At 38.9% G+C, this 44,094-nt stretch carries 41 protein-coding genes and 1 pseudogene; 19 read left to right on the top strand and 23 right to left on the bottom strand.

Features of this window, described 5'->3' with window-relative positions:
* The 6 genes and pseudogenes from QME58_05375 to hslV all read right to left on the bottom strand — a co-directional run.
* A partial coding sequence (locus QME58_05375) for a hypothetical protein (protein ID MDI6803263.1) occupies positions 1-307 on the bottom strand: 307 nt, incomplete at its 3' end.
* 60 nt (positions 308-367) lie between these two features.
* A complete protein-coding gene (locus tag QME58_05370) occupies positions 368-2,014 on the bottom strand; it encodes an SBBP repeat-containing protein (GenBank protein MDI6803262.1) in 1,647 nt (548 codons plus the stop codon).
* Position 2,015: 1 nt separating this feature from the next.
* Positions 2,016-2,378 (bottom strand): hypothetical protein, encoded by a 363-nt coding sequence (locus QME58_05365; GenBank protein ID MDI6803261.1) that lies wholly within the window; start codon positions 2,376-2,378, stop codon positions 2,016-2,018.
* A gap of 40 nt (positions 2,379-2,418) precedes the next feature.
* Positions 2,419-3,266, bottom strand: a pseudogene (locus QME58_05360) (class I SAM-dependent DNA methyltransferase).
* A 37-nt stretch (positions 3,267-3,303) separates the two neighbouring features.
* Entirely contained in the window at positions 3,304-4,686 is a 1,383-nt protein-coding gene (hslU, locus tag QME58_05355; protein ID MDI6803260.1) for an ATP-dependent protease ATPase subunit HslU, read from the bottom strand.
* 178 nt (positions 4,687-4,864) lie between these two features.
* The gene (gene hslV / locus QME58_05350) at positions 4,865-5,401 is read right to left on the bottom strand and encodes an ATP-dependent protease subunit HslV (protein MDI6803259.1); all 537 of its coding nucleotides are present in this window, start codon (positions 5,399-5,401) and stop codon (positions 4,865-4,867) included.
* A 134-nt stretch (positions 5,402-5,535) separates the two neighbouring features.
* Between hslV and QME58_05345 the strand changes: the two genes are divergently transcribed.
* Entirely contained in the window at positions 5,536-5,757 is a 222-nt protein-coding gene (locus QME58_05345; GenBank protein ID MDI6803258.1) for a hypothetical protein, read from the top strand.
* On the top strand, positions 5,730-7,838 hold the full coding sequence (locus tag QME58_05340) for a YCF48-related protein (GenBank protein MDI6803257.1): 2,109 nt from the start codon (positions 5,730-5,732) through the stop codon (positions 7,836-7,838). The genes QME58_05345 and QME58_05340 overlap by 28 nt, the downstream gene beginning before the upstream one ends.
* A gap of 37 nt (positions 7,839-7,875) precedes the next feature.
* Here QME58_05340 and rpoN read toward each other — a convergent pair whose 3' ends face one another.
* From rpoN to glmM, 5 genes are all read right to left on the bottom strand, one after another.
* Positions 7,876-9,333, bottom strand: a complete 1,458-nt coding sequence (gene rpoN, locus QME58_05335) for an RNA polymerase factor sigma-54 (protein MDI6803256.1) — start codon at positions 9,331-9,333, stop codon at positions 7,876-7,878.
* On the bottom strand, positions 9,334-9,918 hold the full coding sequence (locus QME58_05330) for a DUF3109 family protein (GenBank protein MDI6803255.1): 585 nt from the start codon (positions 9,916-9,918) through the stop codon (positions 9,334-9,336).
* Between the two features lie 93 nt (positions 9,919-10,011).
* On the bottom strand, positions 10,012-11,139 hold the full coding sequence (dprA, locus tag QME58_05325) for a DNA-processing protein DprA (GenBank protein MDI6803254.1): 1,128 nt from the start codon (positions 11,137-11,139) through the stop codon (positions 10,012-10,014).
* A gap of 44 nt (positions 11,140-11,183) precedes the next feature.
* Positions 11,184-11,456, bottom strand: coding sequence for a EutN/CcmL family microcompartment protein (locus QME58_05320; GenBank protein ID MDI6803253.1), 273 nt, complete (start codon positions 11,454-11,456; stop codon positions 11,184-11,186).
* 111 nt (positions 11,457-11,567) lie between these two features.
* A complete protein-coding gene (gene glmM / locus QME58_05315) occupies positions 11,568-12,986 on the bottom strand; it encodes a phosphoglucosamine mutase (protein MDI6803252.1) in 1,419 nt (472 codons plus the stop codon).
* A gap of 168 nt (positions 12,987-13,154) precedes the next feature.
* Here glmM and QME58_05310 point away from each other — a divergent pair, with 168 nt between their 5' ends.
* The 13 genes from QME58_05310 to QME58_05250 all read left to right on the top strand — a co-directional run bounded on the left by QME58_05310 (position 13,155) and on the right by QME58_05250 (position 21,357).
* Positions 13,155-13,397 (top strand): type II toxin-antitoxin system HicB family antitoxin, encoded by a 243-nt coding sequence (locus tag QME58_05310; protein MDI6803251.1) that lies wholly within the window; start codon positions 13,155-13,157, stop codon positions 13,395-13,397.
* Positions 13,381-13,587, top strand: a complete 207-nt coding sequence (locus tag QME58_05305; protein ID MDI6803250.1) for a type II toxin-antitoxin system HicA family toxin — start codon at positions 13,381-13,383, stop codon at positions 13,585-13,587. Before QME58_05310 ends, QME58_05305 begins: the two co-directional genes overlap by 17 nt.
* Before the next feature lie 189 nt (positions 13,588-13,776).
* On the top strand, positions 13,777-14,703 hold the full coding sequence (locus QME58_05300; protein MDI6803249.1) for a restriction endonuclease: 927 nt from the start codon (positions 13,777-13,779) through the stop codon (positions 14,701-14,703).
* 109 nt (positions 14,704-14,812) lie between these two features.
* Positions 14,813-14,965, top strand: coding sequence for a hypothetical protein (locus QME58_05295; GenBank protein ID MDI6803248.1), 153 nt, complete (start codon positions 14,813-14,815; stop codon positions 14,963-14,965).
* Positions 14,966-14,974: 9 nt separating this feature from the next.
* Positions 14,975-15,274, top strand: coding sequence for a hypothetical protein (locus QME58_05290; protein MDI6803247.1), 300 nt, complete (start codon positions 14,975-14,977; stop codon positions 15,272-15,274).
* Positions 15,275-15,427: 153 nt separating this feature from the next.
* Positions 15,428-15,673, top strand: coding sequence for a DUF2007 domain-containing protein (locus tag QME58_05285; protein MDI6803246.1), 246 nt, complete (start codon positions 15,428-15,430; stop codon positions 15,671-15,673).
* Positions 15,674-15,683: 10 nt separating this feature from the next.
* A complete protein-coding gene (locus tag QME58_05280) occupies positions 15,684-16,136 on the top strand; it encodes a CoA-binding protein (GenBank protein ID MDI6803245.1) in 453 nt (150 codons plus the stop codon).
* A gap of 76 nt (positions 16,137-16,212) precedes the next feature.
* Positions 16,213-16,605 carry a GxxExxY protein gene (locus QME58_05275; GenBank protein ID MDI6803244.1) on the top strand — a complete coding sequence of 131 codons (393 nt, stop codon included), beginning with the start codon at positions 16,213-16,215 and terminating at the stop codon, positions 16,603-16,605.
* Positions 16,606-16,759: 154 nt separating this feature from the next.
* Positions 16,760-19,540 (top strand): M14 family metallopeptidase, encoded by a 2,781-nt coding sequence (locus QME58_05270; protein MDI6803243.1) that lies wholly within the window; start codon positions 16,760-16,762, stop codon positions 19,538-19,540.
* A gap of 3 nt (positions 19,541-19,543) precedes the next feature.
* On the top strand, positions 19,544-20,047 hold the full coding sequence (locus tag QME58_05265; protein ID MDI6803242.1) for a DUF1016 N-terminal domain-containing protein: 504 nt from the start codon (positions 19,544-19,546) through the stop codon (positions 20,045-20,047).
* Between the two features lie 4 nt (positions 20,048-20,051).
* Complete coding sequence (locus QME58_05260; GenBank protein MDI6803241.1) at positions 20,052-20,516, top strand: DUF6483 family protein; 465 nt, start codon at positions 20,052-20,054, stop codon at positions 20,514-20,516.
* A 12-nt stretch (positions 20,517-20,528) separates the two neighbouring features.
* The gene (locus QME58_05255; GenBank protein ID MDI6803240.1) at positions 20,529-20,762 is read left to right on the top strand and encodes a DUF2007 domain-containing protein; all 234 of its coding nucleotides are present in this window, start codon (positions 20,529-20,531) and stop codon (positions 20,760-20,762) included.
* 31 nt (positions 20,763-20,793) lie between these two features.
* A complete protein-coding gene (locus QME58_05250; protein MDI6803239.1) occupies positions 20,794-21,357 on the top strand; it encodes a pseudouridine synthase in 564 nt (187 codons plus the stop codon).
* Between the two features lie 111 nt (positions 21,358-21,468).
* On the opposite strand, the gene glgP is transcribed toward QME58_05250, so the two are convergent.
* The 4 genes from glgP to eno are packed head-to-tail and all read right to left on the bottom strand — an operon-like array spanning position 21,469 to position 27,638.
* Positions 21,469-23,610: an alpha-glucan family phosphorylase gene (glgP, locus tag QME58_05245; GenBank protein ID MDI6803238.1), complete on the bottom strand. Its 2,142-nt coding sequence runs from the start codon at positions 23,608-23,610 to the stop codon at positions 21,469-21,471.
* A 16-nt stretch (positions 23,611-23,626) separates the two neighbouring features.
* Entirely contained in the window at positions 23,627-24,943 is a 1,317-nt protein-coding gene (locus QME58_05240; protein ID MDI6803237.1) for a DUF4921 family protein, read from the bottom strand.
* 4 nt (positions 24,944-24,947) lie between these two features.
* Entirely contained in the window at positions 24,948-26,339 is a 1,392-nt protein-coding gene (locus QME58_05235; GenBank protein ID MDI6803236.1) for a phosphoglucomutase/phosphomannomutase family protein, read from the bottom strand.
* A 12-nt stretch (positions 26,340-26,351) separates the two neighbouring features.
* Positions 26,352-27,638 (bottom strand): phosphopyruvate hydratase, encoded by a 1,287-nt coding sequence (gene eno, locus QME58_05230; protein MDI6803235.1) that lies wholly within the window; start codon positions 27,636-27,638, stop codon positions 26,352-26,354.
* Positions 27,639-27,755: 117 nt separating this feature from the next.
* Here eno and QME58_05225 point away from each other — a divergent pair, with 117 nt between their 5' ends.
* Genes QME58_05225 through QME58_05210 form a run of 4 tightly spaced genes read left to right on the top strand, consistent with a single transcriptional unit; the run spans position 27,756 to position 33,157 of the window.
* A complete protein-coding gene (locus tag QME58_05225; protein ID MDI6803234.1) occupies positions 27,756-28,748 on the top strand; it encodes a GyrI-like domain-containing protein in 993 nt (330 codons plus the stop codon).
* Positions 28,749-28,787: 39 nt separating this feature from the next.
* Positions 28,788-29,483, top strand: coding sequence for a class I SAM-dependent methyltransferase (locus QME58_05220; GenBank protein ID MDI6803233.1), 696 nt, complete (start codon positions 28,788-28,790; stop codon positions 29,481-29,483).
* Between the two features lie 47 nt (positions 29,484-29,530).
* Complete coding sequence (locus QME58_05215) at positions 29,531-30,298, top strand: metallophosphoesterase family protein (GenBank protein MDI6803232.1); 768 nt, start codon at positions 29,531-29,533, stop codon at positions 30,296-30,298.
* Between the two features lie 12 nt (positions 30,299-30,310).
* On the top strand, positions 30,311-33,157 hold the full coding sequence (locus QME58_05210) for a DUF294 nucleotidyltransferase-like domain-containing protein (protein MDI6803231.1): 2,847 nt from the start codon (positions 30,311-30,313) through the stop codon (positions 33,155-33,157).
* A gap of 2 nt (positions 33,158-33,159) precedes the next feature.
* On the opposite strand, the gene QME58_05205 is transcribed toward QME58_05210, so the two are convergent.
* From QME58_05205 to QME58_05170, 8 genes are all read right to left on the bottom strand, one after another.
* On the bottom strand, positions 33,160-33,477 hold the full coding sequence (locus tag QME58_05205) for a multidrug efflux SMR transporter (protein MDI6803230.1): 318 nt from the start codon (positions 33,475-33,477) through the stop codon (positions 33,160-33,162).
* Between the two features lie 18 nt (positions 33,478-33,495).
* Positions 33,496-34,758 (bottom strand): UDP-N-acetylglucosamine 1-carboxyvinyltransferase, encoded by a 1,263-nt coding sequence (gene murA, locus QME58_05200; protein ID MDI6803229.1) that lies wholly within the window; start codon positions 34,756-34,758, stop codon positions 33,496-33,498.
* A gap of 22 nt (positions 34,759-34,780) precedes the next feature.
* Positions 34,781-36,589 carry a C69 family dipeptidase gene (locus QME58_05195; protein MDI6803228.1) on the bottom strand — a complete coding sequence of 603 codons (1,809 nt, stop codon included), beginning with the start codon at positions 36,587-36,589 and terminating at the stop codon, positions 34,781-34,783.
* Between the two features lie 240 nt (positions 36,590-36,829).
* Positions 36,830-40,315: a T9SS type A sorting domain-containing protein gene (locus QME58_05190; protein ID MDI6803227.1), complete on the bottom strand. Its 3,486-nt coding sequence runs from the start codon at positions 40,313-40,315 to the stop codon at positions 36,830-36,832.
* Positions 40,316-40,547: 232 nt separating this feature from the next.
* The gene (locus QME58_05185) at positions 40,548-41,591 is read right to left on the bottom strand and encodes an IS5 family transposase (GenBank protein MDI6803226.1); all 1,044 of its coding nucleotides are present in this window, start codon (positions 41,589-41,591) and stop codon (positions 40,548-40,550) included.
* A 174-nt stretch (positions 41,592-41,765) separates the two neighbouring features.
* Positions 41,766-43,181: a hypothetical protein gene (locus QME58_05180; GenBank protein ID MDI6803225.1), complete on the bottom strand. Its 1,416-nt coding sequence runs from the start codon at positions 43,179-43,181 to the stop codon at positions 41,766-41,768.
* 300 nt (positions 43,182-43,481) lie between these two features.
* The gene (locus QME58_05175; GenBank protein ID MDI6803224.1) at positions 43,482-43,670 is read right to left on the bottom strand and encodes an aminotransferase class III-fold pyridoxal phosphate-dependent enzyme; all 189 of its coding nucleotides are present in this window, start codon (positions 43,668-43,670) and stop codon (positions 43,482-43,484) included.
* The coding region (locus QME58_05170) for a hypothetical protein (protein MDI6803223.1) at positions 43,649-44,094 on the bottom strand (446 nt) is incomplete at its 5' end. The genes QME58_05175 and QME58_05170, both read right to left, overlap by 22 nt.

Genomic DNA, 44,094 nt, shown 5'->3' with positions numbered 1-44,094 from the left:
CTGCCAAGCCCTGGATGCTCAGCTCCGAACCTGAGATGCCAGGATTTAGAGTACCCACCGTATTCAGATATTTGCTGACGTATTCCCAGTTCAAGCCATTATTGCTCGAACGATAAATCCCGCCAATATCGGTTCTTGCATAAAGAACTTGTTGATTAATATTGTCCGGCTGAGTACCAGTAGGATACTTTACAGGGATTATCTCGGTTACATATCCGCCGCACTCGAAGTTTAAATAATTCCACGTCTGCGACTGTGCTGATATCGTTAAACACAGCACAACGAAAATTACTGTTAACTGTTTCATAACTTTGACTCCTTTAAAAAATTGTTGAACATATATTTTTTACTTTTGAATTTTAAATTTTTACTTGATTACTGCCATCTTTTTCGTATCTGTTTTCAATCCGTACGGAGAATGATGCACCGTCATTCTATAATAATACACACCGCTTGAAAGTCCATCAGCATTCCATCCCACACTATACTCACCCGGTTCTTTCTTCTGATTCACAAGTGTCGCCACCTCTCTCCCAAACACATCATAAATCTTTAACGACGTGAAACCTGAAACATGAAGCCTGAAATCTATCTTCGTGCTCGCATTGAACGGATTCGGATAATTCTGATACAGCGCAAAACCTTCGGGGAGTTCGTTTAAAATTGTTTCTACATTTGTCAGTTGAGAATATTTTAGAACTATAATATCACTTGGGTTAAACGATATTGTACCTGCAATATAGACATTTAAATTCTTATCAACAATAATTGCTGCAGGACTTGATATCGTATTATATTCAGGATATTTCTCAAGCCACAATTGATTTCCGTCTTTGTCGTATTTGATTGTGTGTATTCTATAAAAATTTACTCTTTCATCTGCTGTACCAGTTACATACACTGAACCAAATCTGTCAACTGCTAAACCTTCGACGAAATCGCTTCGGTTGGCAACTCCATTATACGTTCTAACCCATAACTGATTCCCAAGTGAATCATATTTTATGGTGCAATAATCAAGAAAAGTTGAAACTCCCATCTCACCTCCTGCAACAATAACATTACCATCGTCATCCGTCTTTATAAATTCTCCGTAATCATATGAGCCCGTATCCTTTGGACCGTCATAAAATCTTATCCATTGTTGAGTCCCGTTGCTGTCATATTTGATTGTAACAATATCATCATCAAACGGTGGAGCCATTACTGAATATCCTGTAACATACGTGTTTCCATTTTTATCAACCGCAACATCATTTGCCTGATCCCAGTTGTTTGCCGGTCCATTCCACGTCTGCGCCCAGCGCAAGTTACCGTTTATGTCGTAACTTAATGTGAGAAAGTCAGAGTATCCTGAGAATCCTGTTATTGTAATATTGGTTTGGTCACTCGTTGCCATTGCGATTCCTCCCTGATCATCCGAGTTATTTGGAGCATAATTTCTAACCCATACAACATCTCCATTGGTGTTATATTTTACAGTGCCGACATCCCAATTTGTACCGATATTTTTTACATAACCAGTTGCAACAGGCCCCTGAACTGTGGTAATCACACTTCCTGTGTCGCGATAGAGTTCAACATCATACAATTGGCTACGACCGCCTGCTGTCCCCGAATGTCTTCGTACCCAGCGCTCATTACCAATGCTGTCATAACTCACTATGATGTATGTAACATCTTCAGCACCAACATACACATTCCCGTTCAAGTCTACTGAAATTGCTTGGGGAACTGGTATAAATGCTTGTCCCCCTGAATATCTCCTCGCCCACACAATCTGTCCGCTTGAGTTTATTTTTAATGTTATAAATCCATACGGTAAGTCTGCGTCAGTCCCCGTTACATAAACATTCCCCATTGAGTCAATTGCCATCGCACGTGCATAATCGTTGCCGTTGCTTGCGCTGTTGTAACGTGCTGCCCACTCAAGTTGAACTTGGGAATTTAGTTTTTCAATCATTGTTAAGACAATAAGCATTAGCAAAACTAATGTTACTTGTTTTATTTTCACACTAAAACCTTAACCTGCTTTCGTAATCGTTCCGTTTTTCACGTAAACCGGCAAGCAGTTCTTCTTTTTTACGTATCTCTCTTTCAACAGTCTGAATTCCAGCAGCTTTATTTGCTTCGGGAGAATCTTTGATATATCTGTTCAATATCGTCATGAAATCTTGTTCTGCACGCTGTCGGTTTTCTTCGTGGAATTTAATCCTATCTTTCATCGCCGCCTGGAATATCGTTGATTTCTGTCGCAAGCGGGTAATCTCAGTATTCGCAGATGAAATCTCATCTCTGTATTTTTGCATTTGATTAATATCTTCCCGAAGAATCTTTATTTCACTTTCGATCTGCCCCTCTTCGCTCCTGAATTTCATTAAACTTTCGCGGAGATGGAATTTTTCGATTATATTCAACATCCACATTGAATGGAGGATTTGCCATGACGAAGTCGGCTTTACCGAGCATCTCGTGCTGATCTTCGTAAAACGTATTACCCTTTTTGATGTTGCCTTCAAGACCGTGGACAGCAAGGTTCATCTTGGCAATCCTGATGGTGGTTTCGTTTTTCTCCTGACCGTAAAAGGTAACCATCTTCTGCACTTCCTTTTCGAGAGATTCGAGGAAATGACTGGTTTGAACGAACATACCTCCTGAGCCACTGGCGGGGTCGAACACGATGCCATGGTCAGTTCTATAACGTTGACAATCGTTTGAACTATAGACGGCGGAGTGAAAAACTCGCCGTTGTCGTGCGCTCCCAGCATAGCAAATTTCATGAGGAAGTACTCATAGATTCTCCCGAAAACATCGCCTGATGCTTTTTGCAAAACCTCATCGTTAAAAATCCTGAGGAGTGAACGCAATAAATCGTTGCCGAATGCTTCATAATCTTTTGGAAGAATACCGCGCAAACTCTCATAATCCAGCTCAATCAAATCCATTGCATGGTTGAGAGACCTGCCGATATTTATTTCCCCGCGAAGATTGACAAGGTATTCAAATTGTGATCCTTCACGCAGGAAAATTGATCTTCGCTTGGTGAAGTCGTCTTTGGTTGACAGGCGTTTTACACCGCTTCTGGCTGGCAGAGATTGTTCGACCTCTTTCGCTACAAAAGAAAATCTGTTGTATGCTTGGCGGAGAAAGAGGATACCCAGCACAGGCATGAAATACTCATTCGAGCCGAGACCGGAGTTTGCCCTGAGCTGGTCTGCGGCTTCCCAGAGACGTTTTTCGAGAGCTTCTATATTTTGCATTGCCATGAGTTATCTTGTTAAATTTTATAGAAAATTTGTACTTTTACAAAATATATCTGCTCAAATCTCTATTCTTCACGATGCTTGCAAGTTTGTCCTGAACCATTTCTCTTGTAACGACAATTTTATCTTCACTAATATTATCGGGTGCATTAAAAAGCAATTCCTCTAACAAAGTCGTTAAAATTGTATGCAGACGCCGCGCACCGATGTTTTCTACCTGCTCGTTTACTTCTCTCGCAATCTTCGCAACCTCCTTTATACTATCATCCGAAAACTGCAGATCAATGCCCTCCGTTTGCAGCATTGCAATATATTGTTTGATGAGTGCATTCTGCGGTATCGTCAGAATTTTTACAAAGTCGTCTTCCGTTAGACTGTTTAGCTCCACCCTAATCGGAAATCTCCCTTGCAGCTCAGGAATTAAATCAGAAGGTTTCGTCATATGGAAAGCTCCGGAAGCAATGAACAGGACGTGGTCGGTCTTTACCATACCGTATTTTGTCATCACATTCGAACCTTCAACGATAGGTAATAAATCGCGTTGAACACCTTCTCGTGAAACGTCGGGTCCGTGCGACTGACTTCTTGAGCCGGCAATTTTATCAATTTCATCGAGGAAAATTATTCCAGAGTCGTGAACCCGCAACAGCGCTTCTTTAACTACTGCATCCATATCAATTAACTTCTGGGCTTCCTCGTGGGCAATAACTACCTTTGCTTCGGCGATAGTCAATTTCCGTTTCTTCATTTTTTTCGGCAAAATACTACCGAACATTTCCTGTATATTAACCCCCATCTCCTCCAAATTAACAGGACCAAAAACTTGCATAGCAGGAATTTGATCTGTCGTTACATCTAATTCAATGACCCTCTCATCAAGTTCGCCTTTAGCTAATTTTTCCCTGAAACGTTCTCTGGTGAATGAAATATTTTCGGCATCTTCAGGTTTTTCTATTGCTGTTTCACTTGTTGACTTCTTGCGATTAGGAATTAAGATATCTAATATCCTCTCCTCCGCGTTCTTGCGTGCCTTGTCCTGTACCTCTGCTGCCTTCTGGGCTTTGACCATGCTTACCGAATATTCAGTTAGATCCCGCACCATCGACTCGACATCTCTACCAACGTAACCGACCTCGGTGTATTTGGATGCTTCAACTTTCAGGAAAGGGGCGTCCACGAGTTTTGCAAGCCGCCGAGCAATTTCTGTTTTGCCAACACCCGTAGGTCCAATCATAATGATGTTGTTGGGCATAATTTCTTCGCGGAGGTTTTTGGGAGCTTGCAGTCGTCGCCAGCGGTTGCGGATTGCAATAGCAACAGATTTTTTTGCAGCATCCTGACCGATGATGTATTTGTCTAACTCTTTTACGATTTCACGAGGAGTTAATTCGTGGTGATTCTCTTTTTTGTTTTTTTTATTCATACTTTATTTTCGTTTGCTATTATATGTAGTTTGATTGTTTCCATTCGACTCCGCTGGAGTCGATCGCTTAATATATTATTTTCTACAAACATTTGTCTCCTACGGAGACATAGATCGTTTCGTATTCGTTGAAGTACAAAGGACTTCGATCTATGTAGAAATATATATTCAACAATATTTACAATTCTTCGATTGTAATGTTCTGATTTGTGTAGATACAGATTTCGCCTGCGGTCTTTAAGGATTCTTCTACGATTTGCCGTGTCGATAGGTCGGAGTATTTCACCAACATGCGTACCGAAGCAAGCGCGTAACTCCCCCCCGAACCGATAGCGACTATACCATCGTCGGGTTCTATGATTTCGCCTGTACCGGATATTATTAAAGCTTTTTCCTTATCGATAACGGCAAGAAGCGCCTCGAGATGTCTTAGATACTTATCTGTCCGCCACATTTTTGTAAGCTCAACCGATGCACGCAATAAGTTACCGCGATATTCCTGAAGTTTATCTTCGAAACGTTCGAAGAGAGTAAAAGCATCGGCGGCGGCGCCCGCAAAACCAGCGAGTACAGTGTCGTTGTAAAGCTTGCGGACTTTCTTAGCGCCGTGTTTCATAATAACATTACCGACAGTTACCTGTCCGTCGCTGCCCATTACGCATTTGCCTTTATGAGTTAAACCGATGACTGTTGTTGATCGTATGATATTTGACATAAGGTTTTCTTTTAATATTTAACACATATAAGATACATTTTTTTGTGGAAATAGAAAAATTCATTTTTTGTTTAAAAACATTGATTTTCAGCAGAGTCAATCTTATATTTGATTAAGACAGAAAGGATAAAAACATGCCTTCAAATGGACAGATAACTTTTTGGACTGGGACTACTTCCCAAGGCGGTGATGATAACCATTTTGGGAATAAGGTTGTTAATTATGAAGAAAATGGTATAGATGCCAAATCAATTGATTATCCTAGGTTGGTAGCTGTACTGATAGAAGCAATAAAAGAACAATTTCTTTTATATTTATGGAGAATAACATGCTTAAAATCCTTGATAAATATTTAGTATTTTTATTTTTAATTGTCTTTTATACTATAAATAATTCAGCACAGACCGGCTGGTACAGACAAACCCCTCCTCTTCAAAACAATACATTACGAGAATTAACATTTTATAATTCAAATTATGGGTTTGCAATTGGAGAGAATGGTACTATTTTGAGAACCCTTGACCGTGGTGCTACTTGGACTACACTAACGAGTATTACTTCACACACTTTAAATGATATAATTTTTCTTGACTCTTTAAACATAATTGGAGTCGGCAACAGTGGGACAATTATTAAAACATCCGATGGCGGCTACACTTGGACATTTCAATCGAGCGGGACATCGATAAATCTATTAGGAGTTCACTTTAATAGCATTGATACAGGTATTGTAGTCGGTGAGAATGGCACATATCTTCAGACAACAAACAGTGGACAGATGTGGCTTTCACAAAATATTGTACAACCTTATTTCTCGTTAACCGATGTTTTATTTTTAAATAAGAATAATGTTATCATCGCCGGACCCGAAGGATTTATTTTGAAATCCACAGACGCGGGTAATAACTGGTATAATATTAATTTCGATTCTACAGTTATATTAAATCATTTATCTTTTATAGATTCACTAAAAGGTTTTGCTGTTGGTGGAAATATCACTTTTCGTACTATCAATGGTGGTAATAACTGGACTGCACAAAATAGTGGCACACCACACGTTCTAAATGATGTATTTACAATTGACTCGTTAACTGCAGTTGCAATAGGAAATTACGGAACAATAATACAAACCACAGATGGCGGGTTAAACTGGATCGACCATTCAATTAATCAAGATTATAACCTTTATGGAGTTCAGTATCTAGATAAGAATAAAGGTGTGGCTGTCGGTACAAACGGATTAATAATTTATACGACAGATGGAGGAATCAACTGGACAAATCCAAACGTTCAGATCATGAACAATCTTTACGATGTATACTTTTTCAATCAGAGTACTGGGATAGCTGTAGGTGAGTATGGAATGATTGTTCGCACTACAGATGGCGGCTCAAACTGGAAGCGGATACGAAACTGGATAGGAAGACATCTTTATGGAATATCCTACATGAATAATAATGGGATAATCGTTGGTGATTGCGAGACAATACTACGGACAACAGATTCAGGTACGTCGTGGACAATTCAAAGCAGCGACTCAATTAGCGGCACGGCAAGAACATATTATGGACTTTACTTTATAAATGAAGATACCGGATACGTTGTCGGATCAAGCGGAACAATAAAGTATACAACTGACAATGGTATTACTTGGTCGGCTCAAGAAAGCAATATAACATTCGACCTTAATGATATTTATTTCACAAAATCAAACATTGGCTTTTCTGTGGGAAAAAATGGGACAATTCTTCATACGACAAATAAAGGAATTGAATGGATAGATCGACAAAGTAATACACAAAACGATTTGAATAGCGTGGCCTTTGCGAATAACATAATTGGAACAATTATCGGTAGCGGGGGAACAATCCTACGAACATCAAACGGAGGTGATTCGTGGTTTATACAAACCAGCTTTGTTACTGAAGATTTGTTTGCTGTTCAATATATCTCGGAAATGGTTGGCTTTATCATTGGCGATAACGGGCTTATTCTTCGGACTTCTGACGGCGGTCAAAATTGGATAAAACAAACTAGCGGTGTAGCAAATCCACTTCTTGGAATTTCTTTTACAGATGTGAATACCGGGACTGTCGTAGGAATGGATGGAATTATATTACGCACTACCACGAGCGGATTATATGTTGAAAACCCAAACAACAATTATTACCCAACAGATTTTTCATTAGGTCAAAATTATCCTAATCCATTCAACCCGTTGACAGTTATCAATTATCAATTGCCAATGGATAATTACGTAACATTGAAAGTGTTCAATATTTTGGGACAAGAAGTAGCAACACTGGTTAATGAATTCAAAAAAATGGGTAGTTATGAAGTTATATGGAATGCCGCCGGTTTATCCAGTGGAATTTACTTTTACAAGTTACAAACCGACTCGTTTGTAGAGGTCAAGAAAATGATATTGATTCGCTAATTTTCGAATTCTCAAATCTACAATCTAAAATCTAAAACTATATCTTCCTTCTCATCCTCGCTATCGGAACCTTCAACTGCTCACGGTATTTTGCAACTGTGCGGCGGGCTACAAACATTCCTTCTTCTTTGAAAATTTTTGATATTTCATCATCGCTGTATGGTTTATCGGGCGACTCAGATTCGATAAGTTTCTTTATCTTTTTCTTAACTTCCTTGTTTGCCATATCTTCACCACTTGCAGTTGAAATCTTGTCACTGAAGAAATAGCGCAACTCATAAACTCCGTATTCATTCTGCACATATTTATTGTTCACAACGCGGCTGATTGTAGAAATATCCATACCGATCATCTCAGCAATATGCTTGTATATCATCGGTTTCAAATTTTCACCTGTGTCGAAAAATTCCCGCTGACGCTCAACTATTGCGTGCATTACTTTCATCATTGTATCCCGCCGTTGGTGTATTGAAGCAATAAACCATTTTGCCGCCTCGAAACGTTTACGAATAAAATCTTTCGTTTCGACGTTAACCGAATTCTTCTTCCGTCGCGACATCATTTCCTTATAAGCTTTATTCACACGAAGCGGGGGAACGTTCCTATCATTTAAAGTTATTATGATATCATCGGCGTCGTGCTCAATAATAAAATCGGGAACGATATAATTTTGTTGCTGTGTAATATACCCCTCGCCCGGTTTCGGATTTAATTTTTGAATCAGTTCGAGTACTTGTTTCAACTGTTCAATACTGATATCCAATAACTTTGCTAATTCTTCAAAATGTTTCATAGTAAAGTGTTCGAAATGCTGACGCAGAATTTTTTCGGCTAATGCTTTCAGCTTAGCATCGAATTCACTTACCTCAAGTTGTGCTATCAAACATTCCTGTAAATTTCTGGCTCCAATTCCGGGTGGGTCGATCCTGTGGACTTGGAATAAAACTTTTTCAGCTTGTTCTTTTGTAATATTCAAATCCCTGCTCAAATTCAAATCTTCGATTATATTTTCCAGCGGACGCCTTAGGTAACCGTCTTCATCAATGTTACCGATGATTTCTTCAGCTATTAAAAATTCTTCATCTGTAAAATCTAACAACCGTATTTGATCAAGCAATTTTTGTGTAAGAGCAACATCGGCGGGCATAGGCATCTCTTCTTTGGAATCCTCGTCCGGCGCAGGTTCGTAATATGTTTTGTAACCATTAAGCTCATCGTTCATAAAGTCTTCGAAAGTGTACTTATCTTCCTCCGGCTCAGTTCGGATAACTCCTTCTACTTCTTCGGATGCTTCAAGCGGCGGTTCTTCGGTTGGCTCGTCTTGCGGATTTTCCATCTCATCGTCAGCACCTTCTTCTAACAATGGATTCTGTTCTAACTCCGCTTTTATCCGCTGTTCTAAAGAGAGCAATGGAAGCTGAAGTAACTTCAGATACTGCACCTGCTGGGGTGTCAGCTTCATCATTAATTTTTGATGTTGACTTAACTTTAACATTTATGCTTGAATCTCACTTTCTAATTTTAGATGTAACTCACAATTCTCTCGAAACAATTTGTACCATCGTGCGCCGTATTTTCGTATCAAAGCATCACTTAAAAAAGTGTATAGCGGCATGTCGTTTTTCTTTCCATTCACAATTGCCGGTTTACATTCGGAAATTTTTTCGAACCGAACTACTTCGCCCCCGAAATTCGCAATACGAATCGGAAACAAGTGACACGATATAGGTTTCCGCCAACTGATTTCGTTGTTGAAGAATGCTTTTTCAAATGCACATTTTGCTATATCGCGATCATAATATACAAAAACACAATCTTTGTTGTCGATACAACCTGTTGTAAAATTGCCTGGCGAACCTTCGATGCCGTAGTTATTTTCGATCTCTTGTAAACTTTTCGCCTCTAAATATTTTTTAACAACAGGAAGCGCATTCTCAATCTCAATAATTTCAGAATCTGCGAGCGGGGCACCTTTGCCCCCCCTCAGAGTGCAGCAACCGCCTTTACAAACTTCCAAATCGCATAAAAATTTTATATACGGTATGCGTTCATCTATTATTTTGTTCTCTATTGCAAACATTGCACAAATAATATACAGCTTTTTTATCGAAAATGGAAAATTAATATTGAACGGAATATCAGAAAAGTGGTTTGATGGATGGTTGCAAAGCGACTACAATCTCACAAACATTTTTCCCGGCAGTTGCCTTACAAGTCCTTTAAATTCAAGGCTTAAAAGATTTACAAGTGCATCCGAGGTAGACATCCCCGATTTCTCCGCAAGTAAATCGATGTGGATTGGCTCATCATTCAATGTGTCGTAAATATTCTTTTCAAAAAATGAAAGATTAACATCTATTTTTTTTTCGTGTTTTGTTACCTCGCGTAACAGCGGTTTGAGTTTTGTGCTTAATTCAGATAACACATCGTCAACAGTTGTAATTAACTTTGCTCTGCCATCTCTGATTAAAGTATTGCAGCCCAAAGCTCTGACTTCAGTAATCAAACCGGGAACGGCAAACACATCTCTGTTTTGATCGAGAGCCGTATTAGCAGTAATCATTGCCCCACCGTCGATACCTGTTTCGACGATGATAGTTCCGAGTGTCATACCGCTTACAATCCGGTTTCTTCTTGGAAAATTTCCGGCATCTGGTTTCGTTCCCATAGCATACTCGGAAATCACTCCACCGTTTTGCTCGATACGTGAATATAGATTTTTGTTTTCTGGTGGATATATAACATCAATTCCCGAACCTATCACTCCGATCGTTCTCCCTCCGACTTTCAATGCTGAACTATGAGCAACTGAATCAACACCGCGGGCTAAACCGCTTACGATTGTGATTCCTAATCGGGCAAGTTCCTGTGTAAACTTTTCTGTCATCGTAATGGCGTATGTTGAAGGATTCCGGGTTCCGACAATCGCGATTGAATATTTATCCTCCTTCTTCAAATTACCTTTGATGAAGAGATAACAGGGCGGGTCGTAAATCTTTTTCAGCAAATCAGGATACTCATCGTCCCAAAGTGTAATTATGCGACCATCCGATTTATTCATTTTTGAAAGTTGGTGAACTGCGTATTGTTCGGCTTTATGATAATCTCCACTTCTTTTAAATGCCGATATAGTTACAGCTAATTTTTTATTAAAACCCTCGACATTAATTATTTCCTTCGCAGAGCTATTTAAAGCATCTGTTGAATTTTTAAAATGAGTAACTAACGAGCGCAAACGATTGTGCCCGATTCCCGGAATGTACGAAAGAATTAATAAGTCTTTGATATTAATTGTAGTCATTATTCTGTTCCATTACTCAATCACTACAAAGCTCTAAAATACCATCACTCGACGATATCGAACCCATCCACAACTGCAACTATAACTGAATGGACTGGAATTTTTTCGTCCTTTAAAATTTGTCGCGCCGAACTTCCTTCAGCGTTAACTAAAACAGTGTCGCCAACTCCGGCATTAACAGTATCGATTGCGAGCACATCCCTGCCGATTAATTTGCCTTCAAGATCGATTGGTTGTGTGATTAAAATTTTGTGCGAATGCAGATGTTCGTTCTTCTGCGTCGAAACTATTGTGCCTATTACTTTTGATAAAACCATATGTAACCACTGTAGAGTTATGTTAATGTCAATATTTTAGCATTAATGCATTCAATCATTTTATCATTGTTCCATTAAGTCAATAGTCAAATGAATAAATGGGAAAATGAATCAATGTTCCTTACTTAATTTAAGGATTTCTTCTTTAAAATGCTTGACCGATTGTTCTGCTTCCATTACATTCGTAGCTTCGGCAATTATTCTCACAATCGGCTCAGTGTTCGATTTTCTTAAATGCACCCACGAATCAGCAAAATCTATTTTAACACCGTCTTCAGTATTAATCTTTTCATCTTTAAATTTTTCAATAATTTGATTGAGAAGTTTATCAGGATTTAAATTCCCTATTTCAACTTTACTTTTAGTAATATAATACTGCGGCAATGTAGCTTTGTACTCCGACAAACTCCTGCCAAACTCAGCAAGCATTTGCAGCACCAACCCGATTCCCACAATAGCATCCCTGCCGTAATGAGCTTCGGGATATATTACACCTCCGCTTCCTTCGCCGCCGATAATTGCACCGACTTCCTTCATCTTCTTCGCAACATTAATTTCTCCGACAGGAGTTCTAACAACTTCTGCATTATAACTTTTTGCAATTTCATCCACCGCTCTCGTCGTTGACAAATTCACAACCACACTTTGCTCGGAGTTTATCCCGCCATCGGCGGGACTCTTTGCTCTCTGCTCTCTGCTCAGTACAAAATTTACCACAGACGCAATTGTATATTCTTCGCCAAGTGGTTCACCTTTTTCTGTAATTAAAACAAGCCTATCAACATCCGGGTCCACAGCGATTCCGAGATCTGCATTTTCGTCTCGAACTTTTTGTGCTAAAGCAGTAAGATTTTCGGGGATTGGCTCGGGAGTGTGTGCAAATATTCCGCTCACGTCGCAGTTCATTTCAACAACTTCACATTCAAGCATCTTCAACAGCGGCGGTACAATTACTCCGCCCGCACTATTAATACAGTCAAGTACTACTTTGAATTTTCTGCTCTTTATTTTTTCAACATCAATACACTTGAGTTGTAAAACGGTATCGATGTGTTTTTGTATCCAGAATGTATCGGATATATGAGTTCCAATTTTGTTCCAAGCCGCATAATTCATATAACCGGAATTTACCACTTCTAAAAAATCTTTCATCTCCTTCGCATCGAGGAATAAACCCTCGTGGTTGAAGAATTTCATTCCATTCCACTGCATAGGATTGTGGCTCGCCGTAACGGCGATACCACCGATGGCATCCGACTTCTCAACCGCAAGTGCAACCGTAGGCGTTGGGCAAACACCGATTGCAACAACATCGCATCCCATAGCGAGCAAAGTTGACGAGATTATGTTGGTTAAAATTTTACCAGTAATTCTGCCGTCTCTGCCGAGTACGATTTTACACTTGGTTCCCTGTGGAGTTTTTTGCAGACAGTATTCGGCAAAAGATTTTGCATAAAGCACTGCAACTTCGGGAGTTAGGGTCTCCCCAACTACACCGCGGACACCGGATATGCTAACGATCAGACTCATAAGGTCAATTAAAAGATTAAAAGATTAAAAGATTAAAAGATTCAAAGATTGAAAAATTCAAATACTCAATATTGGTTTGATTGAATTTAGCAAAAGGTAGGGAGAGAAACAAAATTGTTATTATAATTGAATTTTTGTATAATAATATGACAATATAAGGTGTTAACGATGAATTTTACAGTCATCTATGAAAAAATAACTGAGACAAATTTTCCGGAGGGATATTATTACGCCCACCTACCTACACTCGACCTTACAACTCACGGATTAGGCATCGAAGGTGCTAAGAATGCTGCTCTTGATTTAATTAAACTTTGGATTGAGGAAAAGAAATCTAACGGTGAGAAAATAAAACCAGAATCTGAGTCATTATATTCATTTATAGAATTGGAAGATGCCATACTCGGCTAAAGAGGTTCTACAAAAATTACAACGGGCGGGCTTTGAGGTCAGACGCCAATCCGGCTCTCATATAATTTTGAGACATGCAGAGGGAAGGCAAACGTACGTCGCGATGCATACTGGAGATATTCCGATTGGAACATTTCGTAAAATATTAAAGCAAGCTAACATCACGGAAGAAGAATTCAAAAATTTTTAGTCAATACATTAGTTTTACAAAGATGTTAAATTTCTGTTTTGAAACGAGCTTGACGAAAAGCTGTTTGAGTTTGAATAGTTTTAAATAACATATTGTTCCCACCGCTTGTGTAAGCGGAATCAGCGGTTGTGCTATTCAGATTATCGTACAAATGATTAATATTTAATGTTAATAAAAATGGAGAATAAAATGCGAATTCCAGATTTTCAAAGTATAATGTTGCCATTATTAAAATTTTGTATTGATAAACTAGAGCATTCTACCAAAGATACCATTGAATATCTGTCGAAAGAGTTCAATCTAAGCGATGATGAGTTATCCCAACTTCTTCCAAGTGGCACACAATATGTGTTTTATAACCGTGTCTTTTGGGCAAAAGCACATCTAAAAATGGCTGCTTTAATTGAGAACACTAAACGCGCTCATTTCAAAATCACTCAAAACGGCTTAGACTTACTAAAAACCAATCCCCCTTTTGTTAATTTAAAAACTTTAAAGGTGATTCCAGAATATATCGAGCACACAAAAACGTATAAAAAAGATCGATCTGAAAAAGATGAGACCGAAACTGAGATTGCATCTGATAACGATAACGACCTCACACCAGAAGAGAGTTTAGAATATTCTTACCAAAAAATTAGAAAGTCCTTATCTCAAGATTTGTTGTCAAAAATTAAGAACCTCCCTGCATCTTTTTTTGAAAAATTAGTTATTGAGTTACTAGTCAAAATGGGCTACGGTGGTTCAATAAAGGATGCTGGCAAAGCAATTGGCAGAAGTGGGGATGAAGGAATCGATGGAATAATTAAAGAAGATAAACTTGGCTTAGACGTAATTTATATCCAAGCAAAGAGATGGGAAGGCGTAATCGGTAGACCTGAATTGCAAAAATTCGTTGGCGCATTAGCCGGACAAGGCGCTAAGAAAGGAATATTTATAACTACTTCTTATTTTTCTAAAGAGGCTTTGGATTATACTCCTAAAAATGAAACAAAGATTGTTTTGGTTGATGGAGAACTGTTAACTCAATATATGATTGATTTTGATTTAGCTGTTTCGACTGTATCTGCCTATCAGATTAAGAAAATTGATTTAGATTATTTCGATGAAGAATAAATTAGCTAAACTGATAATCAAGGAACCGCTCTCTTTTCATTCAACATTCGTATTTCATAGTAACGTTTAGCAACCATCCCCAGGCACTCACCACCAAATTGGATTTGAAATGGATAATAAAGATCATCTTAAAGCTCTTGAAGAATTAAAAAAGTTACGCAAGCCGATACATAATGTTAATATCAAGCACAAGGAAAGTCTTAGTGGCTTAGAAAAAATTGCCGTTAAGAACTCAATAAATAGTTACAATATATTAAAATAAAATTGCGTTATGGAATTACAAAAACAGACAGAGAAAATACTAAAACATCCAAAGAATAATCGTTATCAAAAAGATAAAATATATCGTGCTATCTTAAAACAACAATCACTCGAAAGGTATCACAAAAATGCAGAGTATAGGAAAGCGACAATTGAGAGGGCAAAAAAACGTTATCACGAAAATAAAGATTATCGAGAACGAACAAGGCAAATGTCAAAAGAGCGTTATCGAAAAACACAAGAAATGCGCCGATATTATAAAACTAAAATTCAACTTTATTTCTCAAAAGGTGAAATGTTTGATAGTTAATTGTATCTTAGTACCTTTGTGGTCATAATTCATTATCAAAATATATTTACTAATCATAGCTTCCCCACAACTTAGCTTGCTGACATTATTTCCAGACCTAAAATCGTACTTGTTTTGTGATTATTAAATGATTTTTGTATAATATAATTGAATATGGCCCACAAATTAACTTGTATCAAAATATGTAACAACCGGTTTGAAGCCGAGATGATAAAAAATTATCTCGCAATGTATGAAATTGATTCAATCATCTCTTCTGACGACTTAGGTCGCATAATTACAGGGAACTATTCAGCAAAAGGGGTTAAAATTTTAGTTAAAGAGGAAGATTCAAAAAGAGCAAGCGAGATATTGGAAAGTGATGATTATAAAATCAATTCATCTTCACCAACTGAATAAAGAATCCAGAATGACAACTCAAAAATCAATACAAGAATTCCTTTCTCAAAAACCCATAGCAGTCGTTGGCGTTTCTCAGACCGGTAAAAAATTTTCGAACGCCGCTTACAAAGAATTAAAATCTAAAGGCTATCAGGTTTTCCCGGTGAACCCTAAAACGGAAACGATCTCAGGTGAAAAGTGTTTCCCTAACCTCAAATCATTACCAGAAAAAGTTGGAGGAGTCGTTGTAATAACAAAACCAACCGAGACCGAAAAGATCGTTCGCGAAGCATACACACTCGGAATAAAACATATTTGGATACAGCAGGGCGCTGAATCGGATGAAGCAATACACTTCTGCAAAGAACAGAATGTGAATGTTATTTATGGCGAGTGCATCTTGATGTTTGCAGAACCGGCTGCATTCTTCCATCGCGCCCATCGCTGGGTGTGGGGAGTTTTCGGCAAATTACCGAAATAAATTCGTGAACATTCGTCCGTCCTCTGGCGGATTAGTGGCAATCTCTTATCGCCACGAATAGCACTAAATAACACAAATGGAAGGGATATATGAAATGGTTGATTTGATATATAAAGATGAAGCGTTTCAAATAATTGGGGTTTGTATGGATGTTCACGGCTTATTGGGTGGTGGGTTTCTTGAGATTGTTTATAAGGATGCTATCGAGTATGAATTTCGAAGGAGAGGTGTTCCTTTTCAAAGAGAAAAAGAATATGATATTTCTTACAAAGATATAATTTTACCACATAAGTATTATGCTGACTTTGTCGTATTCAAAAAAATAATTTTAGAAGTTAAAGCTGTGGACGGTATCGTCGATGAATTTATCAAACGAACGATAAACTATCTCGCTGTTTCTAAATGTAAGCTTGGCCTGATCGTAAATTTTGGAAAGGAAAAACTTACTTATAAAAGGATTGTTCTCTAATTCGTGTATATTAGTGTAATTAGTGGCTGAAAATAATTGCCACGGATTACACTAATTAGCCCTAATAGATATAGACTTCCCGAATTTCTATCCTTGTAATTAATGCTTACTTTTGTTATTATTTCATCATCAATCATCAATAAAGGTCAGTGCTATGTTACGTTATCTATTCAGCCTTATGTTTGTTCTCATTTTTCTATCAGCTTCAAATCTTCTCACACAAGAACAGGTAATTCCCTTCTATCCTCAAGGAACTTACAATACTCAGATTCCCACACCTGAATCTATTTTGGGATTCCCAATTGGAAGCAAACCAACCCGGTACGATGAAATTGTGAATTACTTTAAAATACTTGATGAAAAATCTGACGAGGTTCAACTCGTAGAATTTGGGAAAACTTATGAGGGGCGCTCACTTTACCATCTGATAATTACTTCGGAAAGTAATTTCAAAAAGCTAAATGAAATTCAAAATTCAATTTCAAAACTTGCCGACCCAAGAAAAATTTTTGATGATAAAGAAGTTCAACTGTTAATCGAGTCCACACCGGCAATCGCTTGGATGGCTTATGGTATTCACGGCGACGAGCTTTCAAGTCCCGATGCCGCAGCGCAGTTAGCATATCAACTTGCCGCCGGAACCGATGAAACCACAATCAAACTAAAAAATGAATTGGTAATTTTGATTGATCCAATGGAAAATCCGGATGGAAGAGAAAGATATTTAGCTCAAATGCAGCAGTGGCAAGGCGAGGTTGTAAATAGCGACGCTCAAGCAATTCAGCACACAGGAGTTTGGCCCTGGGGACGCGGCAACCATTATTTATTCGATATGAACCGCGACTGGTTTTTACTTGTGCATCCGGAAAGCCGCGCACGTGTACAAACAATTCTGAAATGGAATCCGCAGCTTCTCGTCGATGCACACGAGATGGGTTCGTACGACACGTATCTTTTCTCGCCCGCCGGTCCACCATTCAATCCGAATATGAATGAATTTAATTTCAAGTGGCGTAACACATTTGCGAAAGATCAGGCGAAAGCATTCGATAAATACGGATGGAATTATTACACTCGCGAATGGAACGACGAGTGGTATCCGGGCTACGGCAGCGGCTGGTCGCTTTACATCGGTGCAGTCGGAATTTTATACGAGCAAGCTCAAACAGACGGCTCAATTGTAAAACGTCCCGACGGTACAATTCTAACATTTCACAAAGCTGTCCACCAACAATTTGTAAGCTCGTTTGCAAACCTCGCTACTGCCGCGTCTAACCGAAAGAATTTACTCAGTGAATTTTATGAATCTCGGAAAAAAGATCTTAACATTAAAAAGGGAGAACCATACAGTTACGTTTTCATCCCCGAAAAAAACAGGACTCGTTTAAACAACCTAATCGAAAAACTGATGATGCAAAATATAGAAGTTGATGTTGCTGACAAAGATATTGAAGTTGGGAATTTGCATGGATATTGGGACTCGAAACCTGTAAAAAAGATACTGCCTAAAGGAACATACATCATAAATCTTGATCAACCGATGGGAAGGCTTGCCAAAACCATTTTGGAATTTGACCCGCGTATGGATACTGAAACTCTGGAAAGAGAAAGGAAAAAATTAGAGAAGAACAAACAATCGGAGATGTATGATGTTATGGCTTGGTCGCTGCCCATTGCCTACGGCGTTGAAAGTTACTGGACTGATAAAAAGATAACCGGTTCGTTAACTCAGATTAAAAACATATCAACAAAAACCGGAGAAGTTATAAATCCAAAACCGACTTACGGATATATATTCGAATATTACGACGATGCCGCAGTTGATGCGTTGGCAAGCCTACTTGAAAAGGGATACAAAGTCCGTTCGGCAAAAGAAACTTTTGAGATTGAAGGTAAATCGTTTACACGAGGCACTATTTTATTGCGGCTGATTGAAAATCCTGCTACGCTTGCAGATGAAATTCAAAATATTGCAAAGACAACCGGCATCACTATTTACGGTGTAAATACGGCGCTAAGCACGAAAGGACCCGATTTAGGCGGTAACGATTTTGTTTTGTTGGAATATCCGCGAACTGCGTTAGTTACAGGTTCGCAAATCAGTATGGGAAGTTTCTCAACTCTTTGGCATTTATTAGATTATAAAATGAAGCAGCGCATAAGCATCATAACTGCTGACGGTCTCGCTAATTTCGATCTGAGAAAATATAACGTTCTGATTTTTCCATCATCAAACAGTCCGCAAACCTATAATCAAATACTTGGTAAAGATGGAATAAGTAAAATTAAAAAGTGGATTGAGAACGGAGGAACGTTGATTGGAATTGGAAATGCCGCAGCTTTTCTCGCGGATACTTCTTCGGTAATGAGTAAAGTAAGAGTTCGGCACCAAGCATTGAATGAACTTGGTTTGTACGATGAAGCTATTGCAGCCGAATTGAAATATGATAACATTAAAATTGATAGCTTGAAAATTTGGGACAATACAGAAATTGAAAAGAAGCAGGATGAGAAAAAGGTTCCAGATATAAAAACTCTCGAACGTGAAGATGAATTCATGCGTTTGTTTATGCCTCGCGGTGCTATAATGTCTGTTGATTTGGATGAAGAACATTGGCTTGCTTTCGGTTTAGGAAAGAAAACCGCAGCAATAATGTTTACGTCAAATGCCTTTTTATCGAAAAGTCCGGTACAAACTCCGGCTCGCTTTTCAGATAATAAAAACCTTCGGATATCGGGACTGCTGTGGGCCGAAGCGAGGAAACGCTGGCAAAAAACAGCATACATTACACGCGAAAGTATGGGCAGCGGACAGATAATACTTTTTGCAAGTGAGCCGAATTTTAGAGGATATTTCCATAGCACAGAAAGATTGTTTTTAAATAGTTTGTTTTTAGGAGCCGGTTGGGGAACGAGCAGAGTTGTGGATTGGTGATATATGAAATATAAAAGAATCGTTCCAACAATTTATGATAACCTCTTCAAACGAATCGCTTCGATTTTATCTAACGCGAAAAGTAAAGTCTTTAGAGAAATAAACCAAACCCAAGTATTAGCATATTGGGAAATCGGAAAAGAAATTGTTGAGTTTGAACAAAAAGGTCGAAGACGGGCTGAATATGGAAGGGAACTGATTATTAACTTATCAAGAGATATGACAGAAAAATTTGGCAGAGGGTTTTCTGAAAGAAACCTGGAACAAATGCGTAAGTTCTATTTGAACTATTCACAAAAAGCGCAGACACTGTCTAACGAATTCAAACCAATACTTGCTTGGTCGCATTATTGCGAGTTGCTAAAACCAGAAAACGCAATAAAAGACCCTTATGTTTTAGGTGGTTTAGACAATAAAGTTTTTGCTTCAAAGTATAAACTAACTTTACCATCTGAGAAAGAATTAAGACTTAAACTAAAGTCGCCGGGATCAAACTTATCGGAATAACAATATGCTCCAACGCGACTACATAATGAGGATGATAGAACAACTTAATAAGGTTTTATCTAAAATCTTATTTAATAAGGAAGTCAAGCAGTTTGAAAATGCACTTGGTGAAATTCAAACTTCCGGTGAAAATTTTCTCGGCTTCAAATGGAAAATGATAGAGCAGTTAAGCGATCAGGACATTATCGCCTTACTGAAAATCGGTGGTGAATTAAATGTTGGAAAAACTATAGTAATAGCTTCATTGCTTAAAGAAGAAGCTGATATTTTAGAACTGCTTGGCAAAGAAGACAAGAGTTGGAGAACTTATCTTAAAGCATTCAGTTTATTTGTAGAAATTCTGATGATAGAAACGACGGACGAAATAGTAGCCAAAACAAAGGAATCGCTGCAAAAGCTTGAAAAATATTACATTCCATCGAATATCGAGGAAAAGCGGACTTGGTTCATTCAACATTTTATAAATTAGGAGGTTCATTCTATGAAAGATTTGATTTGCATAAAAGTTTTCAATTCACGTTTAGAAGCAGAGATGGAGCAGAATTATCTGAAAGTACATGAGATTGATTCAATTATCAGTTCAGACGATGCTGGAAGGGCTTACAGCTTTTCGCTAAGCGGTGGAGTCAAATTATTTGTCCGAGCTGAAGATGCTCAAAGAGCGGTCGAAATTTTGGAATCGTATTATGACTCTCCTATTACTGACATTGAATAAATCATTCAGATTTTATATTCGCTGAAAAAAAATGCATTATATTATATTGTACAAACCTTACGGAGTTCTGTGTCAGTTCAGCGACAAGGAAGACAGACCAACACTCTCCGACTTAGGAAAATTTCCAAAAGATGTTTACCCTGTCGGCAGATTGGATTTTGACAGTGAAGGGTTAGTACTTCTAACAAACGACAATACATTAAAACATAAATTATTGGAGCCGAAATTTAAAACTCCGAAAACTTATCTCGCTCAAGTTGAAACAATTCCGGACGAAAATGCGTTGGAAAAACTCAGAAAAGGCGTTGTAATAGAAGGAAAGAAAACTTTGCCCGCCGAAGTAAAATTACTCGAACAAGAACCAAACCTTCCTCCCCGTTCAGTTCCCATTCGTTTCAGAAAAAATGTTCCAACAGCTTGGCTTGAGATTACAATTTACGAAGGACGCAACAGGCAGGTTAGAAAAATGACTGCTGCTGTTGGGCACCCGACGTTGAGATTGGTTAGAATTAAGATGGGAAATATAGAATTAGGTAATCTGCTAATCGGTGAAGTAAGAAATCTCAGAACAAAGGTTAAAGATAAACTGTACTAATAGAACACAGATAAACACGGAATAAACGGATTTCCAGTCCATCACTCCATTAATCCATTTCAACACTAATAATCAATAGCCAATAGCAAATTGTCAATTAGAAATTGAACATTAACTATTATGTTTATAGCACTTCATCACATACTCCGCCACCATCCGGTCGGAGCTGTATTCAGAAATTAAAGTTTGCATTGAGTTGCGGATGCGTTTAATCCAGGCACGCGGTATTCCGTGTTCATCTCTGTTGTAAAATTCTGGAACCATATCGTTTTCTAATATTTGAAGCAACGAATTCGAGTCGGCAATATCTTGCTCTTCTTCGTTCGAGTAATTTTTTTCTGCACCGATTACCCAGCCGTTGTTTCCGTTGTAACCTTCTACCCACCAACCATCGGAAGTGCTAAAATGTAACCCTCCGTGAATAGTAACTTTCATTCCGCTCGTTCCGCTTGCCTCTAAAGGACGGCGTGGAGTATTCAACCATACGTCAGCACCTGAGACCAGAGCACGTGCAACGTTGATATCATAGTTTTCTACAAATATAACTCTGCCTGAGAATCTTGGATCGCGTGTAAATTGAATAATGCGTTGAATAAAACGTTTCCCGTCATCATCACGCGGATGTGCTTTTCCGGCAAAAACAATCTGAACCGGCATCTGCGGATGTGTAATTATTGGAATAAGCTTTTCTAGGTTTTTAAAAAACAGAGGTGCACGTTTGTAAGTAGCGAATCGGCGGGCAAACCCGATTGTAAGAATATCGGGCGACAGAATGTTATCCAAAACTGAAGTTGTAAATCTTCCGGGATTCGTTGCTGCAATCCTGGTTCGAGCAAACTCAACTAACTCGCGTCTCAATGTGGATCGCAATGCCCAGATTTCTTCATCGGAAGCTATTTCATGATTTGTAAACTTCTCCCAGTATTTTTTATCTAAAATCTTTTCAGTCCAATCGAAACCGAGTCGTTTATTCCAGAACTCGTGTGCGCGTAAATTTGCCCACCCCGGTGTATGTATTCCGTTTGTTACATGAATGATCGGAACTTTGTCTTCCTCCAATTTTGGATAAAGTTGTTTCCACATTTTTCGGCTTACTTTTCCATGTAATTCGCTCACAGCATTTGTTATTCGAGATAATTTCAAGGCGAGAACCGTCATACAAAAAGTTTCTTCAGAATTTTTCTCGTCAATCCTGCCGTAAGCCATCAGTTGATTGATTGTAAGTTTTAATTTTTGTGTGAAGGTCGAAAGCTGAAACTCGATTAAGCTTTGTGGAAACCTATCATGCCCTGCCGGAACCGGTGTATGCGTTGTGAACACACACTGTTTTTTCACGATTTCTTCTGCATCTTTAATTTGAACGCCGTGGGCAATCTGCTCGCGCAACAATTCGAATGTTAGAAATGCGGAATGTCCTTCGTTCATATGAAAAATTTGCGGATGGATACCCAATGCACGTAGTATTCTTACGCCGCCAACACCTAAAATAAATTCCTGCATTATTCTTGTGGAAACATCGCCGCCGTAAACTCTGCCGGTAAGTTCTCTGAAATGCAGTTCGTTATCGGGATGGTTGCTATCGAGTAAAATTATTTCTACCCTGCCAACTCTTAAACGCCACGCTTGCAACTTGACAGTGCTATGCCCGATTGTTACGGATGTTTCGATAGGCGTTCCGTATTCATCTACTAAAAGACGTATCGGAACTTCACTGTGATCGACAGGAGGATATTCTTCCTGCTGCCAGCCGTCATCCGAAATTTTTTGTCTAAAATAGCCGAGCCGGTAAAACAAGCTAACTCCGACAAACGATATCCCCAGATCGCTCGCCGATTTAGCAAAGTCGCCTGCTAAAATTCCGAGACCGCCTGAGTAAATGGGTAAACACTCGTGCAAACCAAACTCTGCTGAAAAATAAGCGACCGGTTTTTCCAACAGATGCGGCGCATTCCGAACGCACCAAGTGTTAGTGTTATGTATATATTCAGAATATTCATCCAGTATAATTTTTACACGTTGAGCAAAATGCGGATCGCCGAAACGTGCTCGTAATTCATTATCAGAAACACGTTTTAAAACTGCTACTGCGCTATGATTGCTCTGTTCCCATACAAGGGGAGATAATTCCTGAAATAAGGCACCTGCCTCAGGATTCCAAGTCCACCATAAATTGTAAGCCAAAGCCTTTAACTGTCTGACAAGCGATTCACGAACCGCAGGAGTAAATTCTTGATTTTTTATTTTTTCTTTCATAGAATTTAATGCGTTCCTACTTCAGATAATAGAGGAGCGGATTCGGATAGATACGGCATTCTTCCGCTATGCGTGTACCGTTAATTTTCCCTTCGTCACGAATCTGATACAGCCTCGGTACAATCTTATCTCGCAGTTCGATGGGTGTCATCGGATTCAGATAAATCCCGGTTCCGCCTTCAAAACCTGCCGGTACATTTATTCGCCACTTGATTAGTACATGCCAGGGCATTTTGTAAACAGAATCGACTGGCGTATAGTACCACTCTTCGTTGCAAGAAATACTGCTTCCCATTGCGGCATGGAACACATGAACAAGATTACTGACACCGCGAATTTCCGCATCTGTGTGTTCGTAGGGCCTTCCGGCATGCGATTTTGAATAAATCTCTATCGTAGGAAATCTGTGTCCGATTCCGACAAAAGCAATAGCGTAATCGTTTTCAGCGATTATCAAATTAAATCGGGCTGCAAAATTTACGGATAGATCGTTAAATACATTCGGGTCTTCGCGTAGCATTTTATTTTGCCGTTGAATCGAAGAACCCCACTCGTCAAGAGCTACAAGTTGTTTGTGAAGATGATCCATCGAGGCACCAGCCGGTCTCAGCCAATTCTGAAATACGCTTATGTATCTTGCATACCGGTTATTGTCGATGATATCTTTCATCGCATCGATTGTGAATTTAAAATATTGATAGTGGTCCTCATGACTCATCATTCCGGATGAGAAGAATTGCGAGTCCCATTCGGCATCCGGTTGAAAATGCGACCGTGCAATTACTATCTCGTGCGAACCTCCAAAAAAAGCATCTGCAATAGCAAGCTTATCGTATGCGTGCATTTTTTTAATTTGGTCTTCAGTTTTTCCTGTCTGTTTTAATTTGAAATCTAATAAGCCCTCGATATGCATTATACCTTTTGGAGTTGAAAGATATTCGTCGCGCCATTTTTTTCTTTCTTCAGGAATCCTGTAACTATAGTTTTTCCGCCAGTAATCGAGTGTAACAATTTCGAACAAATTCGTGATTCTTCTGAATTCAGCCGTAGTTTCAGAATAGTTTTCAGCAAGTAAATATTTCAAGGTCTTGTAACCAGTCTCCGTTTTTATTAACCTTGCTTTTTCCGGCGGCGTATCAAAATATTTATCCGGACAGAAACTGCAGTAGTCGCGATGCGTTGCTGACTCCAACGGCTTTGCTGTCAGAGGTATCTCGTTACTAATCGGTTTCGAACTTCTACCCGGAACTGCCCAAACTTCTGTTTCGGTAAATGGATTTATCTGTTTAACAGTCCCATCGGGCATTATGTTGTAATATAAATTGTATTGCATAGATTTACTTTCCCATCGCCCAATTTAACATTTTATCGACTTTATTGATGTTTTCAGCTTCAGCGTAATATCTGATTAACGGTTCAGTTCCGGATGGACGCACTAACATCCATCCGTTTTCAATATAATACTTAAATCCATCTATGGTTTCAATTCGACGTACCGGAATTCCTGCAATTTCTTTAAGCGATGGTTTGAAACGTTTCATTATTTGAATTTTTTCTTTTTGAGTTATATGATGGTCGATTCTTTTATAAAATCGTTTTCCGTATTCGGCTTCTAATTCTTTTATCAATTCGCTTAACGATTTTTTACGTTTGATAATTATTTCGGCTATCAGCAGACCGAGGTAAATTCCGTCACGCTCGGGAATATGTCCCATAACACCAAGTCCACCGCTCTCTTCACCACCGATGATAATTTTACGTTCGTTCATCAATTGGCAGATATATTTGAATCCGACAGGTGTCGTGTGCAATTTGATGCCGTATTTTTCACACTGCTGTTCAACGATATCGGTAACAGTAAACGAACGTGCAACTTCACCACGCAAACATTTTTCTTCTACCAGATATTTTAAGAGAAGCGAAAAAACTCTGTGCGGGTCAACATAATTTCCTTTGTCATCGACTATGCCAATCCTGTCGGCATCACCGTCGGTGGCAATACCGATATCAAATTTCCCCGACTTCACTTTCAGCATCAACTCTTTTAAATTCGATTCAATGGGTTCGGGATTCGTTCCGGCGAACGAAGGATTAAACTCGCCGTGGATTTGAACTGCATTCGGAAGAAGCTGTGTCAGTACATCCATACCGGCACCATACATTGCATCGTGCATTATTCTGATACCGGAATCTTTAATCATCTTAATATCAAATTTTTTCTTGATATCATCCAAATACATTTTAGTCATATCTATGTATTCGATTTTTCCTTCTGCAGCCAAAGTGGACAACGATTTTTTAAGAGCGAATTCTATTTTTAGAATTTGTGCAAGCTGCTCTTCAACTTTATCTATTGTTTCAGGAAATGCAGGACCGCCGAACTCACCTTTAATTTTATAACCGCTGTAGCGTGGTGGGTTATGACTTGCGGTGATAACGATACCGGCAGCAGCATTTAACTTTTTCGTTAAAAGAGAAATCATCGGTGTTGATGAAATTTTATCCGATAATTTTACACGAATACCTGAGCTTGCTAATACAACTGCTACTCTCTCGGCAAATTCTTTTCCAAGAAATCGTCCGTCGTATCCAACCACAATACCGTTGTCGATTTTTTTATGCCGCTTATAATGCAGCGCAGTTGCCAGAGTTACTTTTTCTAAATTCCCGAATGTAAAATCCTGAGCAATAACACCGCGCCAGCCATCTGTTCCAAATTTTATCGTCATACTAATAATAATTTATTTTTGAATATTAAAAGCAGCCATTCCCGCATAAACTGCGGTTATGTCTAATTCTTCCTCAATTCTAATCAGTTGATTGTATTTTGCAACTCTATCGGTTCTGCTTGTAGATCCGGTTTTTATTTGTCCGGCGTTCGTTGCAACCGCAATATCGGCAATCGTTGTATCCTCAGTTTCGCCTGAGCGGTGGCTGATTATTGATGTGTAGCTTGCTCGTTTCGCCATTTCAATGCAATTCAATGTTTCGGTTAGCGTTCCGATTTGATTTACTTTGATAAGTATTGAATTGGCAATTCCTTCATCGATTCCGCGAGATAATCTTTCGGTGTTGGTTACAAACAAATCGTCGCCTACAATCTGAATTTTATCGTCGAGAGCTTCGGTCATAATTTTCCAACCTTTCCAATCGTTTTCAGCCATTCCGTCTTCAATCGAGATGATTGGATATTGCTTCACCCACTTCTCATAGAACTTGACCATCTGCTCAGCCGATTTAGCCGACTTATCCGATTTGTAAAAAACATACTTTCCTTTTTGATACATCTCGCTAGATGCAACATCGAGTGCAAGATAAATATCTTTGCCGGCTTTGTATTTTGCTTTCTCGATAGCTTCCAAAATTACTTCGATAGCTTCATCATTCGATTTCAAATTTGGTGCAAATCCTCCTTCATCCCCGACAGATGTGTTGTAACCTTTCTTACTCAATACAGATTTCAACGAGTGGAAAACTTCAGTTCCCATTCGCAATGCTTCAGCGAATGAATCGGCTTCAACAGGCACAATCATAAATTCTTGAATATCAACATTATTATCAGCGTGTTTGCCGCCGTTCAGAATATTCATCAGCGGAACGGGCAATACACGCGCATTTACTCCGCCGATGTGTCTGTAAAGCGGAATATCCAGCGCACTTGCTGCAGCTTTTGCAACTGCAAGCGATACACCTAATATTGCATTAGCTCCAAGTTTACTTTTGTTGTCGGTATTATCTAAATTAATCAGCATCTCATCGATACCGACCTGATCGAGTGCATCGAATCCGATAATTTCATCAGCGATTGTTTCGTTTACATTTTCAACTGCTTTTAAAACTCCTTTTCCGTTGTAACGCATTTTGTCGCCATCGCGTAACTCGACAGCTTCGTGTTCACCTGTAGATGCACCGCTTGGAACCGCCGCTCTTCCTAAAACGCTGCTTTCTAACATTACATCGACTTCAATTGTCGGGTTACCGCGTGAATCTAATATTTCTCTTGCAAAAACATCTACTATTGTTGTCATTGTTATCTCCATTTTTTATTTAAAGTGCTTTAAATTAAAGGAATTTCTTGATAAATGCAAAAACTTGTATTTTGAATTTAATCTATTTAATTTTACATAACAAAAAACGAGGGTAATATGAAATTCTTAAAAATTTTTGGACTTACAATTTTAATAATTGTAGTGTTATTTGTTCTGGTGTCATTGTTCCTACCTTCCAAAGTTGTTGTCGAAAGAAGTATGGTTATCAATTCAACAGCACCGGTAATCTTCAACCAAATAAATACTTTGAAGAATTGGGAGAAGTGGTCGCCTTGGCATCAGATTGATCCGGAAATGAAACTGACTTACGAAGGTCCTCCCGGTGGTAAGGAGGCAGCATACAAATGGGAAAGTACACACCCAAAGGTTGGGAACGGAATTCTGAAAATCACTGAAAGCATTCCATTTGGATTTATAGAAACAACTATGGACTTTATGGAGAGTGGAGTTGCAACAGGAAGTTATAAGTTGGAAAAAGTTGTTGACGGAATTAAAGTAACATGGCGGATGGAAACCGAATTAGGAATGAACCCGTTTGCAAAATATTTTGGATTAATGATGGATGCGATGATAGGTCCTGATTTTGAAAAAGGGCTGAATAACCTCAAGACGTTGTGCGAAAGTTTACCACCTATTATTATTGACACAGAAACAATTCCACCGCAAACAATAATCAGCATACGCGAGACCTGCAAGCCGGCAGAGATATCTCAGAAGCTTGGAGCGATATACGGAGAACTGATGGCGTTCATACAAGCGAACAGATTGAAGCAAGCCGGACCTGTTTTAGCAATCTATCACAGTTACTCACCCGACAAAGTTGATATGGAGCCGGCAATTCCTGTGGATAGAGTTGTTAAGCCAACCGGTAAAATTAAAATCGGAGAACTCCGGGGCGACAATGTCGTAGTTGGATATCATTATGGCTCGTATGAAACTTCCGGAACTTCGCATCAAATACTCGATGAATGGATTACGAAGAACAAGAAAAAGATTTCCGGTGCTTGCTGGGAAGTTTACATCACAGACCCCGCCAGCGAACCCGACACAAACAAATGGCTGACGAAAATTTATTATCCGGTGAAATAAATTTCCCTAATTAATTCAACTTATACTGCAGTGCCCACAATGTTTGAAATCTACGAGAAGCATTCTCGAGAGTATGATGATTTGGTAAAACATGAAGACTATGAAAACAATTTGGGAACAACACTGGCAAAAATTCTCGAAGGCAATGATTTAAAAATAGTCGAAGCAGGAGTAGGAACTGGTCGTATTACTCGTTTATACATTAATCGAGCTAAACATATATGGTGCTTTGACAGATCGAGACACATGATTGAGCGTGCGAAAATTAATTTAGCCGACTATCTCGATAAAATTACTTTCCAAATTTTGGATAACAGGGATATTAACAAGTTCAAAGGAAAGGCAGATTATTTTATTGAAGGATGGAGTTTCGGTCATACGATTATTGAAAATCAAGATAATATCAACAAGATTGTAAAGAAATTGATATCAAATTGCATTAAAATCTGCAGTAAAAAAATAATTATTATCGAAACACTTGGAACAAATGTGAACGAGCCGGTACCGACAAACGAAGTATTATTTGAGTTTTATAAGATTCTTGAAGAAGAGTATAATTTTGAAAAGAAAATTGTAAGAACAGATTATAAATTCGAATCTAATGAAGAAGCAGAACGAATCATGGGCTTTTTCTTCGGAGAAAAAATGAAAGACAGTTTATTAAAAACGCCGCGTAGTATTATACCGGAATGGACTGGTGTTTGGGTAAAAGATTTAAACCACCAAAACGGATGATTCGCATCTGATAAAGTAACAGAAGTTAATAATTAAAGCGTATCAGAATGAAAATCGGATTTATTGGCGATATACACGAAGACATTAAAAGTTTGCACGATGCTGTTAATGTCCTGAAAAAATTGAATTGCGACTCAATCGTTTGTCTCGGCGATATAGTTGGTTTTACACTTCCATTCTTTAAATATATTGACGGGCGGAATGCGAACGAGTGTATTTCTCTCGTCAGAAATAATTGCGATACGGTTTTAGCAGGCAATCACGACTTATATGCGATTAAAAAAATACCAGCATATAACGCCGGATTCAAATATACAGATGATTGGTATAGTTTGGATTATGATATGCGTTCTAAACTCTCAAAAAATAAAATCTGGCTTTATGAGGATGGTGAGCTACCAATCTTCTTATCCGAGCAATCCGCAGAGTATTTGAAAGCTTTACCTGAAGTAGTTGTAACTGAATTCGATGGAATAAAATTTATGTTCTCGCACTTCAATTATCCTGATTTGTCGGGTTCGACAATAGATTTCCCGAGAAAAGCAAAACATCTGCTTGAACATTTCCGGTTTATGAATGACAATAATTGTGTAATCGGAGTTTCAGGGCACGGACATATCGAGGGATATGCAATTGCTGATCACCATAAATTACAATTTCATCCATTCGGGTCGTATCAGTTACAGTATAAAACACAGTGGCTCGTGGGACCCTGTGTCGCCAATACTACACGGGCAAACGGAATAATGATATTTGATACTCACACATATCAACTCGACGTAGTACCATTAAGGTCGGCTAAAACAATCAAATAATACTTTTAAAAAATGCCAAACATAATCCAGTATTTAACGACGAAAAAATTTTTGATAAAAATTCTTTTTCCAACCTTTCTAACTATTGCTCTTTTTATCGTTTCTATTTTCCAAATTATTATTCCGCGATTTGAAGAAACAATTTTAGATAGAAAAAGAGAGATGATTCGCGAACTAACGAATTCTGCCTGGAGTGTTATTGAAAGACAATACGAAATTGAACAGCAGGGCTCGATAACGCTTGAGGAAGCTCAAACATCAGCGACAGAGCAAATCCGGTATATCCGTTACGGAAGCGAACGAAAAGATTATTTCTGGATTACAGATATGCAACCTGAAATGATAATGCATCCTTACAGAAGTGATTTAGAGGGCACAAATTTATCGGATTTCAAAGATTCACACAATAAAAAACTATTCCTAGAAATTGTTAAAGTAGTAAAAGAAAAAAGAGAAGGATATGTTGATTATATGTGGCAATGGAAAGACGATTCAACCCGGATCGTTCCAAAACTTTCTTACGTGAAGGAGTTCAATCCTTGGGGCTGGATAATCGGTACCGGTATTTATATCGAAGATGTAAAATTAGAAATCGCTTCTTTAGAAAAAAACTTAATTAATATTTCGATTGCGATAATGGTTACCATCTCTCTTCTGCTTATGTTTATCACTATTCAAAACATAAAAATTGAAAAACGACGACGGCAAACGGAAGACGAGCTTAAAGAATCAAGAGAAAAGTATAGAACGCTCGTCGAAGCATCAACCGAAGGTTTAATTATGATCCTAGAGGGGAAGAAGGTTTTCTATAATAAAACTTTACACTCAATGTTAGGCTACTCTGATGAAGAATTTGTAAATCTAAATCTTGATGAAATCTTTACGGGCAAATTTTCATACGGAGATACTATAAAATTTTCTCAGATTGAAACTCACCTAAGAAAGCGAGACGGAAGTTTGCTCGATGTATTACTTACTATTTCATCAATTTCTTTTTTGGGAAAAGAGGGCACTATAATTATTGTAAAAGATATCAGCAAACACAAAGAAATTGAAGAAGCTTTAGGCGAGAGCAGAGAAAAATACATCGCCTTAACCAATCAACTTACTATTGGAGTTTTTCGGGCAGAGGTAAATAAGGAGATAAAATTTATTGAACTCAATCCTGCAGTTGCCCTTATCCTGGGTTGTAAAAATTATGAAGAACTGCTTGGCTTAAGTCTTATTGATTTTTTCGAAGACAGCGAAGAGGGCAAAACATTTTTAAAAGAACTGATTGACGTCGGTTCTATAAAAAATAAAGTTGTGCAGATACGCAGACGAGATTCTGTATTGGCAATCCTCTCCGTTTCCGTTGTTGTTTTGAGGATAGAAAATGGTAGAGGTGCATATTGCGATGGAATTATTGAAGACATCACTGAGAATAAGCGAACAGAGGAAGATAGAGAAAGCCTCATATCAGAGCTGCAAACCTCGTTGCTTTTTCTTAATCAACCAATAGAACCTTTCGTAAAAGAATGTCTCTCTTGTGATATGAATCTACCTGTATCAAAAGTTGGTAAGCTGATGACGAAAAATGATTCTGATTCGATATTAATTAAAACTGTAACCGGTGAATTCATTGGAATTGTAACCAACCACGATTTGACTGATAGAGTATTGGGGGTGAACCTTGATTTTGAAACACCTGTATTTGAAATAATGAGTTCACCTTTGATTTCGGTTCAAATCACTTCTTCGATCTTTGAAGCAATACTTCTTTTTTACGATAAAAATATAGACCACCTTGTTGTTACCGACGAAAACGGAAAAGTATGCGGAACAGTTAGTGTGGACGACATCCAGAAAGCTCATCATTTAACTTATCTGTTCTTCATTCAGAATATTCAAAAAGCCGGATCGGTAGAGGAAATAAGCCGATGTTATTCAAAACTTCTTATATTGATAAAAGTTTTAATCGACAGCGAAGCTAATGTGCGAAATACTACTCGAATGATTACAATAATTGCCGATACAATTACGAAAAAAATAATATCGCTTGCAATAGAAGAGTTGGGCGTCCCTCCTGTGCAATTTGTTTTTATGTCGCTCGGAAGCGAGGGAAGAGAAGAACAGACATTAGTAACCGATCAGGATAATGCGATAATTTATGAGGATGTTTCGGGTGAACGCGAAATAGAAGTACGGGAATATTTCTTAAAACTGAGCGAGCGTGTATGCACGTCGCTGAATAGTGTCGGTTATACATACTGCAAAGGCAATGTTATGGCAAAAAATCCAAAGTGGTGCCAACCGTTATCGGTTTGGAAAAAATATTTTTCGGATTGGGTAACAACAGCTAACCCACAGGATTTATTAGATATAAATATCTTTTTCGATTTCAGACCTGTCTATGGAAATGAATCTTTTGTTGTAGAACTTCGGAATCATCTCCACAATATCATTTCCGGTAATAACCCTTTTTTTGTTTACCTAACACAAAACGCGTTAAAGATAAAACCACCTATCGGACTTTTAAAATCATCTGAGGTTTTCGATATTAAATTAGCATTACTCCCTATTGTAGATTTAATACGAATTTATTCATTGAAGAACAAAATCAAAAGCACAAATACTATTGAAAGATTAAATCAACTACACGAAAAAAATATTTTTTCAAAACCCGGTTATCAAGATTTACTTCAAGCTTATAATTTCTTAATGCAGATAAGATTCAAGCATCAAGCAAAATTATTGTCGGAGGGACTCTCTCTCGATAACAACGTTAATCCAAAACATTTATCAGATTTAGAACAAACTATACTCCGGAAAATACTTACACAGGTTGCTAACCTACAATCGACATTGAGTTTGAATTAATTTTAATGCGAAAGTTTTAACCCTACTATTCCAATCACAATAAATGTTACTGAAATTATTCTGTAAAAAGTAGCAGCATCTTTAAACATCAATATACCCACAACGAAGGCACCCACCGCACCGATGCCAGTCCATACTGCGTAAGCAGTTCCCATCGGAATTGTTTTTTGAGCAAGCCACAAGAACAAGCCGCTAAAACTCATTGATAATACTGCGACTGCAATCCACAATATTTTTTTCTCGGTTACTTGCGATAATTTTAAACCAAGGGGCCAACCGATTTCGAAAATGCCCGCGACGACAAGATAAATCCAAGCCATATTTATAATCACCTTATGTTAATACTCTTTTGAAGAAACCCGCCTGATGTCAGCGCCTAAAGCACGGAGTTTTTTCTCAATCGCTTCATAACCACGGTCGATGTGATATACACGCAAAACTTCCGTCGTTCCCTCCGCAACGAGTCCTGCAAGAATCAAAGATGCTGATGCCCGCAAATCGGTTGACATTACTTTGGCACCGGTAAGTTTTTTAACTCCACGAACAACAGCAACGTTCTCGTTTAAATCGATATTCGCTCCAAGGCGCATTAACTCCGGAACATGTTTGAATCTGTCGTAATAAATTGTATCCGTAATTACTGAAGAGCCCTCGGCAAGTGCCATTAAAGATATCCACTGCGCTTGCATGTCAGTCGGGAATCCCGGATATATTTCTGTTGTAACATCGACGTTTCTAATCCGTTTCGGAGATTTCAATTCAATAAAACTATCACCTGTAATTATTAAACAACCTGCATCTTTTAATTTTTCAACAACAGATATTAAATCATCAGGTTTACATTTGTTTATTTTTATTTCGCCGCCTGTAAGAGCGCCCGCAATCAGGAAAGTCCCCGCTTCAATTCTATCAGGTATCATTTCGACATCGGTTGGGTTAAGTTCATCAACACCTTCAATTTCTAACTTGCGGGAATCAACCCGGTTAATCTTCGCCCCCATTTTTATTAAGAAATCAACCAATGCGGCTATCTCGGGTTCGATAGCTGCGTTTTCAATGAAAGTAGTTCCCTTCGCTAATACAGCCGCCATTAAAACATTTCCGGTGGCGCCCACGCTTGAAACATCGAACGAGATTTTTGTTCCGATTAGCCGCTTTGCTTTTGCGATGATATATCCTCTATCTAACTCAACCTCTGCACCTAATTTTTTCATTCCTTCGATGTGAAGATTGATCGGACGCGGGCCCCATGCACAACCGCCGGGCATCGAAACTTTTGCATAACCGTATCGCGAAAGAAGCGGACCAAAAACATAAATCGATGCTCGCATTTTCTTCACCAACTCGTATGGGGCTTCGTATTTGTTCACTCCGGCTGTATCGATTACCATCCGATGCCCGCGACGTTTTGTTGCTACACCCAGTCCGCTTAACAACGCCGCCATTGTTTTTATGTCGCGCAAGTCGGGCATGTTGGTGAATACGTATTCGCCGTTCGCGAGTAATGCTGCAGGCATCAAAGCCAATGCAGCATTTTTCGCACCGCTAATATCTACCTCACCGTTGAGTTTATTACCACTTTTTATTATAAACTTATCCACTCTGAATTTTAAATTTTAATTTTTAATTTTTTATTCCTATGTGTTTATCGTGCAATACTTCAAGTTCTTTCATTAATTTATCTATTTGTGCAATTTTTTCGTTAGGATATTCTTCGTTCGGTTTTACTTTTAGTGCATCAGCAAACGATTTTTTTGCATCTGCATATTTTTTTTCTTTCAGAAGTTTATCGCCGGTAGAAATTAATTTCTGGTAATCTCTCTCTATTTCGCCGGGAAGTTTTTTCATTTTCAACGTATTGCCAGCATCGGTAACTACATTTTTTTTCCACGTATCTGAATATCCGGGATGTGTTGGCTTGTTGTATTCGTTCTTCATATTTCCATCTAAATACTTAAATATTAAAAACTCCCCTAATTTTTTCCAACGTTCAACTGTAGTTTTTGCCTTTTCAAGTGTGTAGTCGGTTAAATAATCTCTCGCTTTTTCGGGTGAAGTTTTGTAGAGTGTTTCTGCTGTTTTTTCTATTGACGGTTGATCGGCTAAAAATTTTCCTTCCAATTCCCGCTGAACAATTTGAATATCTTTTATCATATCGCTGTAACGCGAGTAAGAATAATTTGCAACAAAATTGAAAACCCAGAAAGCCGATTCCCAAGTAAACTCGGTGAACGAACCCGTTCCAACTGCATAGTTATGAGGAATTTTTTTAATACCGCAATACATCGGAACATAAACAGTAGAATAAGAATCATCGATACCGAACCATAACACACCACCGATTGGATTAGGCAGCCACGATCGTGATTGAGTTACAAAAACCCAGGCGCTTTGTTGTGTGGAGATTGCGCGTTCATTCAAGTAAGTTTCACCTTCGTACTTCCAAGTTAAAGGACGCCATCGATATGGGCAGGCATAAGGACCGGCGCCAACATCTTTTGTCATATCAAATTCAGTCCCTTCGAAATGGTCGCGCATCAACTCCATTACATCATGAACCGATAATTTTTTGTCTGGCTTGATCCACAATGGCATTCGTTCAAGCGATTCACCTTTGATGTACGAAATATATTTTCCCATGTTCTTATTCGTTCTTCTGAAAACCGACCAGACTCTTCCCTCGCAGAATCGAATCGAGTTGTAAGCCAAAGGTGCATAAGTATCAGAAAAACTAAAATCTTTATCTTGCCCTGTAAAATATCCCTTTGAGCGTGCAAACGAAATTGCATCGGGTGAATAGATACAATTGTTTGGATCGTTTAGAGGGAAGGTTGTAATACGGGCTTGATTTGCGTGAGCAGAAATATATCCGTCAGGAATTCTTTGTGCAACCCAAACGGCTCCTTTGTTCCCTTCGCCTTTTCCGATAATTTCTAAAATCCAAACTTCATTTGGGTCGGCGATAGACATTGATTCACCTGAGCTGTAGTAGCCGTATTCAGCAACTAACTCGCCCATTAACTTAATTGCTTCGCGTGCAGTTTTTGCACGTTGCAGTGTTACATAAATCAGCGTCCCGTAATCTACAATTGCAGTTTTATCAACTAACTCATCGCGTCCTCCATAAGTTGTTTCGCTGATTGTTAGCTGGTGTTCGTTCATATTCCCGATGACTGAATAAGTTTCTCGTGCTTGTTTAATTTTTCCTAAATATTTTCCTGTATCCCACTCGTAAACATCCAACATAGTTCCTTCCGGATATTTAGCAGCGGGCCAATGATACAATTCGCCATATAGCTGGTGCGAATCGGCAGCATAAGTTATCATCGTTGACCCGTCGGTCGATGCCCCCTTCGTTACCAAAATGCTTGTGCATGGAAATGCTTGAGTGAATAAGAATAGTAATCCGATTAAAACAAATTTTGTTTTCATATTTATACCCAAATTGTTTATAAATTTTTCATTTAATATAATATTTACCTACTAAAATTCAAAAGGAGGGGTTTAGTAAGTCGGATGTAAACAAAATCCGACCTACGCTGCACTAACAAAAAAGAGCCGACTTCCCACGCTGAGAAACCGGCTCTGTAAATCTTCCGATTTTTACCTAACGAAAGATTGTTCATAAATCGGGACTATGTAAGTCGAAATGGCATTTCGACATACAAGATATTACCGCATCAAAATAAGTTTCTTGGTTTCACTAAACGAACCAGTCTGCATTCGGTAGAAAAATACGCCGCTTGGAATATTTGTTGCATCCCAAGTTGCTTCATAATAACCACCATCTTTAAACTCATCAACAAGAGTTGCCACTTCGCGACCGAGGACATCGTAAATTTTGAGTGTAATATAACCCGGATCAGGAAGCGCATAGCTTATTTGTGTCGTTGGATTAAACGGGTTGGGATGGTTTTGAGACAGACCAAAATCTACCGGCATATTTTTTACTTCTTCATTAGTGTTTGATTTTGAGATTGCTTGCGAACTCGGAACAATATTTTTAATGTAATAATTATTTACTATTGTCCCCGATAAATTTTTCTTCGGGAAACCAACAAAGCGAGGTCGAATGTAAACGGTTCTTCCAGCTAAATTTTTTACCGGTGATTTGTTGTTAAACCGTATTTTACTCGATTGTTCAAAAGTCATCTCGTTCCCGATTCGCATCAAAACATTTCCTGTCGTTGCATCTACTAATTCAAATTTCACTTTACCGTAGGGAGTACCAGGTATTATTAAACCATTAGGATTCCTTACAATAATCTCGCCTCCGACTCTTATACTATCTCTTGTAATTTTAAACGGTTTTGTTTTTAGTAAATCGACAAGGTTATCTATACTTGTTACATCGGCACTACCTGCTATTTCTTCAAATGGGACACGTGCAACAGAGCCATTGGCAGCAAATAATTTTGGTTGTCCTATGATAACTTCAAAGCGTGTGCTGTCGCTAACCGACCAAATTATACCGCTTCTCGATGTCGTTACATCATAAACATTACCCGGATCATCCTCGCACACAACTATTTCGCAGCTATCAAGCGGAATCGGTCCGACTGCTTGTTCGGGTTGGACGTTTAAATTAAACAACGGTGCTGAGCTTGTTAAATAAGCGTATTTTAATTGATCAGAAGCAAGGTTTGGATTTACTCCAGCAGTAATAACAGCGTTTCCGATGCCTAAATTGGGCGAGCTGACACGATACATATTTACACCGGTTTCCCACATTACAGTTATATTGCCGTTATATGATGCGATTGTTGGGTTATAAAAATTGAATGACCCAGACCATGATATTGCAGCACCATATGTGCCGTTGCTGTTTCGTTTCTGATAAAATATTGCAGACTTTGGCGGTGATGGTGGAGGGTCACCGGGCTCTGGTGCCAGTGCGAGAGATTGAAAGCTGTTAGCGTCAATAGGATCATCTCTAAAAGGTAGATAGTTACCTACTTCCCAAACTATATCTCCAGAAGATGTTACTTGAGATTTGCGGCTTTCACGATCATTCAATGTGCCTAGGTCTTCACGGTCGCTGGCAGGAACGATTTCCTCGCCACCGAATCCACTTTGATACGTTGCTGTATCGCTCCAAAACTTTCTTAAATATATTTTTGTATTATCGTCATACGTTAAATATGGCATAGCGAGACTTGGATTTCTGAGTAGGGAATTTGGTTTAGTCAAAGTTCCGCCACTTTCGTATGAATGAGAAGCAGCAATAACAGTTTTCGTATGATAACTTATTCCATTAGTATTATTCCAGAAAAAATACACGTTATAAATTGGAATCGGAGTGGGATAGTTTGGATAATATCCTACACAAATATCCCCTACTACTGGATTTGGTTCCACATCACTTGTTGTAGAACCTAAACCCACAACATCAGTATTGGGCACTCCAAAACGCCTCCAAAAAACTGAATAGGTATTATCAGCCTGCTTTTTATTGAAAGTGATATCTCTACCACTTGCACCCGCTGATATTGAAGGTTTGCTTCCCTCACCAATATAACTTTCAGGTATCCATGAATTCGCACCATCTGTTGATTTAGCAACCCATACTCTACCTGCACTCTCATAAGCTAACCATAAACCATCATAGTCTACTAATTTTCTTTGTGTGTTTCCCGTAATTGCAGTTGATAGATTCGATTTCATTGGAAGTTTATAATTAGCTTTCACTACCGCATCTGTGCTATTAAACACGACTGGACTTTCTAGATTTGTAGGATTAGTAAGCGTTGCGCCTTCGCCTGACCAAACGCCAAAGTTAGCATTATACCCGCCGATTGGCTGGCTCTGCGGCACACGGACGGTGTAGTAAACCCCATCTTGTATCCTTTGATTCAAGAACACGCCTTCATTAAGGATAGTTGTAATATTTCGAAATGTATTTGGCTGGTTACCGCTTCCATCTACCCACCAAGGGTCTTTCCATTCGAAGCTACCTGTTACACCTGTCTCAATTAACTCTGATCTAACTTGATTTGGATTTAGATGTTTGAAATTCGCGTCTCTTTTGCGACCATTTTCGGTTGTTCTATCGACAGTGAAATTCTCCAGCAATCTGAACTCAGTAGCATTGCCGTTCCACTCGTTGTGCTTATAATCGCCGGTGCCCTGCGGACCAGCATAATTGGAAAACCGTTCATGATTCGTTTTTCCGTTGTACTGGTCTCCATCCAGCAGAACTATATCGCTACCCGAGTTGACAGTCGACGTATTAACTGAGAGTGTACTCCCTGTTACGGTGTTGTTACCAACCTTATTCGCCATAGAAACAGATACCTGGATTAGCGGGCGAATAGTAGGGTTAGTGCTAAGCATATAGTGCATCCGGTCAATCTGCTGGCTACTGAACTGGTTACGACACTGACCTGCATATGACATGTAATTTCTTGTGTCTGGATTGTAGTTCGTATGACCACAAGGGTCTGTACCGCTTCCCGTCCATTGACAATTTGCATTCACATTACCGTAAAGATTCGGATCCGCCGGTGTATCGCAGAGAAGATCACCCGCTGAACTACAATTGGCTGTACAATTGGGAATATCGACGCGAGTTATTCTTTCCTTCCCGTATGTTTCATCGTGAGTATGCAAGATAAATAAATTATGTCCCACCTCGTGCGGAAAGGTAGTGCCATTGGTTGCGTACGCATTCACGACAATCAATCTGATACCCGGTTGATAGGCAGCTCCAGAAATTCCGGCAGCACCCGGTACAAAGTACACATTGATAGTAGCAGGTTGCACGTTGATAGCCATAAGTGCTATTCTTTCTGCCTCATTATCGAGATATGCGTAAGTATCATTATCGATATAATAAGTATTCGCAATCTCGAATGCGATCTGTGCAGTTGAATAAGCTGAATTGAGTTGCTGTACAGCGGTATTGATTGTGCTCTGTGAAATTCCACCACTACCATTAGAGTAACGTACGATGTGTACGGATAATTTGATATGTCGAGTCCACGCTGGGCGATAGCTTGAGAGTTCTTGTAACGATGCATATGGCACGGCTTTTTGAAATGTCATCCCTTCTTCTGGAATGACTCCGCACAATTCTTGTGATTTCATCGGTATAGGCGAAAGCATCAGAGCAATGATAATAGCGATCAGAAAGACCATTTTTCTTTTTAAATTACTCATGTTATTTTCTCCTTAAATTATTATAAATAAATATTGGGCACCTCTAAAAACTACTTTTTCGATGCCATTGTTTGATAGAATTATATTAAATAATTTTCTAAAAAGCAAAATTTTATCCACTTTTTTTATGGACACTTCCTTGTTGACATTGCGTTGTTAATTGCTTCATCGTTTTTGTTGATTATTTCTCATTTTTCGATTTGGAGACCCAATAGGGCACACTGATCCCCTGCTATCCCGAATTTAGTTGTGTTAGCTGGAGGTACCGAAATAAGTTGTACGTAAGATTCATCAATCCTATGACAGCCGTAGTTCTTGTCAGTCCGATAGTTCGGATACATAAGCCGCCCATACTATTTTCTACAAAGCCAAAGATGTGTTCAACTCGTGCGCGTATTTTAGATTTATGACGATTGTTTTCTTTTTGTTCTTCTGAAAGCGGATGATTGCGATATCCTTTTTCTTGAATCTGGTTGATTATCTTTTTTTCTTCTACCGCCTGGACAACTGGCTCGCCACTATAGGCACTGTCGGCATGAAGGGGTTGTCCAGCATCTTTTTCTGAAATCAATTGCTCCACTGTTTGACTATCGTGCACACTGGCATTGGTAACCACATAACTATCTATCAACTTGCTTTTTGTATCGGCTTTAATATGATTTTTATAGCCATAATAATTTTTTCCGTTTTTCTTCGTCCAACGAGCATCGGTATCTTTTTGTGCCAACTTATGTGGGTTCTCTTTCCACTGCTCGGGAATGTTTCCCTTCTTAATGTATTTGTTCTCCTGACGAGTGTTGCGTTGAATAGGAACTTCTACAAAACTAGCATCCACCATCTTCCCTTCATGAGCAACAAGCCCTTCGTTGTTGAGATATTCATTAAAAATCACGAACAGTTTTTCTATCGCACCGGCTTTTGTTAGTTGTTCGCGAAAGAGCCAGATCGTTTTAGCATCGGGAACTTTGTCGGAAATGGTCAATCCCAAAAAACGCATAAATGAAAGACGGTCTAAAATTGCGAACTCCATCTTATCATCGCTAATATTATAGTAACGTTGTAAAATGAGTATCTTGAACATCAGCACATAGTCATAGGGACGGCAGCCGCCAGGACCTTTGGCTTCTTTGTAAAGCGTTTCATTCAACAAGGGACGAAACAATTCCCAGTGGATCCGTTCTTTGAGTTTATGTAGCGGATCGTTTTGCTGGCTCAACTTTTCCAAACGAAAGTGTTCGTCAAAAAAAGAACGAGGTCGGTTGTCTTTGTGTTTCATAAAAAATATCTTCCTACAATGTTCTCTACCATTATACGAAAAAAACTTTTTTCTACAAAATTCGGTGAACTGCATTTTGTTGAGTTTTTAGAGATACCCTATTGTGAATTAAGAAAACTTGAAAGAATGTTACCATAGTCGAACAAACAGTTTATTCTCTTCTCTTATTTTTAATCACCTACTTCCCCTTATTACCAATGCATAGCGAAATGGACCTTCACCATAACGAGTACCTACTGCTACAATTAAATTGTCTAATACTGCCAGACCGTATAACCGGTCATTCTCGTTTCGAAGCTGCTCATATCTAAACCATGTTCGACCGTTGAAGTGCCATACCATTGCACCGTCTCCTACTGCAATAATGTTGTTTGATGCAGTGCCTCGTAAACGATAAGGGAAATTGCCGAAGTTAAATCGATACCATCCACTAGGTGTAATAACTATTTCGAATCTTAAGATAGATGTGTTAAGGAAACTGTGACGAAATAGATCGCCAGATGCTATAAGAAATTCTGTTCGCCCTGCACTCCACAGTGTGCTCATCGAGCCCTTGTAAAGATACGGCGGCGTTGGCGTTTGTCCGTTCCAGACCGTTTGCCAACTACTACCATGTTTCCGTATGATGACGCTTCCCCCTTGCCAGTTCCATCCACACGTCCATATCTCTTGTTCATCTTGTGTCCCCCATATATCTGTCAAATCCACGTCCGTCCCGCTCTCCAACCGCCGCCAACTGACGCCGTTGAAAAAATAAATAGCACCGTTATCACCAACTAAATGCATATAATTTTCACTTGACCCCCAAATTTTTTTAACTCTACCATTCCAAGATATATCAGTCATAAAAAATGCTTTTTCTTGCCAACTTGTTCCATTCCATTTTAATAAATTTGCCGATGATGCTACATAAATATTATCAGCCGAAAATCCATATACAGCTTTTAGCACACCGGGCCATACTGTTGGGTTTCCATAATCTCTAAATGAAACTTTTAATAAATGCCATTTCTTACCGTCCCATTTCGCTACATTATACGGATCAACCTCAAACTGTCCAGTCGAATCTCTCTTATATATTTCTCCAACCGCATAGGCAAGAGTATCATTTATAATTGCAACATCATAAAGCACACTACTCGCACCATCGCCGAGCGTATCAATCTCCCAAGTAAAGTTATGTGAAGTTGTATCCATCGTCGTTACTGTAAGCCGTGTGCTCTCAGAAAGTCCAAACGGCAATGTACGAGTGAGTTTGTATGTGTAAGTGTGCTTAGGGAGGAGTCCTTCGTCAACTATGAGCGTGTCAAGCCCAGAGCGAAGAGTCCCGCCGTTGGCGGGATAAACTCCGAGCAGAGAGTCGGGGATTGTTACAATAATACTGTCATTGCGAAATAGTGTGAGCCTGCCGCTTTGGGCTTGGGTGCGTACTCTGAGCCAAACTTCAGTAACGGCAACATCTTCGGCTTCCAGGGAAATTCCAGGCTGAGACGGTTCTGTGGGTGTTTTCCTACAAGACGTAAATTGCAATGCAATTCCACCCAAGAGGAAAAGCAAAGTTAGAAATAATATTTTTACTTGTTTGGTCATTCAGTTTCGCTTATTCGGATGCTGTGTTAATATAATGTTTTTTTTTATTATTTGGCAAGTTTTATTAAAAATAATTGCAAAAAATTTGAAACACCCATAAAACAAGCTATATTCACTAATATTGATTGCTATCTGACCCAAGAATCCATGCAAATTGGTGGTTAAAAACAAAAAGGTCGGAACAGGCCTGCCCGACTCGCCCCGTCCTACGGGGCAAGCCGTTCAGGCGGGCGTTCCGACATATACAAAAGCCGATTCCCCAGTCTGAGGAATCGGCTTCAATATACCGCAACTTTTATCTTACAACTCTTCCAACGCTCCTTTGATGATTGAAATTCCTAAATCGATTTCAGACCTTGAAATATTCAGTGGCGGTCTGAAGCGCATCGAGCGCTCTCCACAACCGAGTATAATCAGTCCTTTATCGTAGCAAGAACTTTTCAGTTTGTTACGTTCGTCGGGTGTGTTTAAATCGAAAGAACAGAACAACCCGAGCCCGCGTGCGTTGCATGGTTACTATTAGTAGTTGCTCCATCAACTTGCGTAACACGATTCGTTGCAAATTCTTGATGCTCAAGTCTTACACGGCCTGCATCCCAAATTCCAAGTGTATCGGTACTTCCGGTTAATGAAAAACCATATCCACCACTTGGCCACACTTTATTCGTAGAAATTGTTCGTGCTGCACTAAGATTGTGCGTCATGTAGTAAATTGGCATTCCTGCTTCAAATCGCTGAAGCTCAATCGTTACTCCATCGGTATATGTTTGCCGAATCGGCATACCAAGTTTTGTGGCAATCGATTCTGCTTCGGCTCGCTTCATCTGCCACTCTTGTGCTTTATCGCTCGCAAATTGTAACAACCATGCACGCTGTTGTGTATCTTGTGTATATACCATCGTGTTTATCAAAG

The organism is Bacteroidota bacterium (assembly GCA_030017895.1).
Classification (GTDB): Bacteria; Bacteroidota; Ignavibacteria; order UBA10030; family BY39; genus JASEGV01.
This window is presented reverse-complemented; position numbering and strand designations above follow the sequence as displayed.

Coding starts and splice junctions, on each gene's coding strand:
- QME58_05285 (MDI6803246.1), top strand. CDS start 15,428: ATGGCCCACAAATTAACTTGTATCAAAATATGTAACAACCGGTTTGAA.
- QME58_05345 (MDI6803258.1), top strand. CDS start 5,536: ATGCCTTCAAATGGACAGATAACTTTTTGGACTGGGACTACTTCCCAA.
- dprA (MDI6803254.1), bottom strand. CDS start 11,139: ATGACTACAATTAATATCAAAGACTTATTAATTCTTTCGTACATTCCG.
- glgP (MDI6803238.1), bottom strand. CDS start 23,610: ATGAAAGAAAAAATAAAAAATCAAGAATTTACTCCTGCGGTTCGTGAA.
- QME58_05340 (MDI6803257.1), top strand. CDS start 5,730: ATGCTTAAAATCCTTGATAAATATTTAGTATTTTTATTTTTAATTGTC.
- eno (MDI6803235.1), bottom strand. CDS start 27,638: ATGACAACAATAGTAGATGTTTTTGCAAGAGAAATATTAGATTCACGC.
- glmM (MDI6803252.1), bottom strand. CDS start 12,986: ATGAGTCTGATCGTTAGCATATCCGGTGTCCGCGGTGTAGTTGGGGAG.
- QME58_05215 (MDI6803232.1), top strand. CDS start 29,531: ATGAAAATCGGATTTATTGGCGATATACACGAAGACATTAAAAGTTTG.
- rpoN (MDI6803256.1), bottom strand. CDS start 9,333: ATGTTAAAGTTAAGTCAACATCAAAAATTAATGATGAAGCTGACACCC.
- QME58_05280 (MDI6803245.1), top strand. CDS start 15,684: ATGACAACTCAAAAATCAATACAAGAATTCCTTTCTCAAAAACCCATA.
- QME58_05195 (MDI6803228.1), bottom strand. CDS start 36,589: ATGAAAACAAAATTTGTTTTAATCGGATTACTATTCTTATTCACTCAA.
- QME58_05240 (MDI6803237.1), bottom strand. CDS start 24,943: ATGCAATACAATTTATATTACAACATAATGCCCGATGGGACTGTTAAA.
- QME58_05290 (MDI6803247.1), top strand. CDS start 14,975: ATGGAATTACAAAAACAGACAGAGAAAATACTAAAACATCCAAAGAAT.
- QME58_05310 (MDI6803251.1), top strand. CDS start 13,155: ATGAATTTTACAGTCATCTATGAAAAAATAACTGAGACAAATTTTCCG.
- QME58_05270 (MDI6803243.1), top strand. CDS start 16,760: ATGTTACGTTATCTATTCAGCCTTATGTTTGTTCTCATTTTTCTATCA.
- hslV (MDI6803259.1), bottom strand. CDS start 5,401: ATGTCAAATATCATACGATCAACAACAGTCATCGGTTTAACTCATAAA.
- QME58_05205 (MDI6803230.1), bottom strand. CDS start 33,477: ATGGCTTGGATTTATCTTGTCGTCGCGGGCATTTTCGAAATCGGTTGG.
- QME58_05295 (MDI6803248.1), top strand. CDS start 14,813: ATGGATAATAAAGATCATCTTAAAGCTCTTGAAGAATTAAAAAAGTTA.
- QME58_05220 (MDI6803233.1), top strand. CDS start 28,788: ATGTTTGAAATCTACGAGAAGCATTCTCGAGAGTATGATGATTTGGTA.
- QME58_05180 (MDI6803225.1), bottom strand. CDS start 43,181: ATGACCAAACAAGTAAAAATATTATTTCTAACTTTGCTTTTCCTCTTG.
- QME58_05225 (MDI6803234.1), top strand. CDS start 27,756: ATGAAATTCTTAAAAATTTTTGGACTTACAATTTTAATAATTGTAGTG.
- QME58_05210 (MDI6803231.1), top strand. CDS start 30,311: ATGCCAAACATAATCCAGTATTTAACGACGAAAAAATTTTTGATAAAA.
- QME58_05185 (MDI6803226.1), bottom strand. CDS start 41,591: ATGAAACACAAAGACAACCGACCTCGTTCTTTTTTTGACGAACACTTT.
- QME58_05190 (MDI6803227.1), bottom strand. CDS start 40,315: ATGAGTAATTTAAAAAGAAAAATGGTCTTTCTGATCGCTATTATCATT.
- QME58_05330 (MDI6803255.1), bottom strand. CDS start 9,918: ATGTTTGCAATAGAGAACAAAATAATAGATGAACGCATACCGTATATA.
- QME58_05275 (MDI6803244.1), top strand. CDS start 16,213: ATGGAAGGGATATATGAAATGGTTGATTTGATATATAAAGATGAAGCG.
- QME58_05320 (MDI6803253.1), bottom strand. CDS start 11,456: ATGGTTTTATCAAAAGTAATAGGCACAATAGTTTCGACGCAGAAGAAC.
- hslU (MDI6803260.1), bottom strand. CDS start 4,686: ATGAATAAAAAAAACAAAAAAGAGAATCACCACGAATTAACTCCTCGT.
- QME58_05260 (MDI6803241.1), top strand. CDS start 20,052: ATGCTCCAACGCGACTACATAATGAGGATGATAGAACAACTTAATAAG.
- QME58_05235 (MDI6803236.1), bottom strand. CDS start 26,339: ATGACGATAAAATTTGGAACAGATGGCTGGCGCGGTGTTATTGCTCAG.
- QME58_05255 (MDI6803240.1), top strand. CDS start 20,529: ATGAAAGATTTGATTTGCATAAAAGTTTTCAATTCACGTTTAGAAGCA.
- QME58_05365 (MDI6803261.1), bottom strand. CDS start 2,378: ATGAAATTCAGGAGCGAAGAGGGGCAGATCGAAAGTGAAATAAAGATT.
- QME58_05300 (MDI6803249.1), top strand. CDS start 13,777: ATGCGAATTCCAGATTTTCAAAGTATAATGTTGCCATTATTAAAATTT.
- QME58_05305 (MDI6803250.1), top strand. CDS start 13,381: ATGCCATACTCGGCTAAAGAGGTTCTACAAAAATTACAACGGGCGGGC.
- QME58_05265 (MDI6803242.1), top strand. CDS start 19,544: ATGAAATATAAAAGAATCGTTCCAACAATTTATGATAACCTCTTCAAA.
- QME58_05250 (MDI6803239.1), top strand. CDS start 20,794: ATGCATTATATTATATTGTACAAACCTTACGGAGTTCTGTGTCAGTTC.